This window comes from Desulfobacula toluolica Tol2 (assembly GCF_000307105.1).
GTDB lineage: Bacteria > Desulfobacterota > Desulfobacteria > Desulfobacterales > Desulfobacteraceae > Desulfobacula > Desulfobacula toluolica.
In genome coordinates, this window is record NC_018645.1 from 2,663,529 (window position 1) to 2,721,199 (window position 57,671).

Below are 57,671 nucleotides of genomic sequence, written 5' to 3' on the forward strand. Positions count from 1 at the left end.
ACATTCAAACGCCCGGCACATTATCGGCATAACCATGGGAGACCCTGTGGGAATAGGTCCAGAGATACTTGTAAAAGCCTTAAACGATTCAACTCTTTATGCTGTGTGCAAACCGCTTATTCTTGGTGACTCCCATATTATAAAAAAGGCCTTAAGTCTTTTAAATATCAGCAACAATATTAATATCATAGACAACCCTGAACAAGGCAAATATCAATCCGGCACTCTGGATATCATGGATATTTCAACTATTGACACAAATCAATCCGATCTTTCATACCCAACAGTTGAAACCGGAACCGCCATGCAAAATTATATCACCTGTGCAATTGATCTTGCCCTTGCCGGACGTATTGCAGGTCTTGTCACTTGCCCCATCACAAAAACGGCCATGAAACTTGCCGGTTCTCAATTTCATGGCCACACAGAACTGCTGGCGCATCGGACAGATGCCAAAGAATACGCCATGATGCTGACCGGCAATAGGCTTAAAGTCATCCTGGTCACGATTCATATTCCGTTATCCCGGGTGTCTGAAAGTCTGACCACACAAGGGATTCTCAAGAAAATAAAACTGGCCCACACCTCTTTAAAAGACCGGTTCAATATTCCAATGCCAAACATTGCCGTTGCAGGACTCAATCCCCATGCCGGAGAAGAATCCATGTTTGGAAGAGAAGAAGAAGACATTATTGCGCCTGCGGTAATGCTTGCCAAAGAAGAAGGATTAAAGGTTACAGGCCCTCTGCCTCCGGATACTGTTTTTTACCAGGCCGTCAATGGCCGTTATGATGCTGTTATCTGCATGTACCATGACCAGGGTCTGATTCCATTTAAACTCATTCATTTTAAAGACGGCGTCAACACCACACTGGGCCTTTCAATTATCAGGACATCCGTAGATCACGGAACCGCCTATGATATTGCCTGGCAGGGAATTGCAGACCCTTCAAGCCTGATTCAAGCCGTTAAAACAGCCGCATTCCAGGCTCAAAACAGAAAACGAGAACAAATAGAAAACGAGAACAAATGGTAATAAATGGCTACAGATAAAATCATCATTGAGGGTGCAAGGGAACACAACCTTAAAAATATTAATGTAGAAATACCCAGAAACAGTTTTACGGTGATTACAGGACTTTCAGGGTCAGGCAAATCCACACTGGCTTTTGACACATTGTATGCCGAAGGCCGGCGACGGTATGTTGAGTCCCTGTCCACCTATGCCAGACAATTTTTAGGACAGATGGACAAACCCGATGTTGACTCTATCATAGGTCTTAGTCCCGCCATATCCATTGAGCAAAAAACCGCAAGCCACAACCCCAGATCAACGGTTGGCACGGTCACGGAAATTTACGATTATCTTCGATTATTATTTGCAAGAATCGGCAAGCCCTATTGTTATAAATGCGGTTCACCCATTTCTTCCATGTCCGTTGACCAGATAACAGACAGGGTCATGGCAATGGAAGAAAAATCAAAAATAATCATCTTGGCACCCTTGGTAACCGGACAAAAAGGTTCCCATGAAAAATTGTTTGCAAAGATAAAAAAAGATGGCTTTGCCAGGGTCAGAGTTGATTTTGACATCTATTTAATGGATGATATTCCCAAGCTTGAAAAAAACAAAAACCATGTCATTGATGTGGTTGTTGACCGCCTGGTCATTAAGGACGGTATTGAAAAACGCCTGGCAGACTCTTTGGAACTTGCGCTTTCCATGTCCGAGGGACAGGTCACTTTACTTGATCTCACCCATGACAAAGAAACCCTTTTCAGTGAAACAGCCTCCTGTGTTAAATGCGGAATCAGCTACCCTGAATTCACACCCGCGTCTTTCTCATTTAACTCGCCTCAGGGGGCATGCACAAAATGTGACGGGCTGGGATCAATAACCCAGTTTGATCCTGACCTGATTGTTCCTGATAAAAATCTTTCATTAAGACAAGGTGCGATCATCCCCTGGGAAAACAGGGATTCGGTTCAGTTCATGGAATTTCTTGATGCCCTGGTTACCCATTATAAAACCGATATTTATACGCCGTTTAAAGAGCTGTCTCCTGAATTTCAACAGGTGTTGCTGTATGGATCAAAAAAAGAAGAAATACCTTTTTATGTCGAGAGGATGGAAAAAAAAATTGTTTATAAAAAAACCTTTGAAGGCGTGATTCCAAATTTAAAAAAACGATATCATGAGGCAGACTCAGCTTACACAAAAGAATCGATAAAAAAATTTATGAACTATAAACCCTGCTCTTTTTGCAATGGGACTCGACTCAATAAAGCCTCGGGTTCCGTAAGGGTCGGGGATAAAACCATTTGGGAGATCACGTCTCTTTCAATCCGGCACTCAGGTGAGTTTATCTCGTCACTGAAGCTTAAAGACAAGGATAAAATCATTGCAGATCGAATTACCAAGGAATTGGCGGAACGGCTGGGTTTTTTACAGAACGTCGGCCTTGAGTACCTTACACTTGACCGTTCGGCTGCAACCCTGTCCGGCGGAGAGAGCCAGAGAATCCGGTTGGCCACCCAGATCGGATCAAAACTGACAGGGGTGCTTTATGTACTGGATGAACCCAGTATCGGGCTTCATCAACGGGACAACGCCAGATTGCTGGCCACCTTAATAAATCTTAGAAATCTTGGCAATACCGTTTTGGTTGTGGAACACGATGAAGAAACCATTCTTGCGTCCGATCATATAATTGATATCGGACCCGCAGCCGGGGTAAAAGGTGGTGAAGTGGTTTTTTCAGGTCCGCCGGAAGAGTTGATCAAAAGTGAAACCTCACTCACCGGCCTGTATCTGTCCGGAAAAAAAAGCATCCAAATTCCTGAAAAAAGAAGAAAAGGGACTGGAAAATTCTTAACCATTTACCAGGCAAATTCAAACAACCTTAAAAATATTGATGTTTCTTTTCCTTTGGGCTGTTTTACATGCGTTACAGGTGTTTCAGGTTCGGGAAAATCAACTCTTGTGTTGTCCACTCTTTACCAAATTCTTGCAAACCGGATCAACCTGTCCAAAAAAATGACCGGAAGTTTTCAAGATATCAAAGGTCTTGAACATATCGACAAGGTTGTCCACATTGACCAGTCTCCCATCGGAAAAACCCCCAGAAGCAATCCTGGCACGTATACCCAGGTCTTTAACCCCATACGGGATCTGTTTTCCAAAACCAGGGAAGCAAAGGCAAGGGGGTACAAACCCGGCCGGTTCAGCTTTAATGTTAAGGGCGGCAGGTGTGAGGCCTGTTCAGGGGATGGTATCATTAAAATTGAAATGCATTTTCTGCCCGATGTTTATGTGGCGTGTGATGTCTGCAAAGGGAAACGCTATAACAGGGAAACCCTGGATATCAAATATAAAGATAAAAATATTGACCAGGTTCTTAATATGACAATTAACCAGGCAGTACGGTTTTTTGAAAATATTTCATCCATCCGTACCAAGCTTTCCACCCTTCAGGAAGTGGGCTTAGGGTATATAAAACTTGGGCAGGCGGCCACAACCTTGTCAGGGGGTGAGGCTCAGAGAATAAAGCTGGCAAAAGAGCTGACCAAAAAAGGAACCGGAAAAACCATATATATATTGGATGAGCCCACCACAGGACTGCATTCAGATGATATTAACAAATTATTGTTTGTCCTGAACAAACTTGTGGATGCAAACAATACAGTGGTGGTGATAGAACACAACCTTGATGTCATAAAATGTGCGGATCACGTCATTGATCTTGGGCCGGAAGGCGGCGAGAAAGGCGGGCAAATTGTTGCATTGGGAACGCCCGAAAATATTGCTGAAAACAAAAAATCCTACACAGGCTTTTACCTTAACAAGATGCTAAAAAAATTCAAAACAGCATCTTATCCTTACACATCGGATTGATTATTTAATTGATTAGTTAAAGAATACAGACATCTGAATCGCAAGGACAGGCTCCGTCCACTTCACAGGCGTATGCAATCCTTGAGGCCTGATCAAACCTGACCGTTTTAACCGGTTCAAACAAAAAAGATGACATATTTTTTTCCACTGCGTTTTTATCAGGCAAATTTTTAAGCCCGGTTGCAACGACCTTTCCTGAATTCCCATCAATAATCTCGGCATCCTCACCGTTTGTGATCACTACAATCGGAACCTGGTACGGTTTGATTATTCTGGACAGGGCCAGTGTAGAAAGCCTTCTGGTAACCAGCGAGCCTGGCGCGAACTTGATCAATGCAATGATTTTTTTCTTGTGCCGGACAAGAAAATCAATTTTTACGGAAGCTTTTTTCTCTCCTGCAGCAACTTCAAGATTTACATTGCTTTGAATATCTTTTTTTTCAAACCCGCAGACTGATACAAGATGTTTTGCAATTTTCTGCCGGTATCGTTCATCAAGAGTGTCTGCCAAAACAGCACCGGTCAAAAAATCATTGAGCTTTCCAAGAATTAAATGATGAGGGTTAGATTGAGTTTCCATTTATGCTTCACCTATGTTTATGGTTAACTAACGGCCATGACAGATCACCCTGCCACGACAAAAAAAGATTCATCCAAATTTTGCCGACTCCGAAAATGGAGTTACTTTAATATTAAAACAATCAATAAAGATTACAAGCCTTGTGTTGAATAAACACGGATTACCTCACCCACACTCTTCTTTTTGATGTAACGGTTATTTATGGTTAATTTTAGTTTAAATTCTATTTATTTCTTGACTTAGCTCAAAGTGAAAACTATAGATAACGGTGTTTTATAATAATTAATAGGAGAAAATATAATGAAAAATCAAATGTTCAACCTGACATCTGTCTTTATCTGGCCTGTTTTATGCGCCTTAATCCTGTATCCATTTTCCGCACAAGCTGCACCAACCGGCAAGCTGACCATTTTTCATGCGGGAAGTTTAACCGTACCGTTTGCAAAGATTGAAAAAGCATTTGAAGCCAAATATCCCGGAGTTGACGTACAGCGTGAAGCCGGCGGCAGCACAAAAATGGCACGCCTTATTTCAGAAGTCGGCAAAACCGCCGACATCATGGCATCTGCAGATTACACAGTTATTGATAATAACCTGATCCCGAAATTTGCCGACTGGAATGTGCGGTTTGCCACAAACCAGCTGGTTCTGTGTTACACAGACCAAAGCAGGTATTCAAATCAGATCAATGATAAAAACTGGTATGAAATTTTACAAAAAAAAGATGTGGTCTGGGGCCATTCCGATCAGAATATTGATCCCTGCGGATACCGCAGTATTATGGTGTTGCAGCTGGCTGAAAAATTTTACAATATCGACGGACTTTATCAAAAACTCATTGACAATCGTCCCCAGAAAAACATCCGGCCCAAATCCGTTGAACTGGTCAATCTGCTGAAAACCGGGAACATGGATTATGCCTGGGAATACATGTCAGTGGCTATTCAGCATGAATTAAAATTTGTAACGCTTAACGATCACATCAACCTTGGCAATTACAAATATGACGACTTTTACAAACAGGCCCAGGTAAAAGTCACGGGTAAAAAACCCAACACATGGATTACAAAAAAAGGAAAATCCTGCACATACGGGATTACCCTTATTAAAGACGCTCCCAATCCTGAGGCGGCAAAAGCCTTCTTAAGCTTTCTTCTTTCTTCCGAGCATGGTTTAAAGACTTTAAAAGAGATGGGACAGCCTCCTTTTATTCCCTGCCGTGTGCCGACCCAGGAGATGGCGGCCAAACTTCCGTCTGAAATCAAATCCCTGGTTGAAGTAAAAAATTAGATCAATGAAACGGATCGAACCCTTAAACTGGCTGTTCATGTTTTTAAGCCTGCCGTTGATTCTTCTTCTGACATTGCCTCTGATTAAAATGACATTTGAACCCACTTTTGAAATGCTCATAGAGACAATATCAGACAAGGATGTAGTGGCTGCCATCGCAAGATCCATAAGCCTGTCTCTTTGTGCAGGCATTCTTTCTTTTGCAATGGGAACCCCTCTTGCGTATCTTCTGGCCAGAAAGAGCATCATGGGGAAAAAAATAATAGAGGGGATCATTGATTTACCGATCATGATCCCCCATCCTGTTGTGGGTATTGCCATTCTCAGCCTTGCCGGAAGAAACCATCCCATTGGCAGGTTCCTGTCTGAATTTGGAATCCAAATCATGGGCACCCGGACCGGTATTGTCTGTGTGTTGCTCTTTGTGGGTCTTCCATTTTATGTAAACACTGTAAAAGCAGGTTTTGACAGCGTCCCGGTCCGACTTGAAAACGCCTCCCGCACACTTGGTGCGGGAGCATTCTCAACCTTTATGCGCATCACATTTCCGCTGACCTGGCGGCACATGATACTGGGCATCATCATGTGTACGGCCAGGGCAATCAGTGAATTCGGAGCGGTTGTCATCGTGGCCTATCATCCTATGACCGCACCTGTTATGATCTATGAAAGATTTACGGCTTACGGACTGAAATACTCACAACCCATTGCTGTCTGGCTGATTATCATTTCATTTATTTTATTTGTTGTTTTGCGAATGCTGTCACGATCAATTAATCAATCATAAACCTTATTAAAAATTAAAAAAACAATAATAGTATCCATAAAAACATGATCCGTCTAAAAAACATCAGCCTGACCTTGCCTGACTTCACATTGGAGGAAATAAACCTTCATATAAAAAAGAATGACTTTTTTGCATTGATCGGTCCCACAGGCTCTGGAAAGTCTTTGCTGCTTGAGGGAATGATTGGGCTTATCCCGTTTTCAAGCGGGAATCTATTGCTTGAAAACCATGACAGCACAACCATGGCTGTTGAAAAACGAAACCTTGCCATTGTTTACCAGGATTTTGCATTGTTTCCCCACCTGGATGTGACACAAAATATATTTTATGGTGTGTCCTATCACAAAATCCCCAGGCAGACCGCCCAAAAAAGGTTTGATGCCCTTGTCTGCACACTGGGACTGGAAAAAATAACCAGGCGTCGTCCGCAAAATTTGAGCGGTGGTGAAAAACAGCGGGTTGCCCTTGCTCGATCTCTGATTTTAAATCCCAGGGTGCTGCTTTTAGATGAACCCTTATCTGCGTTGGACCCGGTATTTCACGAAGAGGCCAAACAACTGTTAAAAAAAATCCACGCTGACCTGGAGATCACCATCATAATGGTATCCCATAATTTTTCAGATGTGCTGTATCTTGCCAACAGGGGCGCAATCATAAAAAACGGCCGAATCATGCAGCAAGGCGAAATCGTAACCATATTTGAAAGACCTAATTCAAAATTTACAGCTTCTTTTGTCGGAATGAAAAATATCAATCCCATCAGTAAACTAAACGGCGAAATAATTTTAAAAGACAAGAACATTAAAATAACACCTGCCCACAAACCCGGTAACACGGATAAATATATGGGCATTAGACCCGAAGACATTTCTTTAAACACCTTTGATTCAAACAATTTTAAAAACTGCTTTGAGGGACAAATTAAAAGAATAACAAGTAATGGTGTTTTTTTAAATATTTATATTCAAACTCAAAATTTTGAGTTTGAAGCAATTTGGCCGCGAAGCTATATTCGGGATCATGACCTGGATATTGGCAAACGCGTCAGGTTTGGATTTCACCCCGAATCCGTCCATACCTTTTGAATAAGGTTCTCAAACTCCAAAAAATAAAACAAAGACCTTTCAAAACCAAGGGCTGTTGTTAAAAAACAGACAGATAACTTTTAATTTTAAAACAATGACTTAACCACACTAAATGAAAAAGAACAAAAAATGTCCTATATTGTGAATTTTTTTTCACAGTGGATGTGAACTATTTTTCATAATCTTTAATCTTCCTGAGAGTACCTGTTAATTTTCACGCTTAATAAAGGATGATTTCCAATTTATTTAAAAAAATATTTTTTCTGGTCAGTATCTATAATTGCATCATTATTGCAATATTGACGATTGTACTTTTCAAGAATATAAAATTACAAATTTACGAAATTAAAATTTTAAAAAACAGGAGGGGATCACTACCAAAAGAGACACTGGCATTATAATTGCTTATATAATTGCTTAGTATATTGACATATATTTAAAATTAATACGATAGGAGGTGATTACAAAATTGGGAAACCATATAAAATGGGAACGTTTGAATGTTGAAATCCAAACATTCAAACCATCGGGAATTAATGTTACCCCAAATTAAAAAGGAGGTTCAAATTTTATAAGAGTTTGGGACACAAATCAAAAATTTTGATACAAAAAGAAACATGAATACTCCTTTTCAAAAAGTTACTCCCATTATACAACTCTGAAATTGAATGACATTCTATAAGCCAAACCACACAACAAGTGGGAAGTATCTTGCATAAGTTATCTCTGTTACCACTCCGCTATCTGTATTAGTATCTGATTTATATACAAATTCAATTCGGCTATAACGGCACAAATATTGCTTATTAAATATCAATTTTTATGAAACCTTAAAAAATCCCCCCTCAACAAAAAAAGTTGAGCTAATACAATTAATTTTAAGGATCGCTACCGGTGGCGATCGGAAATAGAGGGCACCATGAGCGAGTCAAAATCCCAACATACTGTTTGGGTTGAAAATAAATTTTTATGAGGACATCAATTTAAACCAGCAAAAAAGGAGAAGGATTATGAAAAGAAAAATAATCTGCTTAGCTGCTTTTTTTTTAGCATTTATCATGGTGCAGATTGTAAATGCAGCGGGGCCTGTCGCCGGGTTATTCCTTGTTGATTCGCCAACCCTGCTTTCCGATAATAGTGCCGAGATATTTATAGACAAGAACTCAGATGGCGAAGTTACACCAGGGGATATTCTTGTGACGATAACCGGTATAACGACCATCCATAGTACCACGATCGGATCCGGCACTGCCTACAACGAAGTAACCGCCCTTACGGCCATTAAAATCTTATCAAGTAACAACACAGATGTTGGACCAGTGGGACCGGACGATAGCTTTGGTGATCAAAATATCGATCTGTATGAGTTTCTCGCAGGGCCGGTTGGCCCAGCAGATTCAGCCTGGTTTAACTGGTCAACGGGAGAAATCAACTTGGATGGGGCGGGGACGGCGGAATTTACCTTCACACCGGTTTCAGGTGCTTCAAATGACGGAATATTATTGGGATTTGTGTATGAAGATTCTGCACAAAACTATAACCGGTCAATAGGGATACAAGAAGGCTTAACCGCCACATCCGACGGGGATTTGCGGCTTACTATAGGGCTTATCCCCGAAAACAGTGATTTTCTTTCTGTAAGAGCCCCTCTTTACCCCGGCGCTTTCGGAGCCATCACGTCATCAACTGCAATAGACAATACAAATATCTCTCTCGATGCCACAATTCTTACTCAAAATTGGGCACCCCTGAATTTCAACGACAATTTCACCGGTGGTAACGGCGGATTTTCCAGCCCGGAATCGAGCAGCCAATGGCCAATTTACGACAACCTGGATTTTACTGTTACAGTCGTCTCAGAAGTCATTCCGGGAGAGTGCAGGATGACAGGCGGAAATGCGACGGTCAGCCCCGCTGTTGGTGCCGATGGACTGCCAACATGGACCTATCTTTATGAGGGCGAGGATAACGACTACTGGATAACCACCGGAGGGCAGATCGGTGCGCCCTCAGGAGGTGAGTCTCGTGGGCACTGGACCCATACGCAGCACGGCGGTGCCGAAGGCAGCTTTGGCTTCCACTCCGGCACATCATCTGCGCCTGAAGGAACTGAGATCAGTACAATTGAATGCGCGGATCCGGGCTGGTGCGTGCAGGCCCGTTGTGCTCCCTTCAAGCAGATTTTCTGGACAGGAATCGGTATTTTTGCCTTCCAGCATTTTGATGCGGAATTGCCGGGCGTTGTTCCTTACAAAAAGAATAACCCGGCCAGTACCTTTCATTATTACAGAGCCATGGTAGGCGATTTCGGAGAAAACGACAGGCCCACGAGGGAAGCATCACTTATCGACGAGAACACGGACGGCTGCAACTGGATAGACAGACTCAAAGAGGCCGGTTTTGATACCCCTCCCGGACCCTACGAAGCCTCTGATGCTGTTTTTCTGGATAGTGAGCCGGATCCTCAATTTGGCGATAAAGGCGGACAAATCTGCGACAAATGCCCCGATTACTATCAGATCGAGATTTACGCCAAAGGAGATCCGAACGATCCGGGAGAGATCATTTACAAATTTCAGGGCTTTCTGGAGCATGGCAACTATCAGATACACCCTGAAACAGGTGAAAAATGTCCGGCAATTATTGAGCTGATTCCGGAGCTTTTTGAATCAAAAAAATAAAAACAGAACCGTTGGCGAGGAGTCACTCCAATCACAGACAAAGGGCTCCTTGCCGGCACATCACACATAAATTGTGAAGGGAGGTGATAAATTAGGCAACGATACTCAATTATGATTTTTTTATCTGTTCTAATTTTAAACTAAAGGAGAAAATACAAATGAAACTCAAAGCGATTTTATCAGTTTTTTTATTTGTATCAATGTGTTTCGCTACAAGCGCTGCTGCCTTATCGGTTTCTCCCCTGATTGACACCACAGGGGGGAGTACCCTTTTTTCAGACAACAGTGCTGATTATTTTATCAACGTAGATGGTTCGGTCTCGGGGGGTGGTACTGCAACGGTTACCACGGGTGATATCCTTTTTACAATGGTCGGCATAAATACCATTGGTGATACCACCATCGGCAGTGGAACCTCGTATAATGAAGTAACTGGGTTTACCGCAGTTAAAATTGCAACCGCTAGTGATGTTGATTTGGGTCCTGCAGGCCCCGACGACAGCTTTGGAACCCAAGCCATTGATCTGTTTCAATACACTGCAACGCCCCTGACTGCTGCAGATGCTATATACTTCAATTGGGCGACCGGTCAAATCAACACAGATGGCGCTGGCGCTGCTGAATTTACATTTGCGACCGACGGCAAGACCACCAATGATGGGAACTTCCTGGGTTGGGTGTTTGAGGATGCCGGGCGGGATTATAACAGGGATGGCACCGTTCAGGCGGGGATCGATTCAGCAGTAGGTGGAGATCTTCGCCTTTGGCTGGATATGTCAAATGCAGGTGATTTCCTGTCTGTAATAGCACCTTTTGACCTTGGCGATTTCGGAAGCATCCCGAATTCAACCGCAATAGACAATGCAAATATTGCGCTGGATGCGACTATCCGAGACTATGATTGGGGATCGCTTATCTTTGGATCTAACATTACCGGCGGAAATGGCGGTTTTTCATCACCAACTGACAGTTCAAGCTGGCCGGCTTTTGACAATCTTGACTTCACACTTACCGCTAGCATCCCTGAGCCTGCCACATTGGCATTGTTTGGTATCGGCTTGCTTTCAATCGCTGCAGTGGGCCGAAGACGTAAAGGCTAAAAAAGCAGACACTTCATTTTTTTGAAGTATCGTCTCAAATGATAATGGGAACTTCCTTAAAAAGAAGCTCCCATTATTTTTATCCGCAGTCTTATGATTATTTGGTGATGCTTAATAAAGGAGATTCCCTTTGTGTTCTTCTGGAATTTTTATCGCAGGTTCCCATCCTGAAAAACATCAGATAATGCAAGCCTTTGTTGATGCCTTTAATTTGATTCAAACTGTTTTGAAATGTTTGAATCCATTGTTGATGATCAGATCTGAACTGGTGCGCCCCATCAGCAGCCAAATGATTTAAAAGAAAGACAAACCCGGCCATGGGCTGCAAAGAGAGACCAAGTGAATTTGCCTTGATCCAAAATCTTTCCATGATTCTGCCGCCGGCAACGTAGGTTTCAGGCTTCCTTTTTTTTATTGCTATCAACCCATATGCCGGAGACGATTTCAGAAGTCTGACGGAATTCAATGCTGCCATGCGGCTTGCACCAAATTTATTCATAAATTGCATCTTCTTCCAGTCAGACATCAAAGGGAAGATTAATTGTTGTATGTAATTCAAACCAAGGACATCTAAATTCATGCCGTCTTTTTTATGGCCTTTACTCAAATTTAACCATTGAAACAGACCGTTGTGCAGTCTTTCTTCTTCAAACAGTACCCGATCTGCATCAAACACGATTTTCTGCAATATTTTTTTATCTTTCGCATTATCGATCCATATTAATTCAGCCTCAGATGTTTGAGCGACCAACTCTTTTAATGCAGTAAAAATTTTTTGATCAATTTCTTTTTTAGCATAAGGTTCCCTGTTTACACATCTTGACAAAACACAAGAAAAAAGAGGATCTTCCCTGATCCTTTCAACAACGAATTTTAAATCAATAATGATATCTGAATCATAGCCAGCCGGAAACAACTCTATTTGGGTTTTTAATCCAAAATGAGATGCGGCAATGGATATGTTTTCCATTAAAGCGCCGAAGGTCAGGTATGTTGATTCCTGGTTAACATCATAAAAAAAACCGCACTTTTCCGGATCTTTAAGCAGAGACAGCACATTACCATCCCATACAAATTTCCATGGCTGACAATTATCTGCAGAAGGCGCCCATATCCCGACAGTTATTATGTATTTAAGGATGTCTTCCGGGATACCATTGTTAAAGTTTTCCGGAATGGGCGGAATATCTATTTTGGGTGGCATGAATTTTTTATTTTTTTCAAGTATATTTTTTATTATAAACATCTTTATTATCTGCAAGGGATTTTTATTTCCCATAAAAAGACGACCTTTACGTAGTTTCTGAAGATAAGGATCATACTGAACATAATACGGCACAGGTTTTATTGTTCCTTTTTTTAAAATAATCTTTAAACTTTCAGTTGCTGCCATGCCGGAACAAATCTGACAGGCAATGTTTAAAGACGGGCCGGCCTTTGACTCAAGATCAACTTTTTTCAAATTCATATATCGGATGTGGGTCGGTTTTGGAGAAAGCCCTATAGCAAAAGAAAGATACTTATCTTTATCTTTCAGACCATCTCGTATATTAAAATATTCATCAAAGCCCATTCCATCAGGGGAGAAGACAAGCATAGCAGAACTGAAACCCATGGGACCGGCTGTAATGACATAAATCCCTTTTTCAGCGGCCTTATTAAAAAGCAGTCTTCTGATATCAAATTTAAAAAAATCAAGTCCGTCTATGACAACTTCCACCCCGTCAAGGAATCGATCCATATTTGATTCATTTATCCCATCCTTGAAAAGAGAAATCTCAAGATAGGGGTTAATGGAAAGGGCCTGTTCTTTCATCACTTCTATTTTAGGTCTTCCAAAATCCGGTACCCTGGCGCCAAACTGACGATTGATATTAACAGGCTCATACACATCAAAATCTGCAATATGAAATTTGCCGACCCCTGTCCTGGCCATAGTGATCAGATGAATTCCCCCTACTCCGCCCATGCCGGGGATTGCAATTTTAGCATGGGAAAGCTTTTTTTGTTCTTTCAGGGTTAACAGGCCGATATTTCTGGCAAATGCCTGGGAAATATATTCTTCCTTGTTTGTAATCCCATAATTTTCAAGTGTTTCAAACATGGAATCAGGTTCCATTTTTTATCTCCTTAATCTTTATAAAACTCAACTCCCATACCAGACAAAAGGAGTGCCACAGAAGGAAGAATCAGAATATCACCAATAACTGCTGTTACCATAATAATTGAGCTGAGAACCCCGAAATTGATTGTGGGTACAAACCGGCTGAATACCATCACTCCGAAGCCTATGCATAAAATCAGGGAAGAAAGAAGAATTGCCCTGCCTTTAAACAAAATTGAATTTTTTACTGAGTCTTTGATATCTTTCCTCTTTGAAAGATTGCGCTTAAACTCGGAAAGGAAATGAATGGTATCATCCACGGCAATACCAATGGCAACAGCTGCGATCAAAGCTGTGGCCGTGTTCAAGGGAATTTTAAACAGTCCCATGATCCCGAAATTAAACAAAATTGGAAAAAGATTAGGGATGATGCTGATTGTTCCCATTGAAAAGGATCTCAAAACAAAAAACATGATGAGAATAATAATTCCGGCGGCAGCGGAAAGGCTGTAGATCTGACCTTTTACAAGTGCATCAATGGTATTTACGTCCTGTAGAGCCCTTCCCGTGATTCGAATTTCCATGCCATTGGGTTTAAGATTATTGATAAATTCGTCAATTTTCTTAATGATCATCTCCTGGATTCTGGTTGAATGCTCTGACAATCTTACAGAAATCTTAGCATGATCAAATGATTCATTTACAAAATCATTGATATCATCCGAGTCATACATGAGAAGATATTGAGAGATCAGCGCTTTTGAGTCTGGAATACTCAAATATTTCAAATTTTCATTATGGAAGGATTGATTCATATCCTTTATGAAATCAACAAAGGAAAGGGTTTTGTCAACTCCTTCAAGACTATTGATGTACATCTGAATCTTCTCAACAACTTTTAATTTATCAGGATTTTTAAAAGCATCTTCCTGAGCAGAACTGATGGAAATGTCCAACGTCACCATACCTGCCAGGTTGCCTTCAACAAAATCAGAAGATATTCGGACCCCACTGTTTTTTTTAAAATAATCAAGAAGATTAGTTTCAACCTGGATCCTGGAAGAAAACCAAATTGATCCCATAATGATAAAAAGCCCGAAACAACAAATCAGTTTAAAATTATTGACAACAAAGTTTGATATTTGCCCAAGAATCCTGTGTATTTTTTTCTCCTTTTGTTTATCCTGGAATATTTTCTTTTCATTTAAAATAAGAATAAGCGGCGGTAGAAACACAAAAGAAAAGAAAAACTCAAAAATCATTCCGCAAGCTGCAACAAGTGCAAAATCCTTTATGGGCGGAATGTCACTTAAGTATAATGAAAGAAATCCAACGGCCGTTGTAAGAGTTGTTAAAAAACAGGGCGCAATAACTTTTTTCAAAACATGGGCCAGGGCTTTTTCTTTTGTTCCAAACCTCACCAAAAGATCTTTGTTTAAATGGGAAAAAATATGTACCGTATCACAAAGGGCCAACGCCATGACAACTGGCGGGACTATTGTTGTGACATTATTCAGGGTTATATCAAAAACAGGAAACAACCCCATAGTGGACCCCATGCATATTGATATATTAAGGATTGCAATAAGGGTAAGCCATATATTACGGAAAAAGAAAAAAACGGCAAGAGTGATAAAAAGGTATGTAATGGGTATGAACGTTGCTATATCCTTTTTCATATACTGGCTTAAATACAAATTTGTTGTTGTCCAGCCAGCCATATAAATTTTACCGGTTCGGCTCTTGTAGTTATCAAGAATTTTTTCACATTTCCCAATAAGCCTTTTTCTATACCCAGGGTCATCAGGCTTGTCATAAACGGAAATAATAATTGCGGTTGTTTTCCCGTCAGACGAGATAAGATTGTTAACATACAGAGGATTGGTCAGGGCGCTTGTTTTTAGTTTGTCAAGATACTCTCTGCTATCGGACATTTCTTCAAGAAACTTTTGAACAATAAAAAAATCATTTTCCCCTATTGTATCATTAACATTGGCAAGACTTTTGACCTCCCGCAATTCTTCAATCTGCTCAAGGTCGTCGGTGATGTCTTTTAAAATCGTCAGAGTATCATATGTAAAGATATTCTCTTTTTTAAAGGCTATAATAAAAAATTCATCGTTACCAAAAATTTCTTTGATATCATCATAAAACTCGATATCCGGATCATTTTCCAGGGTGAAATAATCGACATTATCTACTGTTTTGATTTTGGGAAGATACACAACAAAGGGGATTGAAATCAAAAGTGAAAGTATTAAAAAAAAAACCTTGTGTTGTGTAATTTTATCCATATAAAAAACAGGCATAATTCCTTAAAATATCTTGACAAACGGCCTATAAAAATAAATTATAAAACAATGACCATTTAACAAATATATTCAATTCAGTCAATTCTAAACAGGACTAATTTCAATGATTAACAAAAACAACAATCTCCGTTATGGAAAATTCAGATTTGGATTGGTTGAACATAAAAATGTACTGGAAGATACTTTTCGAATGCGTTATGAAGTCTATGTCCGGGAATTTGGTTTTGAAAAAGCAACCGATCATCCCGGCGGACTTGAAACAGACGATTATGAAAATGATTCGATCCATTTTGCCTGCCTGAATGAAAATGATTCAGTGGTTGGAACCATAAGGCTGGTATTGGATTCAGATAAAGGCTTTCCCATTGAACATGCCGTCAAAACAAGCTTTGTCGGTGAAAAACCTGACAGATCAAAAATTGGTGAAATTTCAAGACTGACTGTGAGTAAGGATCTTAGACGAAGAAAAGAAGACGGGATGTATGGCGTGGAAGCCTATCTCAAAAAAAAAGAAGGAGGGGTGTTGCCTGATGACGGCTCCATTCCCGCTGAAATGCAGGGAAGAAAAAATCCCATTATTGTACTGGGACTCTACCAGGTCATGTACCATGAAAGCCGAAGACGCAGTATAACCCACTGGTACATGATCACAGAAAAAAAAATATTTTACGCCCTGAAAAAATACGGGTTTCTATTTCACCGGATCGGAGAGTCCGTGCAATATCATGGTGAAAGAATTCCCTATCTTGGGATTATTGATGAAATTGAAAAAAATTTGATTAAAAATGATCCGGATATGCTTAACATCATGCTGGCAGGACTTGAAAAACAATATCATCCGTCCCTTAAAATTGATCAGGCTAAAAATGAATAAATATTGTTTTATATTAAAAATATTGTTTCTTGCCGTCTTCATAGGCATTACGGGGGGTAACCTGCTGGCTGCTGCCCAGAAAAAATTAACAGGCCATTGGATTGCACAACAGGTTTTTGACAGAGACCGTGGTAAAAATTCAATTTCATCTGCTTCTATGGTTTTGGTCAACAAAAAAGGCAAGAAAAGATCACGAACATTTACAAACCTCAGAATTCTGGAAGATGGATTGGAAAAACAGCTCATCAGATTCACCTCTCCTGCAGACATTGAGGGTACGGGCTTTCTCACCATAGAAAAAACCGGGGATGAAACAGATCAATTTTTATATCTCCCAGCATTGAGGCGCACCAGAAGGATTGTATCCTCCCAAAAATCTCACAGGTTTGTAAACAGTGATTTCACGTACGAAGATATGGAAAGACATCCGGTTGATAATTATACTTATGAGCTGAAAGGGGAGAAAACAGTCGAAAACATCGAATGCCATATCCTTGAAATCCGGCCTAAAAAAAATATTGCCTCTCAGTATTCTTTGACGAAAAGTCTCATTTCAAAAACCTCATTTGTGCCGGTTTTTGCAGAATATTTTGACCAAAAAGGCAAACAGATAAAAACCTATAAAGCTCTTAAACTGGAATTACAGCAAAACATCTGGACAGAATCCATCGTTGTGATGGAGGATTTAATTAAAAATCATAAAACCTTTATAAAAATCCAGCATATTGAATATAATACCGATATTACTTCAAAGCAGGTTTCAAGGGCTGCTCTTGAAAACTATTAACCCAAATCATTCTCTATCTATCATTATTTTGGCATTATGTTTGCTTTAACCCTATTTAACATTTTATTAAAAAATTTATGCATGCTTAAAATTTCAAAAAATACCATTATATTAACACCCTTTATTTTTTTAGGGGTACTTTCTATCTTTCTTCCTACAGAAATCCATGCACAACCTTCAAACAAAACCATACAGCCTTCATTTGATATAACCGCCCAAAACGAAACTCTGGAAGAATCGATCTTTGATGAAACTGAAGACATAAAACATAAAAAAACGGAATTGAATTTTTCCGGTTCTCTTATTTTGCGGCCATCCATTGATATGGATCATGATAAAACAAATGAAAACAAAACCAGTTTTAAAAACAAAATTATTCTTGAAGCCAACTACAAGAAAAAATTTGTCATATCCGGGATTTCAGATTATCTGTTTTTTGGGAGTCAAAATGAAACAGATGATTATGATATAAATTTTTATGAATTATATTTTAAGCATCGTATAAATTATTTTAATATCTCCGTAGGAAAACAGATTAAACGATGGGGCAAGACTGACCAGATTAGTCCAATAGACACATTAAATCCTGAAAATACAACTGAATTTATTATCCCGTCCTATGACGAAAGAAAAATCCCTGTCTGGATGGCTGATGTTGTGTTCAAGAAGAATATTTTTTTTATTGAATGCGTATTAATCCCATTTTTCGAACCATCAAAATTCAACTATTTTGGAACTGACTGGGCAACCTTTTCCCATTTAAAAGAGGATATTAAAGATTCATCTCTTCCCTCCACCCTGAAATCCTATTTTGATTCTATAAAAATTAACGAAACCGAACCAAATGATAACGTGGACAGTTTTGAATATGCCCTGAGAGTGGGAGGAACGATTCAGCAATTGGATTTTGGATTTACCTATCACCATGCATTTGAGGATTTACCCTGTTTTAAAAGTTTTCCGGTTAAGAACCTGTCCCTGGAAAATCCAAATTCCATTCAAAGCCTGCTATCAAACCCGGGAAATCTAACATTAACAAATGAAAAAATTGAAGCCACATACCTGCGAAGCAATATTTTCGATTTTGAATTTGAAACCATAGTATCTGATCTGGGGATCAGGGGTGAGGCCGTGTGGAAGGACAATGAATCATTCCTGACCCGTTCATTTACTTCGCTCAGGAATCCTACATTTTTCTGGATTATCGGGGCAGATTATACCAGTTCAAATAATTGGTATTTCAACCTTCAATTCGCTCACCAACACATTTCAAATTATGATGCCTCCACTTTATTTTTCGATAGAGACACTTATTCACTTATTGGAGAGATCAACAAAGATCTGTTTTCCGACTGGTTAAACGCTGTTGTTCAATATACCATCATATTAAACGACGGTTCTTATTATGTATCCCCCCGATTGGTTTCCACTCATATTAAAAACCTGGAAGTGACCTTGGGTTTGAATCTGTTTGAAGGTTCTGACAACAGTATATTAGGTCGCTACGATGTAAACGATCAGGTTTTTATTGATTTGAAATATTATTTCTGATTTTTAATTCAGTGAAATTTCATGATCCTGTTGATGCTGAAGTTGATAAAAAAAATCAAGCAGGGATTTAACATTGAAAAAGCTACCCAGCCGTGGTTTTCAAAGAAAAAGTTTATATCTTTGAATTCAAAGTCAACGAACTCACAAAACCGGCACAAATGAAATCAAAAAAAACCCTTCCAAAATTGAAGAAGATTCATAAACCTTCTCAATTTTGATTGGTTTCAACACCCCTTAAAAGCTCTATCGCCCAGCTCACAATCTGCTTGCGTCGTTCTGCAAAAGAATCCGGAGACCAATCACCATAATCGTTTTCGCCCCAAGCAGGAGCTTTGCCCAGATTTTGCTTGAATAGACGAAGTTTCTGTTCGATCCGAACAGATTTTTGATTGCCTCTTGCTTTTTCTGAAGCAATCAATTTGTTTAGTTGATAAATATACTTATAATCATTGATACCTTCTCTTATGGTCTCCCAGGTAGGCGTGGAGATTGGCCCGTGAACACCGGGATACGCCACCATGACCTCCGAACCATCCAAAACAGTAAAAGGATTGCCGTTGCACCCCTGGGTTACCTGAAAGGTCCAGGGAACAACCCCATCCACATCCCATCGCCAGGCCCCAAACCCAAACACATACCGCACATAGGCCCTGTTTTGGGTAGAGAGTGCATCATTCGGATAAATCCACCACTGTTTTCCCACTTCCCGTATTTGTTTTGCCTTGCCGTCACTGCGGGGAGGGAGAGTGCAGATAATATCCACGTCATGCCACTTACGGGTGATAAGAGTTTTGAACCCCCTATCTCCGGCTATCCTGTTCAGGAATTTGCCGGCATCAATTCGGTCCTCACGGTCCGGTTCATCAACGGTTTGGACAATTAATTTATTTTTGGGAATGCCAAACGCACTGGCCGTCTTTTCATATACATCCAGAAGAAAACGAAGCCGTTTTTCCGCTGTCTGCCCATCATAGTTCAGGATACTTCCTGGATGAAAAACTTTTGCCGACTGCAATAAATGGCCTAAATACCAGCAAAACGGACCCGGGAATTTAAGGTCGGCATAGGCTTTTAAACTTGCCTCCAGACTCCGCAGGACAGGCTCTCCATTTTCATCTCTCCTGAAATAAAAATAAGAGTGCGGATACATCATCGTCATGCCGTGAGCCCTTAAATCCTCACATATGGCTAATCCATTTTGGCGGATCAATGCCAGCTCATCATCGGACCATATATCATTATCGAGCTCGTAAAATTCATAGCTCATCATCATGCCGTACTGAATATCCGTATCTGTCAAACAAAAGGGAAGTACCTTGACAATCAACGGAATCTTTGTTTGGCTGCCGGACTCCGGAATAATGATAATGGTGCCTTTATATTCGCCCGGCCGAACATCCGTCGGAATTTTCAGCGTCAGCCAATATCTTTGGCTGCTTCCCTCATAAATGACGGCATCTGCGGAGCGAATAATCTTAGGCCCCCAACGGTAATCTACCGTTCTTTCTTTCTTCTTAATATTCACTGTTTCTGTTAAATACCCGACGGTGCCCACCCGTATTGAACCGGCAGGCAACACCCCTTGCTGCCCGATACAGTCAGAGACTTTGACCTGTACTCTCCCGAGATTCTTAAGCGCCTTTATGGATAAAGTAATCGGCCTGAATTCATCTCTTGCCGCCGCCACATGTATAGACGAAACAATCTCGGCCGGGTTCGGCTTTGTGTATGGGAAAACCCGATCCAAATAATTTTTCTGAAAAACAACATATTCAGTGCTGCCCCAGGGCCCTTTTACAGGATCGGCGGTCAGGTCATCCGGGTTGCCAATAGATTCAGACAGTTCAACGTACCGGGGGCGATCATATGTTTTTCCCAATCCGTCAAACCGCCTGGATAACTGGTTACTCTTAATCTTTTTTTCGATTCCTGCAAAAACAGTATTATTTTTATCAACAAGGTGAATAACAACCCTGAATCTCCCTTCGGGAATCGTAAAAGGGCGGTCTTTGTCCACCGGCCCGTCAAAAAGGGAAAATTGAAACTCCAAATTATCCCCCTTTGGAGCCGGATAAAATATCTTGTCCCTTGATATCATCCGATCATCAAAATATAGTTCTCCCTGTACTTGTGTATCTTGCGGCAAAGGCGAAATCCGGGAGGAAAACTTAAAACCGACTATCATAAACGACCTGATAACCAGCTCATCCAAAGGAACAGCACGATCCCTTACCAGATATGATATAATCTCTATATCCGGTTCCTTGCCATGATGACTATCAATCGAACCTAACAAACCACAAATGACCATGGCCAATACTGCCGATATAACACCGAATTTGATAGCACTCATATTATCTGTATTATCGCTTTCATCTTCCTGCTCTTCCCTTGAGCGCCTTGTCTGTTTTTATTTCACCATTTTGTAAAACCTTGAGATGGGCATTCTGCGATTGTCTATCAAAGGTAAGCGTATATTCTTTTGATGCGCCTTTTATATTAAGGGAAATAAAATTATCTCCATCATTATATTCTATGTTCTCCATCAGTGCCACTTTTGTACCGCCAACTGTTTCCTTGTCACAAGGACGCAAGACAGTGAGAAACACATCTGCATTTTTTTTCTCTAACGGTTCGACTTCCATGCGCCAGGAGCCATGCTGCATATGGTAAGGTCCTGCATTAGCTACGGATTCTCCGTGCATCTGCCATTGATTGTATTCGGCGTCCATGAATTCAAAGGAATTGGCATTTGCGTGATTACTACGGATGACAACAGCCCCCTCCGGCAATTCAGGAATCCCGTACCGATAGGGAACCATCATAAGCGATTTTTTAGCGTGGTCTACTTTTTTTATTTTGCCCCACCCTCTGTAAAAGATATCATCCACCTGCCAGTGAGGGCGTCCATGGGTCGACTTGGAATACGGGTCACTGGTCGGTTCCAGATAAACAAAATCTCCGGAATTAAACCCTTCTGTATTTTCAATAAAAAGCAGCCCCCCTTTTTGATACGGTCTGCTTAAATTTGACTGTCTGGTTCCGTATGGATCAACGCCACCCACAACACGAACGATCCGTTTTTCAGGCAAAAGCGTCCTGACTACCAAACGGCCGTCTGACGGGCCGAAATTCCAGCCGCGAATGGTAACTAATTTCGTATCCCTGGATTCTGAAATCCCGCCGAGAAGGTCGCCTGTCAGTTCTATGCCCCTCCTTTTTCCAGGAATCTTTTTTGAATAAGGAACTATGCCATCGAAGATTTCTCTTCCATCAGGTTCAGGTCTATATATGGAATGTAGAAGCCACCGCTTCGGATATTCTGACTTTTCAGAATTCACCCGGTCAAAAATAACAACATACTCTTCTGGACGCAAAAAAATAATGGTTCTCGTAACACGTGACACTTTGGGCCTGTGATTTTCACTGGTCACATAAGTGCAATTGTAAGCGCGGGTGATGTCGGCATGCACATAATCATATTCGCCCGGCATGCTTTCAAAGTTTGCAATGCCTCCCAGAAAATGATCTTTGTCCTTAACCATTTCAGCAGACTTCACAAACCTGCCCCATCGCTGCCCTCCATCATTGCTATACCCGTACCAGACAGGGTCTGTTTTCTCTTTATCCAGATTTTCACCAGGTCTATAAACAAGAAGGCTGTTGTGTGCAACGCTTCGAAGGGTGTAATTACCGCGATGCGGTGTTTCCTCATACTGCCCGCTGTCTATGGCCAGCCATCCTTTTTTATATATTTGAAAACTCCCCTGATCACGATGGGAATGGCTGAGCATGTGGCTGGAAGCTTTAAACCACACCAATGTGGCGTCAGGGTCTTCCCAGGCACTTCTTATTGTTACAACGCCCGCGCCTTCGGGCCTTCCGTCAGGAAAATCCGGCAGCATAGTCGGTCCTGAATTGGGCGATCCGGAACAAAAGCTAAGGGGAAGCTTGGCTTCCTTTGGAGATTTTGCCGCCACAAGTCCATCTCGAAAGATTAAATCCCAAACCAGATTCGGACCCGGGCTAATCCATCTCCTCGTTGAAACCGGACCGCCGAATGCAGTGACTTCGAGACCTCCCTGCTGCTGTATCTGCCAATTGTATACGGCCGCCAAATCGTTTTTTCCCTGTCTTACAGACACTCCCTGTACCAGGGCTGTAATCGTATTGGTCCCCCGACTCGCAACCGGTGAGTATCCAACATAGCGGTAATCCCCGTAGCGAACCAGCCCCCCCGGCCTGTCAATCCTGCCATTTGCATTGTCATACCGTACATGTGTCCGGTAAGGCAGCATATTATAGAGCCAAAAAAGGGGATACCCTGTAATATAGGTGGTTCTGTCAAACAAACAGTTTTTACTTGCCGTTTCCCAGGCAGCTAAAGGCCATAACCTGCCGGGATAGGGGGCCTTGCCATACATTGTCCCATCTGGCGTGGCACCTCCCTTGCAAGCCGTCTCCAGCGTGACGACATGCTGCCCCAGATGCCAGGATGCGAAGAAATCAACATACGAGTTAGCTTTCTTGTCAATCCGCTCCGCCTGCAATTTATCATTGGTAAAAATATCTGCCCCATCATTATAAAATGCCAGGCCATAGTATGCAAACACTTCTCTTGCACCGCGCCAGCGGTTGCCCATACTTTTTTTCAACAGGTCTTTTTTTTCATCGCAGGCTGAAATAAAATGGTTAATGACCACCGCCCTTTCTTCTTTTGCCATTGCAGAATACAACCAGTCATAACAGGAAATAAACCGCGGAGAGTATCGTTGGAAATAAGACAGATCCTTTGGGGGATGAAGTTTTAGCAACAGATCAGCACCCAGCCTTCCATATTCGGCAATTGAACGTTTGGAGTAGTCAAAACCGGGAATTTCTCCAATAATATGAGCAAATGCCAGAATCATGCAATCAAAGGAAGACGGTTTCTTTTTCCCCGGTGTATATTTATCTGCGTACTTTTTAATCGCAGTATAGTATTTTGATTGCACCCCTCGTTTATCTCCACATCTCTTTCGTATCTTCGGAATTTTTTGTCTTGTTATGAACAGCCGTGGATGCTCTTTCATTATGGTATATGGGCTATACGTGGTTTCCTTGGAATCAGCATTTAAATTGCCTGGATCAGCCAGTCTTGGGTAAACAAACAAAATGATGCAACTCATCAGAATAAAGAGAAAGCTTTTTGTTTTTTTTAAGTTTACCATTTTTTTTGCACCATATTCTCCACCAACCGGAGCAGACGCTCTGACTTTTCCATGCCCATGAGGGCCTCATGCCAGTCTGGCGGCAGTTCAACCTGGTATACATCCACATCTCCACCTGATTTAAAAGGGGTACCCCAGTTGGAGGCAAAAAAAATCTTGTTCCCGAACCGCCCAAATGTTGCAAAGGGGTCATCATTATAGCTGCCCCGGTTGACGTGTGTATGGCAAATTCTCCAGATTCTAGGCAAGGGATTCTTTCTTCGCGTCAACTCAACAAGATGAATGGAATATTCGGCCCAGTGGGTTTGAATATCAGGAGCGATATGATACGTAGAGACTAAGCCCCAACCGGGTGTAAATATTGCACTCACGTCGAAATGCATTCCCATGCCTTTTGGTCCGCCGATTTTATCACTCAGCACAGTTTCCATGCCTGTTTCCAGATCACACATGGCATAACAACCATCACTCTGCCCTTGAGGGCTATAGGTTCTCCCTCCTGGATAAAAAATGACTTCCCGTCCTTCATCATCCAGCCCGATATCGCAATGCCATCCACCGCCATGGGTCAATTTAACCGGTGGTTTTGAAAATTTGCGATCATAGACCAGTACAGGGGCGGTTCCTAACAGAACATATTTCCCTGAAGGACTCATTCCGACCCAATTACCTGCACCCTGTCGTTCGAATCCCGGAATGGGCAAATCAAGTTTTCCAGTTATCCGTTGTTTAACCCGATCATAGCAAACAACTGACTTATGGGCCCATTTGTCTCCGCCTTTGGGTGCCCTCACAAGAAAGGCGAAATACCGGCTGTCGTAGGAGCAGTTCCCTTCTTCCGCCATTGTAATTGATGTCGCATCCGGAAACTCGTTTCTGAAATCGTGTATAATTTTGTATTGATCGGTTTTGATATTATAAACAGAGAGGGCTGTTGGGGGGCGAAAATGAAAATAGAAAGTGTATGGATCATGTGAATCCCAACGAGCTTCTATGGGGGCGTTCCAATTAACGGCCTTTGTACTCAATGTTTTAATTAAAGTTAAACTTTTTGAATCATAAAGCAATTGTCCGCTGCCCCTGGAACCCTGAAACAGTAGAAAATTACCTGTGGCGTTGTCATAATGATGCTTCGGGTAGCTGGTGTGTACTAATGAACCATAGTTTTTTTTCGGCCAATGACGCAGTTGGTCTTTTTTCCGGTCGCTAATTCGGGTTATCTTGGTTCCAAAAACCTTATCAAAATAGGAGATGCCTTTTTGTGGTTTACTCATATCAGGCAGCGGGTAGAGTTCTTTGTCGAAAACATACCGGTGAGTTTTTATCCGCCCTTTTTCCTGGTATGAAAAACGCAACCCTTCATATTCTCCTGTTTCCTGTCCCCATGCCGTAAATTGCCAGAGCAGCAGCAAGACCGATGAAAAGAAAAAGCCCCAAAGCATGCTATGGGGCTTAATGTCAAAATTCATTTTTCACCTCTTTCAGGGTTCAGTGTCCATGATCATTTAATCAAAGCAGACCCAGAACCCTATTCATTTTTTATCAACAAATGACTCGACAATAATTTTCTCCAGGTCGAGAGATATTTCCAGAGGTACCTCTATGTTATAATCATCCTTATACACAAAAGAGGGCTTTTCCTTATACGCATAATGGTGCCAAACGGGTGAAAATTCTGTAATCAGAAAATGGTCTTTTTCAGGTATAAGGTCAATATTCAACCATGAAGCGTTAAGATCTTTAGCAAGTTTAACTGACAGATCGATAGCCTTCTGGGGCACCTTCCCCCATACCCCTATACCGCCATCGTCTATATTGACCTTCCACTGTTCTTCATAGGCCTGGTGACGCCAGTGGGCCTCTACAACCTTGTAATTGCCTGTGACTGTTTTTAAGTCCCTGTCGATATGGATAAATTTCTGTGCTATAAGGGGGGGAGAAAGAAACGGATAAAGCATTCTTTTTTGTTTAATCAGATAGTAATAAAAAATCCTCTTTTTCAGCAGTCTAAAAAAATAATTCAGTGAAAACCCGTTAACAAAATTAAATGTCGACAACTTATAAAAAGAAATTAATTCTTTTAAAGAGTTTACCCTATAAACAGAACCTCCACCGGCACCATATCTATTTTTAATCACCATTGGATAACCGAGTTTTTTATCGGCTAATTTAACTGAATCCATTGAAAAAAGCGGATAAGTCTCGGGGATAGGGTATTGATTATGCTTTAAAAATAAATATTGTCTGTATTTGTCATTATAATAAGGAATAATCTTCGGGTCAGGGAACATACCAATATCCGGGTACATCGATTTGATATGTGTCAAATTATCATAAACATCCTGAAGTGCAAGTGGATAGCTGGAACTGTATTTAAAGGAAGGATAATAAATAACAAAGTCGATACTGCTGTAATCAAAATCAATCCATTCATTATCTGAAAAATCGAGTACAATACAATTTATCCCGTGATCCTCTAACGTACGCTTGAAGTCAGAAAACCGTTCCTGAGATTTAAAAAGCACTGCTTTCTGCATAAGCTATCCTTTCTTTTTTTGTTGATAATTATAGATTGCTTGTCTATACACAGCCTCCTGTTTCTCTTCGATTTTTTCCCAGTCATACGTCCGGGCCAGGTCACGTGCATTCTTCTGCAGGAGCTCTCTTTGTTTCGGATTATTCAGCAAATGAACTACCCTGTCGGCAAAATCCTCCGGCGTATCTCCTATGAAAATATCCTTTCCATCCGTAACATTCAATCCCTCACATCCAACTCTGGTCGAAACTATGGCTTTTCCCATTGCCATCGAGTCCAGTATCTTCAACCGGGTTCCGCTGCCGATTCTGATGGGAACCATCAACACCATGGCCTCATCCAGATAAGGACGGATATCGTTTACAAAACCCGTTGTTTTAATGTTTTTGTCCTTTTTTTCCGCTTCAGTTATTTCTGTCGGTGGAGATGTTCCAACGAATATAATGCGGACATCCGGGCATTTCATTTTCAGTACTGGATATATATCTCGCATAAAATACAACACCGCATCCAGATTTGTGTGGACATCCATGTGGCCGATCCAGAGAACCGATTTTTCAATTTTGTTTCGCCCTAATGGTTTAAAAAAATTTGTATCCGTGCCGTTTGGCACCACAACTATTTTGTTCTCCCCCCCCATTGCTTGTAAAATGTTACGGTCAATCTCGGAAACAGCAACGCAACAGTCAAATTTTCGCATTGCAATGCGCTCAAATGCTTTTAATTTAATATATTGTATTCCGAGATAAATTTTCTTTAATATATTTTTTTCATTTTGACACCACCTGAAAAGCCGAAGGGATTCGACATTATGGTTGACCAATATCTTGGGTATATCACTGAATTCTTGTTCATATGCAGTCAATGGCAGCATATCCACATGCACCAGGTCTATAGTTCCCTTTTTTAATATCTCCTGTATCTTACGCCGCATCAACGGGAAATCGTATTTTTGTGCAACAAAAGGCTTTAAAGAAAAAAGGTTTTTTATAAGGGCAGAAACAAGTTTGAACCTTGATGCATCTGCCGGGATTCTATACGGGTAAACTGCTTTACATATGGATTTGAGATGGTCTATATTTTCCGACTTCAACTCTTCATCAAGTTGGATATGCGTAACAAGTGTTACATTGTGCCTTTTGGCCACCCCCCTCATAATATGATAGGTTCTCAAACTGTGCCCACTAATCAATGGGTATGGGCTTCTTGTTGAAAGAAATAAAACATTCATTATTGGCCTTCTTTTTTAACTCTGTCTTTTAACCATTAATTGCGAACTTAAATGTGCAACAATTCCCATAAAAACCCAATAAATCAGCATAAGATTGTAATACAACGATTGATCGCCGGTAATGCTTCCGACAAGATGGACACTCACACATAAAAAAAAGCCTAGTCCTATCCCTTTATAAAGACTGTTTTCAGCATACAGGTATAGTATAAATCCCTGCCGTAAAATGACGAATATAAATATGATAAAAACCAACATCCCCATTAATCCCTGCTCAGCTAATATTTTCATATACAAACTATGGGTGATCATCCCCTCAACATGCCGAAACGTATCAAACCCGATACCGATGAACAAATGATCTTTAAAATATATCTTCGCCTTGTCCCACAACTCTTTTCTGCCTACCGTATCAACGCTGACGCCTCCAATCCCGATAGCATTTGATGTCACACTCTCTTCAATTACGGTAGCCTTTCCCAAAAATGTGCTGTCGATTCTTTCAACGACCGAATTAGGCAAAATATAGCTGTATCCTATAATCAAAACAACCAGCAGTAAAAGTAATTTTCGATCTTTTATCATTCCGAGCAAAAAGAGACCTGCGATCATACAGATATATGCAGCTCTCGAGTAAGAAAATAGGATAGGATATAGATTGCATGCAGAGACGAATAATATAAGCCACTTGATTTTTTTATCCTGCATAAAATAAGAAATACCAATTAAAAGAAATGTGTACATGGAATAGAAAACACCTAATTCATTTGGTCCCAGGAAACTAAAAGGCCCTGATATTCTGATATCATTACTGTAATGCTCTGCTTTTATCCATCTGAAGGTGCTGTAGAAATTAAAGTCCATGGCCAGCATGGCCAGGCAAATGCAAACAATTAACAACTTAATATTTTTTTCATCTCTCAGGTTGTTCATCGTTATAAAATACATGAGCGGTAGAATCATGTAATTCTTCCATGCCATCAGCCGTGTAAGGTTGATATCAGCCGGCAACGCCATGAAAGTGTAGCCCCTGATCAGGTTTACGACACTGTAAATCACTATTAAAAAAACAGCCGCGTTAACCGGTGATCTTTCAATAATCCCCCGTCGCTCTCTTGCTACATTTACAAACCAGCCGAAAACCATTGCTATCAACATCCAATCCGCCATGTTATTGCCACCGGGAAATTCAGATATTTTTTGCATTACAGCAATAATAGGTACAAAAGTAACAAAAAAAAATATTCCAATCTCAATTCGAGCGATACTAAACAGCATTACAGGAAATGAGAAAATGTAAGTAATGAGTGGAGCGAAAAAAGTCAGCATAATATTATATTTGAAAAATTTAATATTAAAAAAAGCTTCTGCATTGTTCACCTATTTATTTTTACCGGTTATAATTTTCCCCTCCCAAACAACTGGGAACCCGACCTTGGTCATCGCTTTCCAACCGCCGTCAACAAGGCATGTCCGCCTGTAACCTTTTTTTATTAATCTCAGCGCAACACTTGCGCTTGTTCCTTCATTTGCTCAGTCACAGTATACAATAATCTTTTTGTTTTTCGATATCGGCAATTTTGCCATAGAAATACGATCAAGATCTTTTTTCCCATCCCCCGGCAAATTGATTGAGCCTAAAATATGGTATTTTTTATATGTTCTTTTATTCATAGCATCGGCAATTATTACCTTACCACTTTTATACATGAGAAGAGCCATTTCCGCACTAATTCTAGGAACTTTTGACAATAAGTATTGCATTCTTTTATCCTTATCGCTGTCCGCTTCCAAAAAATTTGGAAAGATTAAGCACATAAGGAATAAGGGTATAAAAAAAATTTTAACCATGAACACCTCTGTGTACTTTTTTAAAAACAATTTTAGCCAATTCCCCAGCAAACATAAACAATGGCCCAGTTATGTGAACTCTTGGCAGATCGTATGGACTGGTATTTCCATTTACTATACCAAAATTAGTTGTAAGCACGCTTCTAAAATTTTCGTTTCTGCAAAACACCCTGAGTTCCTCTGTAAAATCTCCTGGCTGACCATTTGGTATGGCAAAGTGATTTACTTTGTTTTTTATAAATTTTTCTATCTCTTTTCTGGACAAGTAAATTTCAGCTTTTGCTTCTTTTGTTTTCATTTTACTCAACGTCGGGTGAGTCATGGTATGGGCACCAAAAGTAATTCCATTTTCGCTCATTTCAACAATTTCAGACCAGTTTAACATCATTCTTTCGTGGCATTTTGTTCCATCGTTATTGCCCAAATACTGTATTAAACGGTTCAAATATTCCAGTTTCAAATTATGATCAAGATAGAGCAGTTTCAAATAAATCTTGTGAAGAATAGATAACCTGCTTGCTGTATCTGAAATGTTAATGATATTATTGCCGAATAATTCCGGAAAAAAGAGTCGCTTTTGATTTGTTTTTTCAAGGGCCATACCCAACTCATCCACCCATGGAGCTTTTGAGGTACCGATCAAACCAGAAGTTAAAAATATCGTGGCAGGGATATCAAGTTCTTTTAATATCGGATAAGCAAAATCATAATTATCCTTGAATCCGTCATCGATAGTGATGACGATTGTCGTTTTTTGAAACCGTTCCTTTTTTCTCACTTTTTCAACAAGATTATCCAAAGATATAACATCATACCATCTGTTTATATAGTGCATCTGTTTTCGAAAAAATTCGCTATCCAGCTTGTGAAGAATTGAATTGTTCTTCTTATCGGCAAACCTATGATAAAATAAAACAACACATTTATTTTGTTTATTGAAAAAGAGCAGCCATAACTTAAGGAAACCGGAGTAATAGATTACAAAATAAAAAATTGTTTTAACCGCTTTTTTAAACTTTATTTTCACTCTTAAAAATGCCCATCTTTCTGATAGAAATAATTTTTAATCTGAGTTCTGCATCCAAGCAGACAACCAAAAAAAAATATATTGTCGCGCCCAAAAATATTTTACTGACAAAATCTACCAAAACAGTGCCAGTACTAATATTGTTAATTGCCAAAAACATCATACCTGCTGAAAAAGTGTACATCACCAACCGCTTATACTCCAACGGAAAACTAAATTCCCTCATGGACAGGAAGGTTAATACCAGCGTATAACAAATGTAAGATATCAAGGTTGCCTGGGCTGCACCAACAATTCCGTTCTTTGGAATTAAAAACAAGTTAAGAAATACATTCAGCGCGCACGTCCCCCCCATGACATAAGTCAGTAAATGTGTCTTTTTCTTAATAAAAAGCCCTGAGTTTAAAATAATCGTACAAGCGTATATTGCCTGGCCCGTTACTACATAAGGCAGTACGGGATAGGCCTCAATATATTTTGATGAGGCCAGCAGTCTTATTAAATCTTTGCCAACGGCAATAAACCCGAAGACCACAGGCACTATTATAAGCGAAAAATATGTAAACAATTTCGTAAAAAATACTCGCGTCTCTTCCTCTCCCTTATTCACCAAAATTTTCATATAAATGGGAGTCATTGCATAATTAATAGGATATATGATCGCATCGGTTAGATGCGTTGCCAAATTATATCCGGCCGTATACAATCCAAGCATGTTAGATCCGATATATATCTGTATTAAATACCTGTCGATGTAGTTCAGGATCAGGTGTCCCAATTCAGCCCAAACAATCGGAAATCCAAAACTTATGGCATTTCTCAACACACCATATGAAAAGAATGATTGCTTGATTCTTATATGTCTGCGCAAATAGATTAAGAGAATCAATAAAATTAATAGCCAGACAGCCGCCTGGCCCAGATAAAACCCGTACAGGCCGTTGTACATATAGAGTGTGAGGAAAATGCCGAGTCCAATGGCACCATATCTTCGAACCGTTACAATAATATTATATGATTTTGTTCTCTGCTCCGCTCTCAAAAAACTTTTCAGCGTATCTGTCGCAGCGCCAACTAATACCAATAAAGGAAACAACCAGATTAATCCGGACAAGCTATTGTCGACAAACTTCGCGAAAAAATAATCCCAGGAAATGCCGAAACCCAATGATACCGTTGCGGCAAATATCAATACCCCAAAAAAATTGGTTGTATAAAAAAGGGCTTTTTGATCGACAGCTTTATACTCTTGGTAAAAACGGACAATTGAATTCGGAATGCCAAGTTTGGCGATGGCAATGGCAAAAAAAAGAGTTGTATTGATCAGCCCGAAAACACCATACTCTGTAACTGAAAAAATCCTTGTTAAAATGGGGAAAGAAATAAGCCCTGCAGCCATCATAAATATGTGCCCACCCAAGTAATGAGATGCTTGTCTTATTAACGATCTGATTTCTATCAAGTTTAAATCCTACCCCAAATGTTATCGAATGCTTCTATCATTTTTTCTATATGGATAGGTTCGATATTCTGATGTATCGGAAACCCCAAAAGGTTGTTTTTTAAAAATTTTGCATCAGGGAAGTCTTCCCAGGTTACTTTGGGATGGAAACGATCCCACCAGGGATGGGAAACGATCCCTTTTTCTTTCAGTGCCTTATACACCAGTTTCCTTTTATTCTCTTTCTCCAGAATTATCGGGAAAAGCAGGGGGCATTCCCCAGGCTTTAATCTGCCGAATAGCTTGACACTCAAGTTTTTGTTCTGAAAATATTCATACATTAAATTATAATTTCGCACCCTGGTCTTTATAATTTCATTGTAGTCTATTGTTTTAATAATGGATCGGGATTTTTCTGAAATTCCCCACTGTTCAATCTCCTCGATATATTCATATGTATCTGACCTCGCAAGCCATAACGCATTGGGCATTAAATATCTTCTTACACCTGCCAAACCTTTCCTAAATCCATTTAGAATGACTAAGCAGGAGGACAGTGCCGCCTGCTCAGCCCATTGTTTACAGCGCGATTTCTGCTCAATAGGTTTTTGCAGTATCAAGTCAGCTGTCATCAAAAAAGTTGAAAGTTTATCAGGCTCTCTTCTGGTAGCAATTCTATTATTATTGTTTTTTTTTTGTGTTATTAAACAGCCTCCATTTGGTATGGGGATACTTTTCAAAAGGCTGAAAAACGCGGCATCTCCAAAAGTGCCCAGTGGTTTGTTTCCATGTCTGCTCATAAATGCGTGTGAGCAGTCTTCAATTAACGCCACTTTCTTTTCTTCACATATTTTTTTTAGTGCCCCGATTGGTTGTGCCATGCCAAAATAATGGATTGCTAAAACGGCTGAGACATTTCGACCGATTGATCGTTCAATGAATGCTAAGTCTGGGTTAAGATTTCTGTCAACGTTGTAAAATATCGGTATGATGCCATGATGATAAATCGGCTCCAGTTCAATGCCACAAATGTATGCCGGCACAAGTATTTTTTTACCCGGTTTTATATTAAGTGATTTTAAAGCCCCGGCAAAAGCATATCGCCCGGAATAATAATATTCACATCTCCTTTGATCCAGCGGAAAAATCAGTTTAGGCTTTTTTGTTACTTTAATGTAGTCCCCGTATTTGGGTTTTCCGCTTATTTTTTTAATCATTATTCTGGCTCTGGTAGTTATGTATGATGAGGTTGCTTTCCCGAACGGTTATTTATAAATTTATAAATTATTCCATATAAGTTTTTGTTTCTCTTAATTGCCGGCCATATTTTAAGATCACAAATTGACGCTATCCTTCCCTTTAAGCTATTGTTATAAATAATTAGCCCTCTTCTCTCTCTTCTATTTTCCATCCATCTTTTTTTGTATGCATCATCTCCACGAAGAAAGTCTATTTCCACGACTTTATCTGTATCCAGAACATATTTTATCATCTCGGTTAACCAAATTCCACCCACACCCAGACTGAGAAATTCTTTATCGTACGCTGTTTTTTCAAAACAGGCGACCTTATTGTGAACAATTGCAAACCCAGCGGCAACAGGTTTATCCTCTATCATTACAATCCCCAGTCTCAACAGACCTTTTCGGGCAAAACCATTCATCAAATCAATATAAAAATGCGGTCCTACACTCTCATTTTTTTTCCAGCTTTTACTATAAACATCAAAATAAATATTAATATACTCTTCGATCCCATCAGGGTGTTTAACCATGATAAATTGCATTTCACCCTTTTTTCGCGTTTTCTTATAATTTTTTTTTATACTAGCCCGCAAGTTTCTTGAACGATTTTTGAAAAATATGTCACTCGATATTGCTTTTCCCCTTGAATACCAATTACCAAAACATGAATATGGTTTTGTTTTATACCTGCGATTTGATACTATCCATTCATTTATCGCTTTATATAAATCATGCTCCTCAGGAATTGCATCAAAATCCATGATATCCCATTTGATATTTTTAGCTATATAATTAAAAAACCGGGCTACGAATTCTTTCCGCTCGGATAGGTCTTTACTTTTAAAAAGGAATAATTTAACAGGTGAATATACATTTCCTATGATTTGCAGTTTAACGACATTAATCCCCTTATATCTCTCTTTTTTGATAATTAGAGGGGCAATCCCTTGAATTTTATTGCCTTTATAAATTAAAAAAAAATGAACTTGATTTTTTTTCTTAAAATGCTTCAACCATAACACAAACCAATCAAAATCAAGATATGGTTGATATGAATCTTGCAACAACGCAAGTGAATCAACTTCAACTTTAAAATTTGCTAATTCTTCAAGACTTGTTACATCTTTTATTTTCCAATTATTTTTCATGGTAACAATCACCAGTGTCCGACTCAACTTTGTTAAAAAGCATATAACATTTGGTTGACTACAAACAACATCATTAGCATAATTCTCACTTCAACATGATTGTTCCTTTGATTATTTCTCTATTGATTTTCCACAACAGCGATTTAATGGAATCATAGCCGCTGACGGAAATTCTAGGGATATACATCGGATGGGCATGCTTATTTACAAGTCCTGACGCTGCAAGATAACCGAATTGATATCCGTTTTGCCGACAGCATCTTGTGACACACGAATTAGTATCACCGTTGGGGTAAGCAAAATGAATGACGGGCTGTCCCAATAATTTTTCTAAGAATTTCTTTGATTCAACAAGATTCATTCTCAAGTCTTTAGCCGTTAGATATGTCAGAATTTCATGCCGATGAGAATGGGAGCCGAAATGGCACAATCCACTGCTTTGCATCCGGCAAATCTCGTTCTCGACAAGTGGTCGATATTTCAGGATAATCTCTTCTCTGACATCTGGAAAGTTTTTTCTAAAAAAACTAATCACCCTTTTAATTTCCGGATCTGTTGCATTTCCTTTCGTTTTTATGTCCACCAAAAGCGTTTGGATGTCATTCCAGCGTTTAAGACCTTCTGAGGGGAAAAACCGATAATCCCGCAATCCCAGATACCGAAGATCCAGTGAAGTGATTTTATAAATTTGAATGGATGAAATGATCCAATCAAACCAAAATGGCTCGCCCGAAAGGGTATGTCCTGTGGATATGAAAAACAGTGCGGGAATCTGAAATTTCTTTAAAACAGGAAGTGCCAGTTTGTAGTTATTGACAAAACCATCGTCAAAGGTCACCAAAAAATTTAAGGTATCTTTTCTCAAAGTATCCTTCTGAAACAGGTCTGACGGCTGAATAAACTGTCCCAGTTCCAATAACTTGCGTATTTGAAACTCAAAAGAACTCTTCTTTACCCTTAACCATGATCTGAAATCATCATCGTCACATAAATCATGATACATCAATACAACCACAACAGCATGCTTATGTGATTTATTCATGATTATAGTTAAGGTTTGATTGCCAAGTATCTGCTTTAATTTTTTTTTTACCATGGGGCCATTGCACGACCACCCCGATCAGCCGATATTAGGATGGCCGCGGTGATCACAACCACCTTTCATTATTGAAATATGGTTTAAAACCGGTGTAGTTGCACCGAAAACGACCTTGCTCTTGGAACGAATCTTTAGGGCAAATCGGTTTTCGTGTCAAGCGTATTGCTTGGGTTGATCGGATGCAACAGGCACCAAATTGTCGAAATGATCGTTTTGAAAAAATATTTAAAAAAAAAATGGCAGCGATACTGGAAACAGAAACTGGACATCGAAGGTAATTCAGCATCCGGATCGTTAAGGGCATCAATGTCCTGAACATTATCAACCATCAATTGGAAAATTAGCGCAAACGTTTACAATAGTCTTTTATGACAGCATTATATATTGCAATCTGGTTTTTTATACCTATACCCAAAGGTAGCATTTTAAAAAAATTTTGATGTCGTGAATATATTGCACTTCTAATTGCATACTTTACATAATCTTTTGATACATCTATTATTTTTTGGTGCTTTTTATTTAATAAATGTTTTGAATAAAGATCAATTTTTTTTAAATACTTTATTTTATCAGATTCTTTTACTAAGTCAGGTATTCCATTTTCATTAATTGTACAGGGAACAATATCCACAATTTCAACCTGATTCTTACCTAAAGCTAAATGCACTATAACTGTCCACCTTGAACCTTTATATGGTTCTGAAAAAATAAAATTACCTAAGCTATAAAAAATCAATTTATTATTGTAAGTTTCTATTCCTTGTACAAAATGCGGATGATGACCTAATATACAATCAGCTCCTGATTCTATAATTTGATGAGACATCTCAATCATCTCAATTGTAGGATAATGAACATGTTCATGTCCCCAGTGCATGGAAACTATTAGACAGTCAACTTTGTCTTTAAGTTCGTTTATTTCTGTAATACTTTTTTCTCTCCCCTTTTTAATAAATTTTGCAGGCCCTTCTATTCCTTTACCAGCATAACCAATATGAGGACCAAAAAGATAACTATATGAAAGAAACCCAACGGTAATATTATGCTTTTTTATTTTAACCGGAAATTGCCTGTTATTTATTGAATTACCACTTACTCTGATACTATGTTTTTTTAAATTTATATGTGTTTTACTAAAGGCTTTGGCACCATAATCAAATACATGATTATTCGCAATGGATAGAACGTCAAATCCAATTCTATGAAGTTCATGAGAAATAAATTCTGGTGCACAAAACGTAATGTGAGGATTTTTACCACTGAGGGGCTTTCCAACATCAGATATAGGAGTTTCCAAGTTACCAAATAAAATATCTTTTCCCCCAAAAAAAGGCTTGATTTTTTTGGAAATAAAGTATCTTTCATGTCTTTCAATGTATTTTTTTACTTCTCTAGAGAACATCATATCGCCTACAGCAACTAATCTGATCATTTTTAACGCTTCCTTTTTATAATGTTCTCAAATAGAACCTTTTCAAAATTTTTTATTAATAATTTTTCAGAAAAGTGATTTTTTATTCTCTCTTTTGAATTAACCGACATACTCTTACGCATAGTATTATTCATTATAATTTTGTGAATTGCGGATGCCAGTGCGACAGAATCCTTTGGTGGTACAATATATCCTGTTTTACCATTAATAACACATTCAGGATTACCACCAACACCTGTAGCCACAACTGGTAAACCAGCAGTCATGGATTCTAAAACAGAATTGGACATACCCTCGCTAAGGGAAGGGATAACGGAGATATCCATTTTTTTTAAAACAAACGGAACATACTCATGAGAAATATTCCTCGTAAAAGTAATAAAATTTTCTAAGTTATTATCTTTAATATACTGCAAAATTTCTTCATAGTAACTTCCCTTATGATCATATACAATGCCGATAAAATAAAGGTGAAATTTAATATTATCTTTTTTTAATATATTTACTGCTTCAACCAAATATTTTTGTCCTTTTATCGGGCGTATGTTAGCAAGACAACAAATCTTAGTATATTCTTGGGATATATCACATTGAAATATATCACCATTTTTTTGTTGGGAGGTGTTAAAATTTTTAAAATTGACTCCGTTAGGGATTACTGTTATTATATTTGGTTTTATTTTTTGTGTTTTTACTACTTGGTTTTTAACTGCAGATGAAACCGCTATAATATGAGAAAAGATATTATTAATGATACGATATGTCTTTATGTGTCTGCTTTTTAGATTATAACCCATATCACGCCTACTTGAAATAACAACCACTCCTGTTAAAAATTTAATAACAGCACCTAAATAATCGGATTTTAAATGGTATGTAACAAGCACATCAATTTTTTTTGTTTTTATTATTTTAACAAGTGTGAAAAGTGATTTTAAACCGTTAAATGAATTAATCTTTTTAAGAGATAAATCTTTTAAAAAGAAACCATCATTTCTCATTAAAGTAGCGAGTTCTCCACCTTTCATGCAGGAAATTAGAACTATATGCCCGCGTTTTCTCAATCCTTTTGAAAGCATGTATAAGTTCTGTTCTGCTCCGCCAGTTCTTTTTAGGAGTTCAATTAAAAACAATATTTTTAATTTTTTATACATAATGAGACCTTTACACAACCAACATGATTCGGATGGTTGATGCTCTATTTTTCCTATAACCTCCCCCTACAGCCCCTCCGAAACCACCCAACCCAAGGCAGGAATGATAAAAAAAATACTAATTCATTTTGTTCTATACACGGCAATATCTATATTCTTATTGAGTTATTCGTTGTAATTCTTTTTTTTAAAGAAATAGCGAACCAATTGATTAACATGAAAAACGAAAGGCATTGGATCATCGGTTGAATAGTAGGCTTCGATTCTATTCCCTCTAACGGATTTAATCCATTGAAAAATAGTTTTACGATTAAATAATACATCTTTTTTTACACAAAAGTTTTTAAAATCACTTATAATATCGACCCATTTAATGCACATTTTATTATCTTTGTAAACATCTATAGGATGACCCAACAAATCAGAATATGCAATTTGGGCAAAATTGATTCCGGCTTTAGTAGGTAAGCTATTTTGTACCCATGGTCTAGTATTAATTTCAATTACTTTAAATTCATTATCATTTAAATCATATGCATATTCTATCTCGCATAAACCTTGATATTTAATTTTCTTCAAGAAGTCTAAAATAATGTTACCATAGTTTTTCACAGAAATATCATTGCAAGTTTGAACCAGAGTGCCGATTCCAAAATCTGGGTTTTGGTGTAATTTTTCTGTAAAATAGGTGGCTTTGATATTAGAATTACGGTCTATATATGCATATGCTGAATATTGAGCCTTAAGGTTAAGCAATTCTTGTGTAATGCAGTCAATATTTAAGCGAAGAAGCTTAAGTGCGACTTGTTTATACATTTCACGAGTATCTATTTTAATTGCCTTTTTTCCAAGCTTTTGCAAACTCCTAAATCCCACAGGTTTAAAAATACATGGAAATTTAATGAGGTCTAAATTGTCATTTAAAGATGTTTTATCTGAAAAAATTTTTGGGTGGGCAATATGATAGGCGCTGAATAATTTGTAAATCCGGGCCTTGTTATTAATAGTCTCGATAATATTATCACAGGGGTTAGAGAATAAATAATTTTTTTTCAAGACATTTGAGTGTTCAGAAATAAACAATACAAACTCATCAGATGTGGGAAATAAAACTTGTTTGTGATCTGAATGGCGATTATTGAAATAAAGGAATTTAAGTAATTGGTCTTTATCAGCAACAACTATTTTTTTGTTGCAATAGCGAGATTTGAATCCAACCTGCTTAGAATCAAAATCGATTCCTATAACAAGTATATTGCTGCGGCCAAGATTTCTAGCCACATGTAATCCTGTGATATTCATGCCCAAGATTATTGCTTCTACACTTTTTGATTTAATATTATTCATATAACGATTTTTTTGATTCCGATTAAAAGTCGGATCATAAAAATTTTGATTGAATAACATTTCCCAATAATTCTCCAACTTAAATTTAAATACATATTAACGGATGCTTTGTTCCAAGTATAAATAATTCCAACAAATTCTTTATATCCATCTGATTTTAAGATTTGCATCATTTTGGACATTAATAATTGTCCTAATCCTTTTTTCCTATGAGATGCAGAAATATATGAATTAAAACTAAATGCTTTTGACTTTTTAAGAGTGATATTTTTTTTAAATTCAGGAATATAAACATTGTTGATTCCACTCCAGGACCAACCAACAATTGAATCCTCGTATTCTAATACAATAAAATAATATCCATGAATCAGTCTTTTCTTTACTTCATCTATATCAAATGGTGGTTTAAAATCCATTTTCATAATCGCCTTATTAATCGCGTGAATATCATATGACTTAACGTTTGTTATTTGCTTAACAGTATACTTAGGATGTTCAACATTAAATTTCAGAGGATCAATCTTGAATAATGTTTCAAGATTGACATAAATGATAAAAAATTTTTTAATATCAAAAAAATTTTTTATATTTATAGTGATCATAACTCAACTTTCGGGATTGATTCCCAAAACAATCGATTGAATTCTCCGGCCTATCGAGACCCTTGCTGACATCCAAGTTTATTCCGACAAAAACCCCATGAAAAGATACTATGGTCGAGATATTTTTTTATACAAACGCAATTATAAGAACAGGTAAAGTAATTAAAAACCGTTTTTCACCCATTGAAATACTTTGCTTTTTGCCGACAACAAAAAGGGATGTTTTTCAATATTTGGTAGAATCGCAAGCATCAGAAATGCTAAAGAACGTCCTTTTAAATTATTATTGAAAATTGTCATTCCTTTTCTCTGTTTTTGAGTGGGTGTCCAGTCTTTTTTATAAGGCTCGTCCCCCCTTATCGTATGTATAATTCCAGCATTTTCCTTATCAATTATATACTGCATAAGTTCTGATCGTAAAATTGTTGTTGGACTAAATTTACTATATTCAAGGTCATAAACGGATTCCAGAAAGTAAACTGAATTTTTATAATTCATACGAATGTGGCATGATATGGGTAAATTATTAAAAAAAAGGATCGCAAACCTCAGCCATCCTTTTTCCATAGCAGATTTTCTAAGTTCCTTTAAAAAAAAATTGTCCTTTTCAGGATGTTTCCAACTATGCTCTCTAACATAATTATAGATGCGTATATAATCATCAAATTTATTTTTATTTGTACCATTTTCAAAACGCAAATCACCTTTACCTTGCAATCTTCGTTTTCTTTTTCCCAGCTCTTTTCTAATATTTTTAGAGCGTTTCTGAAGGTATTCACACCCTGAATAGCTTATTTTTTCCAACACCCAATCATTGTAACAAAAATATTCTCTTCGTTTGAATCCAATCGTATTTGCCACATTTTTCAAAATATTAAAATAATGATCTTCTTCAGGTATGGAATCCAATTCCATAATATCCCAATCTCTGTAAACATCAAAAAAGAAACGAAAAATCTTTAACAGACAATCAGACATCACTCTGATATCATGGTCTTTATAGATGATATTTTTAATAGGGGAATGAATATTTCCAAGCAAAGAAACAATTCTGGCTTTCAAGTTTTTTTTAAAAAAGATTGATTTTATATGCAATGGTGCAATAGCAACAACCCTATCCTGCTGATAAAGCAATAAAATAAAAAGTTCGTTATCTTTCAGGAAGTGCTTTATCCATATTCTAAACCAGTCAAAACACAAAAATGGCATATGTGTTTTCTGGTTTTCGAGCAGTTCGTCCCATACCGTTCTTAATTGATAAAAACTTTCCAGGTCAGAAACCACTCTGATGGAATATCCATCCGCTAAATGATATAGTTTTTCATTCATTGCATTCCGTATTTTTTGCAGATAAAATCACAGCAACAATTCAAGTAAAATCCATTATGGCTTTTCGTTTTCTGATGACGCGGATATCATGATCACAAACCATCAATTCCAAGGGGGTTTTGTGTCCCAAGAAAAGAAGAGGACTGGAACTTAAGCCATAGCTCCCCGAATTTAAAAAACCAATCAGATGGCCCACCACAGGCGTTTCCACTGAAACTTTTTTCCCCATCAAATCCAGGGGCGTACACAAAGGCCCCACTAAATTACAGGTCATTATAGGAGCCATGGGGGCTGAAAAATTTTTTACAATGTAATTTTTTCTCAACAATGCCCCCAGGTTTCCGGAGGCTGCCAGGTGGTGATTCATGCCACCGTCCAGCACAAAAAAATATTCCCCTCGTGACATTTTTTCGCTGACCACACGCGTAACATAAATGCCTGCAGAGCTGACAAGATACCGCCCCAATTCAATTACAAAACGAGGCGTATCTTTCACTGATTCTTTATAGGCCTCAATGGGTGCCTTTATTGAAGAGGCAATTTTATTCAGATCAATGCCCACATTCTCATTGTAATAGGAGACCCCGAAACCACCGCCGAAATTTATCCAACGGCACTCAACCCCATATTCTTTTTTTAACTGCCAGGCAATTTCAAGGGTGTTTATAATATTTTTCGACAAAGCCTCTTCGTTCATGCACTGAGAGCCGGCGTAAACATGAATGCCCTGAAAATTAAAAATATCAGGGGCACTTTTTATATATTCAATTGCGCCGCCTATATGTTCTTCATCAATGCCGAACTGTGTGGCCTTGCCCCCCATTTTCACTGCAAACTCATTGATGAGAAGTTTCGGGTTAATGCGAACAGCAATGTTTGCCCGAGCCCCCAGTCGTGGAACATTTTTTTTTATATCTTCAAGCTCTCTTATGGACTCAACACTGATGATACCTACTTCGCTTTTAATAGCTGCCTCAATGTCCTGTTTCGTCTTCCCGGGTCCTGCATAGCTCAACCGGGCTGCCTCATATCCGGATATCAGTGCCTGGTTCATTTCTCCCTCCGAGGAAATATCGAGGCCGTCAACTTCCTCTCTTATTTCTTTCAATATCTCCAGGTTGGGGTTGGCCTTCATGGCATAGAACAGGGAGAGGTTGTTTCCAAATGCCTTTTTGAAGCCGGATATTTTCTGCTTGATGGTCTCCAGATCGTAAAGGTAAAAGGGTGTTTCGAACTCATCTGCCAGATCTTCAAAACAAACATCTCTCAGATACAGTTTCCCATTTCGTTCTTTAAGCTTCATTTTTTTCTCACGCCTGTTTGTTTGGTTTACTCTGCGGCCCCTTTTCGATCCATTTTTGTTTAATAAAGGCACGATCAACTTTATCATTTGCTGTTTTTTTAAATTCATTTTCAAAATATATTTCATGCGGAACCATATAAGCAGGAAGGGTCTTCCTGCATGCCTGAAGAACTGCCGGTTTTTCAAGCTGCCGGTTGCCTGTCTCAAGGACAGCAACAATATTCTGATCACCACTTTGCATAGACCTGCTGAAAACTACAGCACTTGCCACATCCGGTATGGCAACCAGGCCTTCCTCTATTTCGGTGGGACTGATCCTGTAACCGGAGGTTTTAATCATCTCATCCCTTCTTGAAACAAAATACAGAAACCCTTGCTCGTCTTTTTTTACGATATCCCCGGAATATACCACCCTATCATCCAGGTGATCCTGACCTCCCGATAATGGGTTTTTTCTGAAAACCGCCCTTGTTTTTTCAGGATCGTTCCAGTATCCCCTAGTTACCAACGCCCCCCTGTGTACCAGTTCCCCTGGCTCCCCTGGCGCGCATTCCAGGCCATCCTTGTTGATAACCATTATTTCAACGTTGGGGATGGCCTTTCCCATGGAATCAGGGTGCCTGTCCAACTCTTCCGGCGGAAGATATGTGCTTCTGAAGGCTTCGGTAAGTCCATACATCAGGTAGATCGCTGTATCCGGGAAAAAATCACGCATCTTATCAACAATGCTTCTGGGTACCTTTCCGCCCGTATTGGTAATATACCTCAGATCTGGAAAGTGCTGCCTGGATTTTGCACCATATTTTTCATTCAACAACTTGGACCATATTGGAATCATACCTGCAAAACCGGTTATTTTCTCTTCCCGCAATACTTTTAAAAGGTCGTTTGGAAGGAAAAAATGGTGCATCACAAGTGTGGCACCACACAAGATCGAACTGGTCGCCTGGTTGAGGCCATAATCAAAATTAAACGGCAGTACACTGATCAGCCTGTCCGTTTGTAATATTCTAAGATAATCACTTACAATTGTGGCACCATCCACTACGGTTCGGTGAGGAACAACAACACCCTTTGGCAGCCCGGTGGAACCTGATGTATAAATAAGACAGGCGGTATCATCTGAAACCTGTTCAATCCGGCTGTTATCTGCAGCCAGGGACGTTTTGACCTGCTGCCACACGGGATGGGAAGTTTCAATTTTTGTCCTGTCCATGAAAAGAAACTGTTTTGGTTTGTCAATTGAGTTTGCCTGAAAGATTTTTCCCGTGGTAATCAACAGCTTAATATCGCAATCGCTGATTATATGATCAATTTGATTTTTTTTGAGTATCGGATTTAAAAATACAAAGATACCACCGGCCATTGATATGCCGAACATACTTATCAATTGCTCTATCGATTTTTCCAATAATATACCGACGCGATCACCCTTTTTAATGCCCAAAGCGATCAGCAGACCTTTCATTTTCAATGAATCTTCATATAATTCAGCGTATGTGATGCTTCTTTCCTTCTGTTTTGCGGCCTCTTTTTCCAGATATTTGGCAGCACTGTCCTCCAACAAATGGCCTACAAGATAGGGACGCAAACTCATACAATTGCCTTTTTATCTTTAATAAAGCGCGTTATTGCCAAAATGGTTGTAAAATTTTCTACGGTCAAGTCATCCTCATCCGGTGTAACACCAAACGACTCTTCGATAAACGCAAGGAGTTCCATTATCCCCATGGAATCAATGATCCCCTCATCAATTAAAGGCGTATCCATGACCACATCAGTTCCGGTTTGCTCTTTCAAATAGCTGATCAAAACTGTTTCGATTTCCATTTACAATTGTCCTTTCTATCCTTTTTCAACTTTCACCCGCCCCCTTTTGGTCGCTTGACCCTCAAGGGGGAGCTCAGATAAAATATTAAAGACTTACTATGCTGGCTTCATGAGTACTGTGAGAGGCTTTCTTTCCTCTAAAATACATCCAGATCTCCGATATGAATTATCCAACCCGTATCCGGCAATGGTTTGAAAGTCCTTGTGATAAAATCAAAATCCCAGCGTTTTATGAATAAGTGTTTTTTGAGGGCATTTTCATACCAGCAATCCGGTGTTGCATAAATAACAAGACGTCTCAAACCTTCCTTCCTTGCGATGCAGGAAAGTGTGGAAATTGCTTTTTCAAACCATTTTATATCATTTCTTTTCAGCTGAATATCCACTATTTTTTTCTCAAATCCTTTATCGTGCGTGGCACAATAGCCAATGACATCCCCTTTGTACTTGATATAATACCCGGTGACACCATAGTGCTTATTGCTCAGAAATTTCCAGTTAAGAAAAGCAGGGGTTTTGTAAAAGTAGAGTTGATCAGACGCACTTAAACAATCTTCAATGACGGGTTTCAGGACATCTGGGTCAAACAGATTTACTTTTTCAAATATCAAGCCCTGATGCAATTTTCCGGGGCGAACAAGGGATAACAGGCCCTCCCGGGTGAGACCGGTGTACTTAGTGGCTTTTTTGTATACTTGTACTTTCGTGGCAACCTGCCACTTAAAATATTTCAGATAATATTTTTTAGATTCCTCATTGGCAAATGCGCAAAGAACATCCACGTTCTTCTTAATTTCACCAATTGTTAATTTACAGAGTTTGCCGAATATGCCGTAGAAGAGCCGATAGTCGGCATCAACCAGAGAATCAACCCCCAAAGCGCCTTTACAAATGCGCCCGCCGCATGCAAGGTCATGCTTAATGTAATTTTCCTGGCCCACTATCTTTGTCTTGTGAAAACATAATCCCATTAATGGCTCACCAAAGGGGTTATCCATATAATGACTATCATATCTGTCAGTCGGAACAGAACCATGATTCCGCTCGTGCAAATCGAGAATTTCAGCCCGGTTGATTTCATAATCCGAAGTACACTCATAAGATAGGTTTATTTTCATATTCCTCTCATATCCTGATCTCAGGGGCAGGCGCTATCTACTTTACGATCCGATATCGTATTCGATACATTTTTCGGTAAATGGCGTATCCCAGCATCCGTTTTACAACCCTTTTTAGCTGTTTAGATAAAACCATGGGCAAAATTGCAAATCCGTTTTTTTCACAAATCCTCTGGAATGTCAATAAACCGCCTGTTTCTGAGATATTGATTCTGCGAAGGACGGCCAGGCGCCCTGGGGAATGCAGGAAGCCGGGTTCGGACGTGCAGATGGCTCTGTATCCGGCAGCTATTGCGGCATCGACTACCCTTTTATCGACCATGCCATGCGGCGCACTCATAAATTGAACCGTCTTACCCAGCCGGTCTTCAATTTTGTTTTTGGATAATCTCAACTCTTTACCTATCTGAGCTTCACTTTTTTCGGTGAGCGCGCCATGGCTGGCTGTATGCGATTGAATCGATATGCCGTTCTTCTGCATTTCCTCAAGCTGCGGCCAATCCATATAGCCCTTCTGGCCAATAAAATCCGTCACAACAAAAATGGTCGCCTTAAGGCCCAGTTCTTTAAGGACTGGAAAAGCTTGTGAATAGTTGTTGTACCAACCGTCGTCAAAAGTAATGATCACGCTTTGCTGTTCATTGTCCAGGCTACAGTCCAGATATTCATCCAGCCATAATGTTGTATGGCCACTGTTGCGCAGATAATGCATCTGCCGGCTGAAATTCCTGGCAGTCAATACATAGGCCGGATTGGTATGACTGATAATGCTTTCCGTACTTTTCCAAACCTCGTGATACATGAGGATTGGTATTGTTGGGAGCGGATGATTCATCTCAAGTATTCACTCAAAGGCATGGGCTGAACTTCAAGAAAATCGTTGCTCAAATAAAAATGGTGCCAGATGTCAAAGGTCAAAAGAAAAAGGATTCGGTTGGCCTTGGAATTATGGAAATTGTGCCAATAGACCTTTTTCCTAAGGTGCTGTTCATAGTTTCCAAACAAAGTCTTTATATAATCCAGATTGAAGCAGGCTTTTATAATGTCCGAATTCAGCAGATGCATGTATATCCGCTTTCTAAGATTCTCATTTTCAAGAAATATCATTACCGGCACAAAGCCGCCCTGCTTGGGTTTTGCCATGATTTCGGGAGGCAAAAGACCTTCCATTGCTTTTCTATGAAGAAACTTGGTCTGAATGTTTCTTCTTAAATGATCGACCAGCCCGCCGGACCGCTTGAAACCATAATCAACAGAAACCATAAAATCAGTCAGTTCCGTATCCAGATAGGATTCACGTAAGGTCAGATCCAGCATGTCGGCCATGCGGCCTGATTTGACCATGAGGTTTTCATTGGAGAAATGTTTAATATCCTGGTTTATCTGGGTTTCACGGTAAAGGTCGGCAAACGAATCAGGAACGACTGTCGGCTGCTTATCCGGAAAGATTCTCGGCGTTTTCGCCAGCAAAGGGTTTTGATGAAGCTGTCTGAGTTCATGTTCGTCATAACCGTAAAAAAACCAGTCATTCAAATCGGCAACCCGGTTCCAGAGGAGACGGAACTTGAAAGCAAGGTTGTCATGCTCGTAAAAATACCTTCTCTTCAAACTTCCTGCCATCCAGGACGCGGCCCCGAGCAGATGACCTTTTAAAAGGATATAGCGCAATGCCAGCGGCAACCCTCCCGCAAATCCACCGGTACCGAATATCTGATCGGCTGCTTCTCCGCCGAGTATCACATCAGTTTCTTTCCGGGCAGCCGCCATTCCCTGATAGGTTAGAAAAAGCCCCAGTTCGAAATACGGTTCTTCAAGATGCCAGATTAAAGCAGGCAAATCTTCAATTTCGCTGCCGTTGATGCTGTACTCATGGTGCTGGGTACCGAAATGATCCGCCACAATCCTTGCATATGGCCGTTCATCAAATGCAGAATCTTCAAACCCAACGGAAAATGTTTTCAGCTTCTTATCCATACACTGGGAAGCTAAAGCAACATTGGCACTTGAATCAAGCCCCCCGCTGAGAAGGATACCTACTTGCCCATGGGTGTCAAGCTGGCGGGCGATTGAATTTTTCAATAATTCCTTATAGGTGAAAACAGCATCATCCAGGTTATCGGGTGTGTTTTTCAAGACATTAAAATCCCAGAAAGGTTCCTGGGTGGCTGTTCCATTTTTACAGACAAGGATGTTTCCGGGAGAAAGCTTGTGAATTCCTTTGATCATCGACCAGGGTGACGATACGTAAGAATACTTCAAAAAAAGGTTCAACGCCTCGAAGTCTATTTCTTTATGGATTTCCGGACAGCTTAAAAGTGTTTTCAAGTGGGTTGCAAAGTAAAATCTGTTGTCAACATTTGTCCAGTAAATCTGATGGGCCATACCAAAGCGGTCATTTGCCAGGAAGAATGCCCTCTTCTTCAGGTCCAGGATCGCCAGGGAAAATAATCCGTTGAATTTCCTGTAAAATTCTTTCCCGTGCAACCGGTAGAGTTGAAGAGCCAAATCCAGATCGCCGCTGCATTGCCCGGCCTCCTCTGGGATATCCTGCAACAAACTCTCATAATTATGAATTTCTCCATGGATGAGTCCGATCAACTGAAGATCTTCATTCTTTACAATACCAGGCTGCTGAATTGAAATCTCACTGATACGTTTCATTCCGAGTATATAATGATCATCCCATTTGCAGGAGACCACTGCTTTTCTTGAGCCGCTGTTGTTAAGGAACCTGCCCATCGTGGCTGCAAGTTTTCCAGGCTGATCAATGATCTGCTTGAAATCGATTATTCCAAATATTCCCTGACTCATATCATATTTCCTTTATCTGTTGTTCCATTAAGCGTTTTTTTCCTGTGATCACATAATTTTTTTCCCGCGCCGTTTAAACTCCTGCACATCTTTTCGTGTGGGGAAAGAAAAATATGAGCCTTCTGAGACCGGATTCTGACGATATTGCATATCGCCGGATTTGACCCTGTTGATCGCCTCAATCATAAGCCGGGCACCGATTTTTTTGGTACGCTTTATAAGGAAATCCAATGTTTCGCCAGCAAGTATTGCAACATCTTTCTGTAAGAGGATGCGCCCGTCATCTATCTCTGGATTGATTTCATGAATTGTGATACCGATGGATTTTTCGCCATGATACATTTGCCAGAAATTGGGCAGCATTCCGCGGTATCTGGGAAGCTTGCCGCTGTGTATATTAATACAGCCATGCCGGGGAATTTTAATCAGTTCTTTTTTGAATATAAGGGGGGATGCAACTGAAACAATCAGATCCAGATTCATTGCTTTTATTTTATTCAAAAACAGTCTGGAATTGATATCGGTTTCATGCATGACCTGCAACCCGGATTCTGCACAAAGCTTGCTGATGCTGTTATTCATCATCTTATATACTGCATATCTCAAACCCATTTTAAGGAAGTCTACTGCTCCGTAAAAATCATACATCTGACGGGCAAGCTGAAACATGCTTTTCTTGCCCATTGCCTGTGCGATGACAACACCTTTTACTTCTTCCGGATCAGGATAGATTCTGAATAATTCCTCAAAAAAAGTCCGGACGTAAAACGGATCATCCTGGGTAATGAATAGAATGTTGAAACTCATTTTCGTATAGTCTCCCATGTAACCATTTTTCTGCCGAGGATAAAATTAAAAAATGCTCTGAAAGAAGCAAGATTCACGACACAGAAATACAACGGTAAAGATAATATTTTATGTTTTTTCCCGATTTTTTCCAGATACCAGCCACCAAAGGCGGCTCCATAGAACACTGTCTGACCAATAAACAGAAATTGATAAAGTTTTTGATCCAAAAGCATGCAATTGGCAATGAAAATAAGAACCAGAAAAAAAGGAATGAGCCATCTCAAAACCTTGTGGGAATGAAGCTGGAATGCAACAAACTTATTTCTGAACGGGTTCAGCAAATCCTTGACATAGGCCAATCCGTTCATGCCTCGTGTGATCACCCGGACCCGCATTGAAAATTCTTCGAGGGCTTTTTCTTCAGTGACTTCGTAGGCTATGGCTTCCGGCTCAAAAGCAATACGGTAACCCTTTTCGATGATCTTCAACGGTTCGACAAGATCGCTGATAATCTCTTTAGGCAAAGGCTCATACAGACGTCTCCTCACTGAATAAATGCACCCGCAGCAGCCGGTGATCGTTTTGATGCGGGTCTGCCGGCTTTTAATAAAGTTTTCATATTTCCAGAAAAGGACCGTGCCTGTACCCACAGAGGCTCCGGTGGGATTCAAATACTCATACCTGCCGCTTACGGCTCCAATCGTTGGATCGTTGTAATTTCTAACAATTTTTCGTATGGCATTTCTATCATAATTCGTGGTTGCATCAGAAAAAATAATAATCTCCCCTATAGCTGTTTTGACTGCCTGATTCTGGGTTTCAGTTTTACCGACCCTCCCTTCAACCCGATGTAAAACAACCCCCCTGCCGGAAAAGCTTTTGACAATTTCATCCGTATTATCTGTGGATCCATCCGAAGCCACCATGATTTCTAATTTATCCCTGGGATAATCCAGACTCAGTGTATTATCCAGTTTCTGGCTGATATTCTTCTCTTCATTATAAGCCGTGATCAGAAAAGTAACCGAGGGTTCAATGTCTTTTTTATGGACCGGATGATTGTTAAACAGGGAAAGAAAGAGTGTCAGCAAAGGATAACCGATGTAAGTATAAAAAATCACTCCGATGAAAAGCCAGAAGATTAGTTCAGTCATAATCATCCCTTTATTTTATCCGGATTGAAGCACATCTTGATAAACATCAAGATACTTTTCCGTCATGATATTAGAAGAAAATTCAAGTTCGACTTTTTGGCGTGCATGATTTGCCATCTTTTGAATTTTTTTCGGATTTGCCAGTAATCCCATGATTTCCATGGAGAGATTGTTGACATTTCCCGGTTCAATCAATACCCCGGACCGTCCATGTTCAAACACACTGGAAACAGCTCCGACATCCGTTGCTACTACCGGTTTTCGGGATGCCATGGCTTCAAGTAAAACCATGGGCAGTCCTTCGGTAAGAGAAGGTAAAACAAAAATATCCATAATGGAATAAATAGTGGATATGTCGTTTCTGACTCCGGTAAAAATAAAAGGATTTTGGGAAATAACTTTTTGAGAATATAATTTATCAGCTATCCGACAGGCTTTTTCTTCTAAATATTCCCTTAACGGGCCATCTCCAACAATGAGAAAAACGACTCTCGAATATTTCTGGAGTACCTTTTCAGCGGCTTTCAGGAAATAGATATGCCCTTTTTCTTCGGAAAGTCTGCCTACGGTGCCTATCACTTTGCAGTCATCTTCAATGCCGAGTTTTTTTCTTATATTATTCTCATTAATCCGGTTATTGAATCTCTTGATGTTAATGCCGTTGTAAACAGTTACCAGCTTTTCGGAGGAAATGCCGTGATTCAGAATTTCCTGATTTACCGCATCCGATACCGCTATAATTTTATCAAACCGGTTCAAAAAAAATTTATCCAGCCTTGCATAGAATTTCATTTTGATATCATCACCGAGCCAGTTATGACAGGTTGTGATCATGGGGATTTTTTTACCAATCACTGCTGCCGTAGTATAAAAATTTGATTTATAACCATGGGTATGTATAAGGTTGATTTTCTGTTCATCTACAAATCTTCGAATCAATAAAACCGTCTTCAAATCCAATTTCCCTTTACAGGGAAAGATTTGAACCGGCAGGCTATGCTGCCTTGCTACTTCCACAACTTCCAGATGAGGATTGTGTTTATTTTCAAACACGCCGATTACAGGTAAAAAAAAAGAATGCCGCAATTGCTTTGATAATTCTATAAGAACGTTGTCGGCACCGTAAAATCCACTGCTGCTGATGAGATGCAATACCCGCATAAATTCATTCCCCCACTGATACATTTCATATACAACGCCATATTTCATTCGCACAGCAATTGCAGATTATAATCCGCCTTTATCTTTCTACGGGCCTGCAGCCCTATCAATGCTCTTTTGAAATAATTCTTTAGAAAATTTATTATAATCTCAGAAAGCATGTCAACATCTTTGGCAGGAAACAAAAAACCGGTTTCACCGTCCTCTCTCGCAAGATCAATCAAGTCTTTTTGGCTGCATCCGGATTCATTACAATCCTTACCGATAATAAGAAATTTAACATCCGGGATTTTCCTCACTGTTTCTGCGGCAGCCTTGAGAAAATATATGGGGCCTTTAATTTTTCTAAAATTAGCAATCATCCCCACACAATAGTCATGCTTATGAATTCCCAATATTTTTTTTATTTTATTTTTGTCATAATCTCCCAAAAACAAGCCAGCATCTACACCATTTGGGATTGTTACAATTTTTCCCGAAGGCGTCTTTTCTCTCGCTGCAATGTTGTTTTTAAACGGCATCCGATACCACAATAATCTTTGTAAAATACTTGTTGCATAATCGATAAAGAAATATGGGTCTTCGTTTTAATTTTTATCCCATATATCTCCGGCTTGAAAAAATCGGAATAGATGAAATCCTCTTTTGTTTAGTCCCTCCAGAATCTGAATGAGATTTCTTTCGGCGCCACCCATGCCGTGCAAATAATCGTTAAAATATAAAATTGTTTTTACAGATCCGTCATCGTTCATAAGCCTTTATAACGGGAGGTATTTTGTTGTTTCATTTATAAAAATATTCAGGAATTTCTCAAGCTTGATTTCCCGATCTTTCTTATTATGGGATGAACTTTTAAAAACAAGAACAAATACTGATCCATCCGACCTGTTCTGTAACAGACTATCCAAAACCATAAATATCTTGGCTTGATATTGATTGTAAACATAGCGTCTGATATTCCGAGACCAAGACAAAAATGTCTCATTTTGAATCCCAGTATTTAAATTAGCGCAGGTTGTCTTTAATTTAAATGGTGATGGCTTTACATTTATATTCCAAGTTTTCAAATATTGATGAGCATGACTAAATTTTGGAGGAATGTTCTTGTTTGCATGAAAAACCAACTCCTGCCCCTGCTTTTGGATAGGCATAAATGAAATAAAAACCTTAATCTCATTTCCATCAGCATCTCTGTAAAGACGGCATAAGTTGTCAGTCGTTCCAGAAATTTGCGGACGCCATTCATGTTGCGAAAGTTCAGAACCTTTCCATTGACCCAGAATCGAAGGGAAAGACTTGAAGCTTTTTATCATAGGCATGTCGGCCTGGGATTTAATTCGAAAATGAACCCAAAGTGGAACTAATAATATCATAACCACAATCAAGACACCACGATAAGATAAAAACCCCTGAAAAAATCGACGGAACTGATTCTCGCAGTTTGTTATTGGCTCTCCCCCGGCAACAGAACTTTTCCCAAAACGCAGGAGAAGACTCATGAATCCAAAAAGCATAATTAAAGCACCAATAAATATTATATATCCGTGAATCTTGTGTGGTATGCCGGAGACAAAAATAAGCTTTCCTTTGTACGGAATAATAAGCAAACTCACGATACGAATCAGATTTCCCAAAATCGGCAGAATAGCGGAAACGATTACAATCGAAACTTTCTTCCATAACGAATTAAAATAAAGGTGGGCGATGGCAAACCCTATCGGCATGATAGCAGTGATATTCCGAACACCGGCACAGCCTGGGGCAACCCATACGGAGGTATCCGGAATTATGATCGAATATCCTTCTGAAAAAACAGGGATACCCAGAACACGTAAAATATTTACTGAAGCCTCCGTAAAAAAATATTGAAGATAAGGATAGACAAAATCCGGAAACGGCATCATGAATATCAATATCAAGAGAGGAATAAAAAGCAGCTTTAATATATCAAAGCCAAAATAAAACAGAATGATACCTGGGATAATTATAAAAAAAGATATTTGCTGTGCTATCTTACTATAGGACGCCTGACCCATTATATACGCTGTCAGAGCAATGATGATTAATAACAGGCCTACTCTTGAAGGCTTGACAGTAACGTCTTGGAACAAATATTTTTTCTTCCAAATGACATAAAATGATAAAAAAGGTATGGCGAATCCGAAATGGTAATCGAAATCGTTGACCCAGGTATGAATCCAAAAGGCAAACGACTGCCAATAGAGCAGTATAAGCGAGACAGAAAGAATGACAAGATTAATTGTAACAGCAAGGTTTGCATAATAATATTTTGTTTGCATAGCGCCCGTTTTTTTAATGCTTTGCAGTTTTATGTGAGAATTTTTTTATGTACTCCGTGCAGGTTGTGAAATTGCAATTCTGGAATGCGGTGATCATTTTTTTTAGTTTGGTTTCTGTTTTATTCAAATTGATATAATGCCTGAATTTAAAACCTTGGGAAGCTTGTTTGACCCGGGGTTGCTCAGGATCAAATTCCCATGGATGGGCGTAGAATATAAAAGTTTTATCTTTTTTCATTACTTTTTTCATTCCTGATTTGAATAAAGGGAATGGGTATAGCCTGAAGTAGCCCCCTCCGCCCAGGGGTACTGTTATGTTGGCTATTTCCAGGTTGCTCAGGGGCAGTTCGTAAAAATTATCTGACAGTCTAAACAGGCAGTTTATTTTTTGTGCTTTGTTTAGGTCTATGCTGCCGTATCTGCCGTGCATGGAAAATGAGTTGAAGCTTGAATCGTATGTGTAGCCGGTTTGTTTGATATATTTTATGATGGTGTTGTTTATTGAAAAACTTGGTGCTCTGAATCCATTAACGGTATTGCCGGTAAGATCCTCAAGGATTTTTTTGCTTGATTTCAGGTCTTCAATCAGTTCTTGCTGTGGTAGTTTTTTATACAGGTGGTGATTAAAGCCGTGAGAGGCTACTTCGTGACCCATTTCATGAATTTGTCTAACCAGGCCGGGCAGTCTTTGCGCAATCCAGCCCAGGATAAAAAAGGTGGCTTTCGGCTTGAAAGGAAAGGAATATAGGAGTTCAAGAATTTTTAAGGTATTTTTTTTAACTCGCAGCTCAAGGGAATCCCATATTGAAAATTCAATGTACGATTTAAAATTTTCAACCTGGAACCAGTCTTCAACATCAAAAGTTAACAGTATTGACTTCTTCACTGCTGATGCCATGGTATTCAAATCCTGTTTCGCTTACTTGCTCGGGATCATATTGATTTCGCCCGTCAAATACAATCAATTTTTTCATGGTATCCGCCATCAGTTTAAAATCAGGCTGCCTAAAGGTTTTCCATTCTGTGAGCAAGATTAAAGCATCTGTATTTTCAACGGCTTTGTATTGATTCGCTTCAAATTTCAGATACCCGGTTTTAAAATATTTTTCATAAAACTCTTTTCGAGCCTGGTACATAGCAACCAGGTCAAAAGCCTTGACCCTTGCTCTGGAATTGATCAAATTTTTAAGAACTTCAATCAATACATTCGCCAGTGATAAATTAAGCTTTATAAAATTTTGATAGATCATTATTATCCTTAATTATGATAGATTTCATATTCCAAAGACTCTCTTGAGGGTGTAGATTTTAATCGAACAGGCTGGGACGGGATAAAGCTGACTGAGAATATTGCTTTATTTTCTGTATAATCACCTCTCTGGTCTGCATCTGTATCAAAATCCGTATAATAATAGGAGAGATTAAATCGCAGCCATTTAAGGAAAAACCAGGAAAGCCCACCGCCAAGGTTTATTCTATTGTCCGTCCTGTCAACGTCTGCTTCGGTAAATTCATCCCTTTGATAGGAAGCAAAAAGATTTGAGGATAACCTTTTCTGCAACTGATAATTCAAACGGCACCCTGCCTTGTAGTAAATGGTATAGCCAAGACTTGCAGCTTCATCACCGGCCTCACTGTAACCGCTGGAACCGGTTATGGTCAACGATCCTTTTCTGCTGAAATTAAAAGTTTTATAGGCATCCATGTCGAGGAAAGGATCGGTTGAATCATCATTTTCATTATCCCATTGGGAAAATAAAACACCGATACCAAGTGAAATACGCGAATTTTTGCTTGTTTCCCAATCAAACCCAACAGAAGGATGGTAAATGTGATGATCCCCTGACTCTCTTTGTGAATAAGAATGCCTGTATTTCAAATAGCCATCAAATTGTTTTGAGAATTTTCTAAGATAACGAATATGACCGGTATAGGTTTCAAGGTCATTGGAGGAATTATCAAAATCCGTATTTTCATAGGCAAAATTTGAATCAAACCCGTTCAAGGGAGCAAACCAATAAGTGATGAATCCGGAAGGACTGTATCTGGTGTATTCATCTGCATCGGAATTTTTATAGTCATCAAAATCATATGAAAAATCCAGACCCATTCTGTCTTTTTTCCCGAATTGATTGATAATCCCGGCTGTTGTTCTATTAACTTTATGCTCATTGTATGTTCCGGTTCTTAACTGTTGGTCAAAACTCTTGGAATAAAACTGTAAAAAATTAACATTCACATTTTTTGTAATCTGACTGTCTCCGTATATGGAAGCCGTGTTCTCCCAAGTTTCACCGGATTCTCTGTCATCCTTGGTAGTATAAGCCAACCGGGTGATAATATTAGTATATTTAGACAGATTAAAGTCTCCGTCAAGTGATAGATAATGCTCAACTCCGTCCCTGTCATCCAGATTTTTATAGTCTCTATATTCAGGATTATACCCAAAATAGAGTTTAGTATTTTCATGGAGAAACCCTGCCGAAAACCCTAAGCCATAAGATGTAATGTATTCCTCTTGTTTATTATCTTCTGTTTGAAAATAATTATCACTGTATTCTTCTGTTATGGTCAAAGTTGGAATTAGCTGGATGACAGTTCGTGAAAATGAGGCCGAATATGAAAAAAATAAAATAAAAAGAGCTGATATAGATATTGTAATAATTTTTTGACCATATTTTTTTATCATTTAAGCCTCCTGACTGATTTGTTTTATCGAATTTAAGGAACAATGATGATATCATCAGCTTTTAAAACCATATCTTTACCCAGTTTACCCTTTACGATATCATCATAATCAATTTTTATAATTTTTTCCGTATTTCCCTGTTTACGATAAAGAATAATCTCGTCTTTAGATGCCCATTCAGTAAAGCCTTTCGCAAGTGCGAACGCCTGAACGATTGTAAGCTTTTTGATCAATGGATACTCACCAACATTCTGCACTTCACCCAAGATATAATATTTTTGACTGACAGCACCAACAAGTGTTATCGTAACGGATGGAGCTTCAACAAAATCGGCTAATTTTTTTTCAATTATTTTTTTAAGCTCAACCGTGGTGACACCTTCAGCCTGCAAATCATCAAGAAGAGGGAATGTAATCTTTCCATCGCTTCTAACCTGGACTGCATCACGCGAAAGATCTGGTTCCTTCCAGGTATCTATTTTTAAAACATCCCCAATACCTATTTTATAATCTTCATCAAAACCTAAAGAAACCGAACAAAATAAAATAATAAAACTGATTGAAACGATTGATGTTATCTTAATTTTAAACATAGCTCCGCCCTTTCGATTACATACACATTAACACATTGTTTTTACAAAAATATTTTAAATATACTATCTTGCACCACGGCCAAACAAAACTGTTTTTATGGTGCGCAGAATAATGATCATATCCAGTGTCAGGGACATGTTTTTTATATAAAAAAGGTCATAGTTCAACTTTTCAATGGCATCGTCAACCGTTGCACCATAAGTGTAAGACACTTGTGCCCATCCC

Annotated in this window: 46 protein-coding genes and 2 pseudogenes (2 of these 48 cut by a window edge); 11 read left to right on the top strand and 37 right to left on the bottom strand. The window is 39.2% G+C overall.

What is annotated here, in order from left to right; translation table 11 throughout:
- Positions 1–1,036, top strand: the 3' portion of a protein-coding gene (gene pdxA, locus TOL2_RS12305) for a 4-hydroxythreonine-4-phosphate dehydrogenase PdxA (RefSeq protein ID WP_014957764.1). It extends 5 nt beyond the left edge of the window; the window shows 1,036 of its 1,041 coding nt (coding positions 6–1,041); its start codon lies beyond the left edge, outside the window; it ends in the stop codon at positions 1,034–1,036.
- 3 nt (positions 1,037–1,039) lie between these two features.
- On the top strand, positions 1,040–3,895 hold the full coding sequence (uvrA, locus tag TOL2_RS12310; RefSeq protein ID WP_014957765.1) for an excinuclease ABC subunit UvrA: 2,856 nt from the start codon (positions 1,040–1,042) through the stop codon (positions 3,893–3,895).
- 16 nt (positions 3,896–3,911) lie between these two features.
- Here uvrA and TOL2_RS12315 read toward each other — a convergent pair whose 3' ends face one another.
- Positions 3,912–4,475, bottom strand: coding sequence for a type I restriction enzyme HsdR N-terminal domain-containing protein (locus TOL2_RS12315; protein ID WP_014957766.1), 564 nt, complete (start codon positions 4,473–4,475; stop codon positions 3,912–3,914).
- A 300-nt stretch (positions 4,476–4,775) separates the two neighbouring features.
- Here TOL2_RS12315 and wtpA point away from each other — a divergent pair, with 300 nt between their 5' ends.
- From wtpA to TOL2_RS25245, 5 genes are all read left to right on the top strand, one after another.
- Positions 4,776–5,765 (top strand): tungstate ABC transporter substrate-binding protein WtpA, encoded by a 990-nt coding sequence (gene wtpA, locus TOL2_RS12320; RefSeq protein WP_148278110.1) that lies wholly within the window; start codon positions 4,776–4,778, stop codon positions 5,763–5,765.
- A 4-nt stretch (positions 5,766–5,769) separates the two neighbouring features.
- Positions 5,770–6,552, top strand: a complete 783-nt coding sequence (locus TOL2_RS12325; protein ID WP_014957768.1) for an ABC transporter permease — start codon at positions 5,770–5,772, stop codon at positions 6,550–6,552.
- A 44-nt stretch (positions 6,553–6,596) separates the two neighbouring features.
- On the top strand, positions 6,597–7,637 hold the full coding sequence (locus TOL2_RS12330; RefSeq protein ID WP_014957769.1) for an ABC transporter ATP-binding protein: 1,041 nt from the start codon (positions 6,597–6,599) through the stop codon (positions 7,635–7,637).
- Between the two features lie 1,010 nt (positions 7,638–8,647).
- Positions 8,648–10,318: a hypothetical protein gene (locus tag TOL2_RS12335; RefSeq protein WP_014957770.1), complete on the top strand. Its 1,671-nt coding sequence runs from the start codon at positions 8,648–8,650 to the stop codon at positions 10,316–10,318.
- A gap of 158 nt (positions 10,319–10,476) precedes the next feature.
- Positions 10,477–11,418 (top strand): PEP-CTERM sorting domain-containing protein, encoded by a 942-nt coding sequence (locus TOL2_RS25245; RefSeq protein ID WP_014957771.1) that lies wholly within the window; start codon positions 10,477–10,479, stop codon positions 11,416–11,418.
- 97 nt (positions 11,419–11,515) lie between these two features.
- On the opposite strand, the gene TOL2_RS12345 is transcribed toward TOL2_RS25245, so the two are convergent.
- Complete coding sequence (locus TOL2_RS12345) at positions 11,516–13,537, bottom strand: ThiF family adenylyltransferase (RefSeq protein ID WP_014957772.1); 2,022 nt, start codon at positions 13,535–13,537, stop codon at positions 11,516–11,518.
- An 11-nt stretch (positions 13,538–13,548) separates the two neighbouring features.
- Positions 13,549–15,831, bottom strand: coding sequence for an efflux RND transporter permease subunit (locus TOL2_RS12350; RefSeq protein ID WP_014957773.1), 2,283 nt, complete (start codon positions 15,829–15,831; stop codon positions 13,549–13,551).
- Between the two features lie 106 nt (positions 15,832–15,937).
- On the opposite strand from TOL2_RS12350, the gene TOL2_RS12355 reads away from it, so the two are divergent.
- From TOL2_RS12355 to TOL2_RS12365, 3 genes are all read left to right on the top strand, one after another.
- Positions 15,938–16,708, top strand: a complete 771-nt coding sequence (locus TOL2_RS12355) for a PEP-CTERM/exosortase system-associated acyltransferase (protein WP_014957774.1) — start codon at positions 15,938–15,940, stop codon at positions 16,706–16,708.
- Positions 16,701–17,495, top strand: coding sequence for an outer membrane lipoprotein-sorting protein (locus TOL2_RS12360; RefSeq protein ID WP_014957775.1), 795 nt, complete (start codon positions 16,701–16,703; stop codon positions 17,493–17,495). Before TOL2_RS12355 ends, TOL2_RS12360 begins: the two co-directional genes overlap by 8 nt.
- A gap of 81 nt (positions 17,496–17,576) precedes the next feature.
- Positions 17,577–19,046 carry a DUF1302 family protein gene (locus TOL2_RS12365; RefSeq protein WP_148278111.1) on the top strand — a complete coding sequence of 490 codons (1,470 nt, stop codon included), beginning with the start codon at positions 17,577–17,579 and terminating at the stop codon, positions 19,044–19,046.
- Positions 19,047–19,254: 208 nt separating this feature from the next.
- Here the strand turns inward: TOL2_RS12365 and TOL2_RS12370 are convergent, their stop codons facing one another.
- The 13 genes and pseudogenes from TOL2_RS12370 to TOL2_RS12425 all read right to left on the bottom strand — a co-directional run bounded on the left by TOL2_RS12370 (position 19,255) and on the right by TOL2_RS12425 (position 35,830).
- On the bottom strand, positions 19,255–21,399 hold the full coding sequence (locus TOL2_RS12370; RefSeq protein ID WP_051012370.1) for a hypothetical protein: 2,145 nt from the start codon (positions 21,397–21,399) through the stop codon (positions 19,255–19,257).
- 19 nt (positions 21,400–21,418) lie between these two features.
- Positions 21,419–24,256, bottom strand: coding sequence for a heparinase II/III family protein (locus TOL2_RS12375; RefSeq protein WP_014957778.1), 2,838 nt, complete (start codon positions 24,254–24,256; stop codon positions 21,419–21,421).
- Positions 24,250–25,725: a hypothetical protein gene (locus tag TOL2_RS12380; RefSeq protein ID WP_014957779.1), complete on the bottom strand. Its 1,476-nt coding sequence runs from the start codon at positions 25,723–25,725 to the stop codon at positions 24,250–24,252. The genes TOL2_RS12375 and TOL2_RS12380 overlap by 7 nt, the downstream gene beginning before the upstream one ends.
- 63 nt (positions 25,726–25,788) lie before the next feature.
- Positions 25,789–26,793, bottom strand: a complete 1,005-nt coding sequence (locus tag TOL2_RS12385) for an ATP-grasp domain-containing protein (RefSeq protein WP_014957780.1) — start codon at positions 26,791–26,793, stop codon at positions 25,789–25,791.
- Between the two features lie 3 nt (positions 26,794–26,796).
- Entirely contained in the window at positions 26,797–28,023 is a 1,227-nt protein-coding gene (locus TOL2_RS12390) for a glycosyltransferase (RefSeq protein ID WP_014957781.1), read from the bottom strand.
- A 15-nt stretch (positions 28,024–28,038) separates the two neighbouring features.
- Positions 28,039–29,193: an O-antigen ligase family protein gene (locus TOL2_RS12395; protein ID WP_158406107.1), complete on the bottom strand. Its 1,155-nt coding sequence runs from the start codon at positions 29,191–29,193 to the stop codon at positions 28,039–28,041.
- Between the two features lie 363 nt (positions 29,194–29,556).
- Positions 29,557–29,787, bottom strand: coding sequence for a rhodanese-like domain-containing protein (locus TOL2_RS12400; RefSeq protein WP_232507934.1), 231 nt, complete (start codon positions 29,785–29,787; stop codon positions 29,557–29,559).
- Between the two features lie 79 nt (positions 29,788–29,866).
- Positions 29,867–30,475: a polysaccharide deacetylase family protein gene (locus TOL2_RS12405; protein ID WP_408605417.1), complete on the bottom strand. Its 609-nt coding sequence runs from the start codon at positions 30,473–30,475 to the stop codon at positions 29,867–29,869.
- A gap of 39 nt (positions 30,476–30,514) precedes the next feature.
- A pseudogene (locus TOL2_RS26000) lies at positions 30,515–30,709 on the bottom strand (polysaccharide deacetylase family protein); the annotation flags it as partial.
- 175 nt (positions 30,710–30,884) lie between these two features.
- On the bottom strand, positions 30,885–32,303 hold the full coding sequence (locus TOL2_RS12410; protein ID WP_041279475.1) for a lipopolysaccharide biosynthesis protein: 1,419 nt from the start codon (positions 32,301–32,303) through the stop codon (positions 30,885–30,887).
- Positions 32,304–32,365: 62 nt separating this feature from the next.
- Positions 32,366–33,559 (bottom strand): DegT/DnrJ/EryC1/StrS family aminotransferase, encoded by a 1,194-nt coding sequence (locus TOL2_RS12415; RefSeq protein ID WP_014957785.1) that lies wholly within the window; start codon positions 33,557–33,559, stop codon positions 32,366–32,368.
- Between the two features lie 17 nt (positions 33,560–33,576).
- Positions 33,577–34,734, bottom strand: a complete 1,158-nt coding sequence (locus TOL2_RS12420) for a GNAT family N-acetyltransferase (protein ID WP_014957786.1) — start codon at positions 34,732–34,734, stop codon at positions 33,577–33,579.
- A gap of 85 nt (positions 34,735–34,819) precedes the next feature.
- On the bottom strand, positions 34,820–35,830 hold the full coding sequence (locus tag TOL2_RS12425) for a polysaccharide deacetylase family protein (RefSeq protein ID WP_014957787.1): 1,011 nt from the start codon (positions 35,828–35,830) through the stop codon (positions 34,820–34,822).
- Positions 35,831–35,900: 70 nt separating this feature from the next.
- Between TOL2_RS12425 and TOL2_RS26160 the strand changes: the two are divergent.
- Positions 35,901–36,148: pseudogene (locus tag TOL2_RS26160) on the top strand (ISH6 family transposase); the annotation flags it as partial.
- A 25-nt stretch (positions 36,149–36,173) separates the two neighbouring features.
- On the opposite strand, the gene TOL2_RS12430 reads toward TOL2_RS26160, so the two are convergent.
- The 21 genes from TOL2_RS12430 to TOL2_RS12530 all read right to left on the bottom strand — a co-directional run.
- Positions 36,174–37,265 carry a CapA family protein gene (locus tag TOL2_RS12430; protein WP_014957788.1) on the bottom strand — a complete coding sequence of 364 codons (1,092 nt, stop codon included), beginning with the start codon at positions 37,263–37,265 and terminating at the stop codon, positions 36,174–36,176.
- Between the two features lie 2 nt (positions 37,266–37,267).
- The gene (locus TOL2_RS12435; protein WP_014957789.1) at positions 37,268–38,419 is read right to left on the bottom strand and encodes a glycosyltransferase; all 1,152 of its coding nucleotides are present in this window, start codon (positions 38,417–38,419) and stop codon (positions 37,268–37,270) included.
- Between the two features lie 165 nt (positions 38,420–38,584).
- Positions 38,585–39,826: a carboxylate--amine ligase gene (locus TOL2_RS12440; RefSeq protein WP_041279478.1), complete on the bottom strand. Its 1,242-nt coding sequence runs from the start codon at positions 39,824–39,826 to the stop codon at positions 38,585–38,587.
- Positions 39,763–40,368 carry a GNAT family N-acetyltransferase gene (locus TOL2_RS12445; protein WP_014957791.1) on the bottom strand — a complete coding sequence of 202 codons (606 nt, stop codon included), beginning with the start codon at positions 40,366–40,368 and terminating at the stop codon, positions 39,763–39,765. The genes TOL2_RS12440 and TOL2_RS12445 overlap by 64 nt, the downstream gene beginning before the upstream one ends.
- A gap of 162 nt (positions 40,369–40,530) precedes the next feature.
- A complete protein-coding gene (locus tag TOL2_RS12450; RefSeq protein WP_014957792.1) occupies positions 40,531–41,697 on the bottom strand; it encodes a GNAT family N-acetyltransferase in 1,167 nt (388 codons plus the stop codon).
- Positions 41,698–41,737: 40 nt separating this feature from the next.
- On the bottom strand, positions 41,738–43,000 hold the full coding sequence (locus tag TOL2_RS12455; RefSeq protein ID WP_014957793.1) for a pyridoxal-dependent decarboxylase, exosortase A system-associated: 1,263 nt from the start codon (positions 42,998–43,000) through the stop codon (positions 41,738–41,740).
- A gap of 7 nt (positions 43,001–43,007) precedes the next feature.
- Entirely contained in the window at positions 43,008–44,597 is a 1,590-nt protein-coding gene (locus tag TOL2_RS12460) for an acyl-CoA ligase (AMP-forming), exosortase A system-associated (protein ID WP_014957794.1), read from the bottom strand.
- Positions 44,594–44,830: an acyl carrier protein gene (locus TOL2_RS12465; protein WP_014957795.1), complete on the bottom strand. Its 237-nt coding sequence runs from the start codon at positions 44,828–44,830 to the stop codon at positions 44,594–44,596. The genes TOL2_RS12460 and TOL2_RS12465 overlap by 4 nt, the downstream gene beginning before the upstream one ends.
- A gap of 137 nt (positions 44,831–44,967) precedes the next feature.
- Positions 44,968–45,948 carry a hypothetical protein gene (locus tag TOL2_RS12470; protein WP_014957796.1) on the bottom strand — a complete coding sequence of 327 codons (981 nt, stop codon included), beginning with the start codon at positions 45,946–45,948 and terminating at the stop codon, positions 44,968–44,970.
- Between the two features lie 37 nt (positions 45,949–45,985).
- Positions 45,986–46,783, bottom strand: a complete 798-nt coding sequence (locus TOL2_RS12475) for a polysaccharide deacetylase family protein (RefSeq protein ID WP_014957797.1) — start codon at positions 46,781–46,783, stop codon at positions 45,986–45,988.
- Positions 46,780–48,759, bottom strand: coding sequence for an asparagine synthetase B family protein (locus TOL2_RS12480; protein WP_014957798.1), 1,980 nt, complete (start codon positions 48,757–48,759; stop codon positions 46,780–46,782). Before TOL2_RS12480 ends, TOL2_RS12475 begins: the two co-directional genes overlap by 4 nt.
- Before the next feature lie 48 nt (positions 48,760–48,807).
- Positions 48,808–49,566: a methionyl-tRNA formyltransferase gene (locus TOL2_RS12485; protein WP_014957799.1), complete on the bottom strand. Its 759-nt coding sequence runs from the start codon at positions 49,564–49,566 to the stop codon at positions 48,808–48,810.
- Positions 49,563–50,702, bottom strand: a complete 1,140-nt coding sequence (locus TOL2_RS12490; protein ID WP_014957800.1) for a glycosyltransferase family 2 protein — start codon at positions 50,700–50,702, stop codon at positions 49,563–49,565. The genes TOL2_RS12485 and TOL2_RS12490 overlap by 4 nt, the downstream gene beginning before the upstream one ends.
- 15 nt (positions 50,703–50,717) lie before the next feature.
- Positions 50,718–51,911, bottom strand: a complete 1,194-nt coding sequence (locus TOL2_RS12495) for a glycosyltransferase family 4 protein (RefSeq protein WP_051012375.1) — start codon at positions 51,909–51,911, stop codon at positions 50,718–50,720.
- Positions 51,908–52,384, bottom strand: coding sequence for a glycosyltransferase family protein (locus TOL2_RS12500; protein WP_014957802.1), 477 nt, complete (start codon positions 52,382–52,384; stop codon positions 51,908–51,910). Before TOL2_RS12500 ends, TOL2_RS12495 begins: the two co-directional genes overlap by 4 nt.
- Before the next feature lie 237 nt (positions 52,385–52,621).
- Positions 52,622–54,163 (bottom strand): exosortase C-terminal domain/associated protein EpsI, encoded by a 1,542-nt coding sequence (locus TOL2_RS12505; protein WP_014957803.1) that lies wholly within the window; start codon positions 54,161–54,163, stop codon positions 52,622–52,624.
- Between the two features lie 13 nt (positions 54,164–54,176).
- The gene (locus TOL2_RS12510; RefSeq protein ID WP_041279480.1) at positions 54,177–55,061 is read right to left on the bottom strand and encodes an XrtA system polysaccharide deacetylase; all 885 of its coding nucleotides are present in this window, start codon (positions 55,059–55,061) and stop codon (positions 54,177–54,179) included.
- Positions 55,021–55,413, bottom strand: a complete 393-nt coding sequence (locus TOL2_RS12515) for a UDP binding domain-containing protein (RefSeq protein WP_014957805.1) — start codon at positions 55,411–55,413, stop codon at positions 55,021–55,023. Before TOL2_RS12515 ends, TOL2_RS12510 begins: the two co-directional genes overlap by 41 nt.
- A gap of 8 nt (positions 55,414–55,421) precedes the next feature.
- A complete protein-coding gene (locus TOL2_RS12520; RefSeq protein WP_014957806.1) occupies positions 55,422–56,852 on the bottom strand; it encodes an outer membrane beta-barrel protein in 1,431 nt (476 codons plus the stop codon).
- Positions 56,853–56,884: 32 nt separating this feature from the next.
- Positions 56,885–57,445 carry a polysaccharide biosynthesis/export family protein gene (locus TOL2_RS12525; RefSeq protein WP_014957807.1) on the bottom strand — a complete coding sequence of 187 codons (561 nt, stop codon included), beginning with the start codon at positions 57,443–57,445 and terminating at the stop codon, positions 56,885–56,887.
- Between the two features lie 63 nt (positions 57,446–57,508).
- On the bottom strand, positions 57,509–57,671 hold the end of the coding sequence (locus TOL2_RS12530) for a TIGR03013 family XrtA/PEP-CTERM system glycosyltransferase (RefSeq protein ID WP_014957808.1). Its footprint extends 1,232 nt past the window's final position; only the last 163 of its 1,395 coding nucleotides appear in the window; the start codon falls outside the window, past its right edge — the gene reads right to left on this strand; the stop codon is at positions 57,509–57,511.

Excerpts from the sequence above, each read along its gene's own strand:
- wtpA (WP_148278110.1), top strand. The coding sequence starts at position 4,776 with ATGAAAAATCAAATGTTCAACCTGACATCTGTCTTTATCTGGCCTGTT.
- TOL2_RS12370 (WP_051012370.1), bottom strand. The coding sequence starts at position 21,399 with ATGAGTGCTATCAAATTCGGTGTTATATCGGCAGTATTGGCCATGGTC.
- TOL2_RS12390 (WP_014957781.1), bottom strand. The coding sequence starts at position 28,023 with ATGAATGTTTTATTTCTTTCAACAAGAAGCCCATACCCATTGATTAGT.
- TOL2_RS12445 (WP_014957791.1), bottom strand. The coding sequence starts at position 40,368 with ATGATCACTATAAATATAAAAAATTTTTTTGATATTAAAAAATTTTTT.
- TOL2_RS12455 (WP_014957793.1), bottom strand. The coding sequence starts at position 43,000 with ATGAAGCTTAAAGAACGAAATGGGAAACTGTATCTGAGAGATGTTTGT.
- TOL2_RS12355 (WP_014957774.1), top strand. The coding sequence starts at position 15,938 with ATGATTAACAAAAACAACAATCTCCGTTATGGAAAATTCAGATTTGGA.
- TOL2_RS12365 (WP_148278111.1), top strand. The coding sequence starts at position 17,577 with ATGCTTAAAATTTCAAAAAATACCATTATATTAACACCCTTTATTTTT.
- TOL2_RS12335 (WP_014957770.1), top strand. The coding sequence starts at position 8,648 with ATGAAAAGAAAAATAATCTGCTTAGCTGCTTTTTTTTTAGCATTTATC.
- TOL2_RS25245 (WP_014957771.1), top strand. The coding sequence starts at position 10,477 with ATGAAACTCAAAGCGATTTTATCAGTTTTTTTATTTGTATCAATGTGT.
- TOL2_RS12520 (WP_014957806.1), bottom strand. The coding sequence starts at position 56,852 with ATGATAAAAAAATATGGTCAAAAAATTATTACAATATCTATATCAGCT.
- TOL2_RS12450 (WP_014957792.1), bottom strand. The coding sequence starts at position 41,697 with ATGAATGAAAAACTATATCATTTAGCGGATGGATATTCCATCAGAGTG.
- TOL2_RS12400 (WP_232507934.1), bottom strand. The coding sequence starts at position 29,787 with ATGCAATACTTATTGTCAAAAGTTCCTAGAATTAGTGCGGAAATGGCT.
- TOL2_RS12505 (WP_014957803.1), bottom strand. The coding sequence starts at position 54,163 with ATGCAAACAAAATATTATTATGCAAACCTTGCTGTTACAATTAATCTT.
- TOL2_RS12375 (WP_014957778.1), bottom strand. The coding sequence starts at position 24,256 with ATGGTAAACTTAAAAAAAACAAAAAGCTTTCTCTTTATTCTGATGAGT.
- TOL2_RS12460 (WP_014957794.1), bottom strand. The coding sequence starts at position 44,597 with ATGAGTTTGCGTCCCTATCTTGTAGGCCATTTGTTGGAGGACAGTGCT.
- TOL2_RS12315 (WP_014957766.1), bottom strand. The coding sequence starts at position 4,475 with ATGGAAACTCAATCTAACCCTCATCATTTAATTCTTGGAAAGCTCAAT.
- uvrA (WP_014957765.1), top strand. The coding sequence starts at position 1,040 with ATGGCTACAGATAAAATCATCATTGAGGGTGCAAGGGAACACAACCTT.
- TOL2_RS12480 (WP_014957798.1), bottom strand. The coding sequence starts at position 48,759 with ATGAGTCAGGGAATATTTGGAATAATCGATTTCAAGCAGATCATTGAT.
- TOL2_RS12465 (WP_014957795.1), bottom strand. The coding sequence starts at position 44,830 with ATGGAAATCGAAACAGTTTTGATCAGCTATTTGAAAGAGCAAACCGGA.
- TOL2_RS12350 (WP_014957773.1), bottom strand. The coding sequence starts at position 15,831 with ATGCCTGTTTTTTATATGGATAAAATTACACAACACAAGGTTTTTTTT.
- TOL2_RS12470 (WP_014957796.1), bottom strand. The coding sequence starts at position 45,948 with ATGAAAATAAACCTATCTTATGAGTGTACTTCGGATTATGAAATCAAC.
- TOL2_RS12440 (WP_041279478.1), bottom strand. The coding sequence starts at position 39,826 with ATGTTATTCAATCAAAATTTTTATGATCCGACTTTTAATCGGAATCAA.
- TOL2_RS12330 (WP_014957769.1), top strand. The coding sequence starts at position 6,597 with ATGATCCGTCTAAAAAACATCAGCCTGACCTTGCCTGACTTCACATTG.
- TOL2_RS12405 (WP_408605417.1), bottom strand. The coding sequence starts at position 30,475 with ATGGCCCTTGAAAAAACAAATCAAAAGCGACTCTTTTTTCCGGAATTA.
- TOL2_RS12495 (WP_051012375.1), bottom strand. The coding sequence starts at position 51,911 with ATGAAATATGGCGTTGTATATGAAATGTATCAGTGGGGGAATGAATTT.
- TOL2_RS12360 (WP_014957775.1), top strand. The coding sequence starts at position 16,701 with ATGAATAAATATTGTTTTATATTAAAAATATTGTTTCTTGCCGTCTTC.
- TOL2_RS12435 (WP_014957789.1), bottom strand. The coding sequence starts at position 38,419 with ATGTATAAAAAATTAAAAATATTGTTTTTAATTGAACTCCTAAAAAGA.
- TOL2_RS12510 (WP_041279480.1), bottom strand. The coding sequence starts at position 55,061 with ATGGCATCAGCAGTGAAGAAGTCAATACTGTTAACTTTTGATGTTGAA.
- TOL2_RS12500 (WP_014957802.1), bottom strand. The coding sequence starts at position 52,384 with ATGCCGTTTAAAAACAACATTGCAGCGAGAGAAAAGACGCCTTCGGGA.
- TOL2_RS12475 (WP_014957797.1), bottom strand. The coding sequence starts at position 46,783 with ATGAATCATCCGCTCCCAACAATACCAATCCTCATGTATCACGAGGTT.
- TOL2_RS12325 (WP_014957768.1), top strand. The coding sequence starts at position 5,770 with ATGAAACGGATCGAACCCTTAAACTGGCTGTTCATGTTTTTAAGCCTG.
- TOL2_RS12490 (WP_014957800.1), bottom strand. The coding sequence starts at position 50,702 with ATGACTGAACTAATCTTCTGGCTTTTCATCGGAGTGATTTTTTATACT.
- TOL2_RS12385 (WP_014957780.1), bottom strand. The coding sequence starts at position 26,793 with ATGCAGAAAGCAGTGCTTTTTAAATCTCAGGAACGGTTTTCTGACTTC.
- TOL2_RS12525 (WP_014957807.1), bottom strand. The coding sequence starts at position 57,445 with ATGTTTAAAATTAAGATAACATCAATCGTTTCAATCAGTTTTATTATT.
- TOL2_RS12395 (WP_158406107.1), bottom strand. The coding sequence starts at position 29,193 with ATGGCGGATTGGATGTTGATAGCAATGGTTTTCGGCTGGTTTGTAAAT.
- TOL2_RS12430 (WP_014957788.1), bottom strand. The coding sequence starts at position 37,265 with ATGATCAGATTAGTTGCTGTAGGCGATATGATGTTCTCTAGAGAAGTA.
- TOL2_RS12415 (WP_014957785.1), bottom strand. The coding sequence starts at position 33,559 with ATGATTAAAAAAATAAGCGGAAAACCCAAATACGGGGACTACATTAAA.
- TOL2_RS12380 (WP_014957779.1), bottom strand. The coding sequence starts at position 25,725 with ATGAATTTTGACATTAAGCCCCATAGCATGCTTTGGGGCTTTTTCTTT.
- TOL2_RS12420 (WP_014957786.1), bottom strand. The coding sequence starts at position 34,734 with ATGAAAAATAATTGGAAAATAAAAGATGTAACAAGTCTTGAAGAATTA.
- TOL2_RS12410 (WP_041279475.1), bottom strand. The coding sequence starts at position 32,303 with ATGATGGCTGCAGGGCTTATTTCTTTCCCCATTTTAACAAGGATTTTT.
- TOL2_RS12515 (WP_014957805.1), bottom strand. The coding sequence starts at position 55,413 with ATGATCTATCAAAATTTTATAAAGCTTAATTTATCACTGGCGAATGTA.
- TOL2_RS12345 (WP_014957772.1), bottom strand. The coding sequence starts at position 13,537 with ATGGAACCTGATTCCATGTTTGAAACACTTGAAAATTATGGGATTACA.
- TOL2_RS12485 (WP_014957799.1), bottom strand. The coding sequence starts at position 49,566 with ATGAGTTTCAACATTCTATTCATTACCCAGGATGATCCGTTTTACGTC.
- TOL2_RS12425 (WP_014957787.1), bottom strand. The coding sequence starts at position 35,830 with ATGGTAAAAAAAAAATTAAAGCAGATACTTGGCAATCAAACCTTAACT.